Genomic DNA, 57,671 nt, shown 5'->3' on the forward strand with positions numbered 1-57,671 from the left:
CCAAAACCCCCCCCCCCCCCCCCCCCCCCCCCCCCCCCCCCCTCCCCCCCCCCCCCCCCCCCCCCCCCCCCCCCCCCCCCCCCCCCCCCCCCGACCCCGCGGTGGGTGACCCCGGCCTCAAGGTCGCGCCCATCTCGTACGTGGTCCTGGCCGACGAGTCCGGCAGCCTCAAGGGCCCCGACCTGGACCGGGAGAAGGACGCCGCCGCGCTCGCCGCGCTCGGCGAGCTCTCGCCCGAATCGCGCGTGGGGGTGGTCGGCTTCGGCAGCGGCAGCGGCGTCAAGCCGCCGGTGGACGTGGTCTGTCCGATGACCGCGGTTTCCGATCCGGCGGTGGCCACGTGCGCGGACAAGCTGCACGCGCGCACCGATCAGGAGGGCAACAACACCGACATCCCGGCCGCGATCAGGCAGGGCGTGAGCATGCTGCGCTCGGCCCCCGCCGGCCAACCCAAGGTCCTGTTCGTGCTGACCGACGGCGCGATGGCGGTCGCGCCCGGCGAGGGCTACGGCACCGACGCCGCGCGGATCCCGGGCGAACTCGACAAGGCCCTGACCACCGCGTTGACCGAGGCGAAGGCCGCGGGCATACAGATCTGGCCACTGGGCTTCGGCAGCGGGATCGACGCCGCCCAACTGAACCGGATCGCGGACGGCGGCGCACCCTCGATCTGCTCGAATCGCCCCGAGGACAAGCCCAAGGCGATCACGGTCAAGGACTCCGGCGAGGTCGTGCAAACCCTGCGCAAGGCCTTCGGGACCGCGCGCTGCGCCGGGGTCACCCAGACCGACTCGACCGACGTCAACGGCGAGGCCGACCTGAACGTGACGATCCCGGCGATCGCCACCGACGTGGTCATCCAGGTGCAGAAGGCCAACGAGCACATCGAGACCACGTTCTTCGACCCGGACGGCAAGCAGGTCGACAACGCGCCCGGCACCGAACACCGCGGGCAGGGCTCGCGGACCGAGACGCTGCGGGTCACCGACCCCGTCGCGGGCAAGTGGCGGATCCACCTCAAGGCGCCCGCCGGGGCGTCCGGGCCGGTCAGCGCGGCCGCGCTGTGGCAGGGCGTGGTCAAGTCCTACGTGCAACTCAACCCGCCCCAGCCGACCGCAGGCGAGCCGGTGAAGTTCAGCGTCTTCCTGCAGACCCGGGAGAAGAACCTGACCGATCCGGCCGCGCTCAAGGGCGTCGTGGTGTCCGGGCACATCGAGGGTCCCGGGCTCAAGGCCGACATCCCGCTCCGGGCCGGCGACAAGGGCGAGTTCTTCAGCGACTACCGGATTCCGGCCGGGACCACCGGTCAGGTCAGCTTCACCGGCACCATCACCGCGCCGGGCGTCTCCGGCACCCGCGAGGTCAAGGCGGTCACCCTCGGCGGCGGGCCGGCCTCGGCCCTGGCCGAGATCCGCTGGGGCGACACCACGATCGAACCCGGCGGCAGCGTCGCGGGCACGGTGTCCTGGAAGGTGAACGACACCAGGCCGCACACGCTGCGCGTGGTCGCCGACTTCCCGGCCGACACCGGAGTGCGGATCACCGGGGCCGAGCAGAAGGTGACGGCCGGCTCCGACGAGTTCGGCTTCAAGCTCGCCTTCGGCAAGAACATCGCCAAGGGCGACCACACCGGCCGGGTCCGGGTGCTGGACACCACCGACGGCGACAAGGTGCTCTTCGAGACCACCCGCACCGTCACCGTCGAACCGCCGCCCGGCTTCTGGGATCGATACCTGTGGATGGTGATCGGGGCCGTCGTGCTGATCGCACTGCTGCTCGGCCTGCTCGGCTACCTCGCCAGGCGACGTGGACGCGCGCGGCGGATCGGACCGATCGCGCTGCGCCTGTACCGCGACGGGCAGCCGATCGGCGTGGAGACCCGGCCGCTGGACGAGCGGGCCGAGGCGATGTGGTTCCGGCTGGACACCACCGGCTTCCCGCCCCAACTGATCCCGCTGTATCAGCACGAACCCGGAACCTCGTGGATCGTGCGGCGGACCGCGGCGACGGGCACCCTGGACGTGGAGACCCCGTTGGGCGCGCATCTGCACCTGGACATGGGCCGGTCCACCGAGATCGAACCCGGGCTGGCGCTGGGCTGCACGGACGACCGCGTCCAGGGCGGGTCGCCGACCGAGGGCTCCGCCTCCGGTGATCCCTACAACCCCTACGGCTCCGCCGCGCCCACGGCCGCGCCCCCGCGCCCCTACGGCGAGGGCGCCTACGGATCCGACCAGCCGTACAACCCGTACGGCCCGTACGGTTCGGGACCCGCCTCGGATCCCGGGCCCGGTGCGGGCCCCGACGACACCACGTTCGGCTACGGACCACCGCGCTAGTGCCCGGGCCGGGAACGCTCACCGCTTCCCGGCCGCGGCACCGGTCCCCGACGCGGGATCCGAGTCACCCGAGCTCGCACGTCACGCACTTTTCGAGGAGGGCCCGTGGCAGCGCAAGGCCGCAGGGGCATGTCCATCCACCAGTCCATGCTGTTCGTGGGCCTGGGCGGCACCGGATGTCTGATCGGAGCCGAACTCGAGCGACGGCTGCGCGAGGAACTGTGCGGCGCCGACGGCACCGGCCTGATGCAGCGGCTCGGGGGCCAACTGGCCCCCTACCAACTGCCCAACTGCATCCAGTTCGTCTATGCCGACCTCAACGAGAACGAGTTGCAGCGCCAGCGCTTGCGGGCCGCACCGCCCGCGCATCGGGCCGCCGCGGATCGCAACGCGCATCTGACCACCCAACTGGTGCCGCCGCTGAACACCTATCCGGAGGTGGCCCGTTCGCTGCGGATCAACGCGGCGGAGGAGACCATCCCGTGGCTGCCCGCCCGCGAGGGCGAGCCACGCGTGACGCCGCTGCGGCGCGGTGCGGGGCAGTTGCCCACCGTCGGGCGCGCCGCGCTGTTCGAGACCTTCCGGCACGGACTCGCGCCCGCGATGGACCCGTTGCGTCGCGCGGTCGGCCTGATCAGCAACGGCAACGACCACCTGATGGCGCTCAGCGGCAGCCAGAACAACCGCAACACGTGCGACGTGTTCGTCGCGTTCTCGATCGCCGGCGGCACCGGTTGCGGGATCTTCTACGATTACCTGCACCTGATCGGCGAGGCGTTCTCGCAGGGTTACGACGGGATCAAGATCTATCCTCTGGTGCTGATGCCGTCCGCGTTCGACGAGGAACGCGGCGGCGGCCGGCCCGCGGTGCTCAACGCCGGTCGGGCGCTGCTGGACCTGTTCCAATTGGTCGACGACCAGAACGGGCAGTACGCGCAGGAGGAACTCGACACCGGACTCGGCGCGCCGGCGGGCAATCTGGCCGTGCGCTACCCCGGTCTGGAGTCCACCCGGCTCAAGGCGGGCACCGTCCAGACCGGCTTCCTGTTCAGCCGCACCAGCGGGATCGAGCGCGAGGACCTGCACCGCTCGGTGGTCTCCCTGGTGATGTCGCTGATCGGCACCGGCCTCAACCCGGGCGGGGCCGAGTTGGAGAACGCGGTCATCCAGGGCGACCTGTACCAGTCCTTCGCGGACAGCTTCATCAACGAGGGCGTGCGCCGCGAGGTGCCCGCGCCCAGCGGGATCGGCGCCTGCGGGGTGTCCACGAGCCTGGTCGCGTCGATGACCGTGCCGGTGGACGAACTCGCCGACATCGTCGCCGGCCGGCTGCTGGCCCAGGCGGTGCGCGATCTGACCTCGGACGTGCGGGTGTCCTCCGAGGCCAACCTGGAGCAGATCAAGTCGTTCATGTCGGTGGCCGGTCTGAGCGAACTGTGGTTGTGCGCGCCGCCGCACGTGGCCGACCCGTCGCCGGCCAAGGGCGCGGCGGGCATCATGCAGGCGCTCAACGCGCGTACCCGGGCGATGGAACAGGCGCTGCGCCAGCAGGAGGCCCAGTTGCGGGCGCACACCGCGCAATTGGCCGAGGACTTCAACCACGCCCGCGGCATCCGCCAACTGCTCGCCGACGGAGACCTGTTCCGGGCCCGTCGGGTGCTCTTCGGCGACCGCAGGCTGTACAGCGACGCGGACCGGCCGGGAGTGGCCGGCCTGCTCGCGCACTGCAGCACCGAACCCACGCCGCCGCCCGGGATCACCGTGAACGCGCCGCACATCCCGGCGATCAAGGACCGCGCGGGCGGGGTGGTCAAGGCCAAGTGGGGCGACCCCGAGGTGCAGCGCGCGCTGAACGCGCAGCAGCAGTGGTTCGAATGGCGCTCACGCCGCAACTGGCACGCCCAGTGGGGCGGTCAGGCCGAGGTGTGGGATCGCAAGATGGTCTATCTGCGGCACGTCGTGGACGGCCTGGCGCAGTCCTTCAACGACCACCGCGACCAGGAGGAGGCGAACTTCGGCCGGGCCACCCGGGAGTTGTACCGCCAGCGCTCCGGGGTCTCCTACCTGTTGCCGCCGCAGGGCAATCTGGAGTCGTTCTACCGCCAGGTGCTGCGCCGCTTCGTGGACCGCGAGCGGCTGCCCGAGACGGCCGGCGCCGCGCAGATCGTCGGCAAGCTGCTCGGCACGAGCATCTGGCAGCGCGCCTACGAGATGGGCGAGGAGCGCGAGGGCGGCCCGGCCGCCGTCACCTATGTGCGCGACCAGATCAAGCAGCACGTCAAGACCCTGTTCGTGCAGGCGGGCGAGCTCAACGCGCAGCCGCTGCTGCCGCCGGTGCGCGACCTGCTCACGCGCGCGGCGACCCGGCGCGGGGTCGCGGTGGGCGAGGAGGACCTCGAACAGTTCGTGCAAAAGCTCGCGGGCATGTTGCCCAACGGCTTCTCGCCCGAGGGCAGCGGCGAACTCAAGGTGCTGATCGCCCATCCGGGCACCTCGCACGACTCGGACGTGCGGCAGTACCTGGAACGCATGTTGAACATCCCCAACGAGCCGTCCCGCAAGATCGAGTTCCGCGCGGTCGAGCAGGAATCGATCGTGGTGGTGCTCTTCCGCAGCGCGATGAGCCTGACCGAGGTGCCCGAGGTGCGCCAGGTGCTCGCCCAGTGGTCGCGCTCGCTGGACCGGCAGGACCCGGTCGACTTCCTCAAGTGGCGCCAGCGGCTGGGCTTCACCTACGACTGGCTGGCCACCACCGAGGGACACCGGGTGTACATCCTGCACCGGCTGCTGTGCGCGATGTGGAATGGGCAGGTCGAGGTGGGGCGCGGGGACCGGTCCTCGCCCGAGGTGATCGACATTCGGCTGCCGCACGGGCCGACCGTGATGCGGCTGCCGCTGCGCCCGTTCGATCGGGCCTCCTCGTGGGGCAGCCTGCTGCGCGCCTACGAGGAGTGGACGCTGACCGACGACGCCTCGGTACGCCGGGAGTTCGCCAAACAGTTGATGCTCACCTACCCGGAGGGGCTGGGCGCGCGCGTGGGCGAACCCTCGGCGCTGTATCGGCACTTCGTGCACGAGGTGGCGCCGCGGCAGGTCAAGGTGCTCAAGGAGCTGCGCGATCGGCTGCCGGAGCGCAGCCGGGGCTGGGCGGAGGAGCTGCTGCGGTTGTGGGAGATCACCCTGCCGGCCGCGCTCGACCTGCCCTTCCCGCACCAGGCCACCACCCGCAACTCGCTGCGCGAGTTGGAGTACGACGACTCGGGGCCGGTCGACGAGTACGGGTACGACGGGGGCCGCGCCGAGCGCGACCGGGCACCGGACGAGTGGGGCCGCGCGCGGGACGAGCGCGGCTTCGAGCGGGATCGGCGGGCGGGCGACCGCAGGCGCGACGAGCGGGACGAACGAGACGAGCGCGCCGAGCGCGAGTGGCGTGACGGGCACCGGCCGCAGAGTCGGGACGGCCGGGAGTGGGAACGGCGGGACGGGCGCGACCCGGGCGAACCGGATCGGCGCGACGGGCGCGCGCCCAGGGGCCCCGAGCGGTGGCACGACGCGAGCGAGTCGCCCGAGTTGCCCGACACCCGCGACCTGGGGCGGCCGAGCCTGGACAAGCCGGAGCCGCGCGACCGGGGTCGACAGGACCGGGGCGACCGGGACCGGCACGAGGCCCCGGAGCGGCCGCCGGGTCCGCAACGGCGCGGCCGGCACGAGCCGTACGACCCCTACGATCCGTACGACCCGGGCGAGCCGCGCGAGGCCCGCGGGCCGCTGGACCCCCGGCACGCCGGCGACGCGCACGACCCGTATCGCGACCGTGACCCGCGCGATCCGTTCGACCCGCGCGAGCGAACCGGGCGCGACGACGCGGATCCCGACGATCGCACGGTGCGCCTGGACGGCCTGGACGGGACCCTGCGGTTGCCCGACGAGCACGACGACCGCGAGCTGCCCGGGGGTGGCTGGTGACCGACTCCGTCGACCCGGGCGTGCCGCGCCCGTTGGTGATCGTCGTCGACCTGCGCACCGAGTACGACACGGTGCTGGCGGCCAGGCGGTTCGCCGACGTGCAGACCGCGTACGCCCGCACCCGGGTGCCCGCGGGCACCCGCAACGTGGACGCGGACCGCGTGCTCGTGCTCGACTCGGTCGAGGAACTGGTCGCCCACCGGCAGGCGTACGAGCGGATCTTCGCCGGCATGTACAGCAAGGTCGTGTGCGTCGCGGTCGGCGCGCCCGTGGACGGCTCGATCGTGCTGCGCCGCCCCGGCCAACTCGCGGGCAGCGACGCGGCCACGCTGTGGGTCGGCGACGTCCGGGGCACGGACTGGGCACCGGGCCGCGCGCCCGGTGTGACGCTCAGCCCCGACGACGCGGACGCCCTCGCGCCGCTGGTGGACGTGCTCACCCAGCCCGAGGTGTTCGACCACGTGCTCGCCGGCGTGACCGAGATGCCCCGCTCGATCGCCGCGCCCGGGATGACCGCGTTCGTCCAGCGCATCCGCGACGACGCGGTACAGCGGGCCCGGATCCGCGCGGTACAGCGACTGTCCGGCGCCGAGGGCGGCGTGGACGAGCCGTGGCCCGAACCGCTCGCCGCGCTCGCCGACGACCAGGGCCCGGGCCCGGTCGCCGCCGGCGGCATCCGCGAATGTGTGCGTGCGGACAGCCCGCTCGGCGGCCGGTGGGCACACGCCGACCAGGGCCTGGGGCACGCGCAACGACGCCTGTCGCTGCTTGCCGGCCCGCTCGCGCTGTACGGCTCGGCGGGTCACGACGGGCGCCCGATCCACGAACAGGTCGCCGACGCCGCGACCGCGCTGCTCGAGTACCGCGACCTGGTCCGGCAGACCGTGGGCCGCGGCGCGGCCGGCCTGGACGCGGACGGGCGGGCCTGGTTGGACCAGGTCGGCGTGCTGATCCCGGAGCCGCCCGGCGTGGGCGCGACCTCGGTGGCCGGCGCGCTGTACGAGCGCACCGCCGCCGCCTTCGACCGGCCCGAGGGCCTGCGCGGACTGGCCGAGCGGCTGCGCGAGCTGGCCGACCGGATCGCCCCGGGCGCGGGTGCCTCGCGAGCCCACGAGGTGGACCGGACCTGCTCGGACGCCTTCCTCGGGCACTACCTGCGCCCGGCCGCGTTCCCGCTCGGCCCCGGGCACGTCGGGGTGGTCGGCGCCGCGCTGGTCGGCTCGTTCCTGACCGCGCTGTGGCCCGCCTTCGGGGTGGTCGGCGCGGGCCTGGCGGTGCTGCTCGCGGTGCTCGGGTCGACCCTGATCACCGTGCGCCGCCCCGACCGCGCGGGCCGCGCGACGCTGCCCGGCGAGGCGCTGCCGATGATCGTCGTGGCCGGCCTGGTCGCCCTGGTCGGCGCGGTCTGCGGACTGCTCGCCGGACGGGCGTGGGATCCACCGACCGGCGTGGGTCCGCTCGCGCTGGTGCTCGGCCTGGCCGTACTCGTGGTGCTGCCCGGCGTGGACTGGACGGTGCGGGTCCGGCGCTGGGAGCGCGCGTTGGCGCTCGGCGCGGCCACCCGGGCGTTGCACGCGCTGCACGCGCTGCTGGTGCGCACGGTGTGGAACGACTGGGCGCTGGCCGGTCCCCGGCGCGAGGCGGTGGACCGGGCGACCGTGCTGGCCGCGCTGCTGGAGGAGAGCGCCAAGACGCTCGCCGAGGACGCGGCGGTGATCGAGCGGCAACTGACGGGCGAACCGGTGGGGCCCGACCCGGGCGCGCCCGCGTTCGGCACCGCCGGCTACCCGACCCCCGGCCGCCCCGCGCCGCCCTCGGCCCCGCCGCCGAGCGCGGGCGCGAGCCTGTACGACACCGTGCTCGCCGACCTGGTGGACGGGCTGCACGCCGCGTTCGAACCGCTGTGGCCGCTGCTCGAACGCGACCCGGCGGAGGCCTCGCGGCGCGGCGCGCGACCCGAACTGCGACCGGTGCTGCGTGCCTACGCCGACCACCTCGCGCACAACGGCGTCCAAGCCGCGCCGCCGTTCGCGCGCCGGGCCCAGGACCGCCCGCACGTGGGCGACACGGCCGGCGGCGACGCCGAACGCATCGCCGAACTGCTCGGCCAACCCGCGGACCGATCCATGCTGCAACTGTGCGCGGCCGACCAGCTGGTGCTGCTCGACCACGCCCCATCGCACACTCGCAGCGTGCGTTTCGCACCGCGCGGGGTGCGTCCGGCCGTCCGCGAGGCACTGCGCGACCGCGGCTCCGGGCACCTGATCGAGCACGAACTGGTGTGGACCGGCGGTGGCCGGATGGCCGGTGTCCTGCGCCTGATGCCGCTGCTGCCGGGCTCGGTGGACGACGCGCGGATGTGGGAGGAGAGCGCGGACGGCGCGCCGACCCAAGACCTCGGCGAGCCGGGCGCACGCCGCGACGACGGGTGGGCGTCGTGAGCGGGCCGGGCGCGCCCGGGCGCGCGGGCGAGGCCCGGGAGGAGAAGCTCGGGTACACCGACCCGGAGGGCCGCTCGGTGGAACGCCGCGTCGAGTTCGGCCCCGACCGGCCGACCCGGCCCGGCGAGCCCTTCCGGGTCCGCGACGTGCGCGACGTGGAGGACGGCAGCACGTTCGTACAAAAGCGCCTGGGCCCGCTGGACGCGCGCCGCCGGGTCGGCGCCGAGGCCGCCCTGGAGACCGAGATCCGGGTGCTGCTCCGGCTCGTGCGCACCTTCGGACCGGCCGGCTACCCGCGCGAACTCGCCCTGGTGGCCGGGCACGACTTCGACGGCGTCGAGCCGTTCGTGCTGCTGGAGGCGGCGCCCTGCCCACCCGCCGAGGACGTGGTCGGCAAACTGCTGACCGAGGAACAGGAGGCGTTTCGCCGCGCGCTCTTTCGCACCGTGCGCCACCTGGAGACGGCCGGCGTCGTGCACGGCGATCTGACCCCCGCCAGTGTGCGCTGGCAGCGCGAGCAACGCCGTTTGTACGTCGCCGACTTCGGCCACGCCGCGCTCGCCGGGGAACCGCGCAGCAGCCTGGGCACCGCTCTGTGGGCCGCGCCGGGCCCGCTGCGCGGTCCCGGACCCGCCGACCCGCGCGACGACCTGTGGTCGGCCGCCCAGGTCGCCTACCACGTCACCACCGGCCGCCCGGTCCGCCAAGGTCTGATCCCGGTCGGCGTGGAGAGCCAAGGCGTGTTGTACGACCTGCTCCAAGGCGTGTTCGAGCAGGACCCGCTGCGCCGGCCGGGCGCGGCGGAACTGCTGCGCCGGCTGGCCGAGCCGGACCCTTACGTGCGCGGCTACGCCCAGTACGACCCGCTCGCCGAGGGCCGACGCGGCTACGAGGCGGCCCTGGAACGCAAGCGCACACGGATGCCGTTGGCCGGCCAACCGCCGCCGCGACACGACCCGCCCGACGCCGGCGGACCCAGGTCGCCGTCGGTCCCGCCCAAGCCCGCGAACCCGCCGGCCGCCGAGCCCAGGCCGAGCCGGTTCCGGCTCTTCGGAAAGAACCAACCCGGTTGAACGCGACGGCAGGTGAGGTCGGCTGATGTTGCATCAGATCGTGTACCGCTGGGACCCCGACGGACTGCTCGGGCGTCGCGGCGTGGTCCCGGTCGCCACGTCGCTGGGGCGCGACGAGGTCTTCGGCTGGCATACCCGGACCCGGCTGGCCGAGGCGGTCACGGTGGACTACGGCGATCCCGCCTGCCCGGCCTCCAGCGTGTGTCTGCTCGACACCCCGCTGGGCGTAGCGCTGATCCGGCGCGAGTTCGCCCCGGACGCGCACCAGCGGCTGAACAACTCCGCACACGTCCTGGTCGGCCCCCGGGACAGCATCGCGCCGTTCGACGCCATCGCGTGGGGCTCGCTGGCGACCCGCGCACCCGGCGCGCTCGACCTGGACCGGATCCCGCCCGGCTACGGCCTCAAGCCGCTCGCCGACGAGCGGCTGGCCGAGGCCTTCGAGATCGCCGCCGGGGACCTGCACGAGCGGGCCCGCCGGCTAGGCGACCCACTGGAGGTGCTCACCGCGGCGGTGCTGCGCCGGCCCCGGGCCCGGATGGCCCTGCTGCCGGCCACCGCCGAAGACGCCACCGTGCTGCTGTGGGGTCTGCAACACCTGCTCACCGCGCTGCTCCCGGGGCCGTGGACGTTCTCCACGTTCGAGGTCGACGACACCGCCCCCGATCCCAAGGGCGCGCCGCGCTTCGTCACGCTGCCCCGCGTGCCCGGGACCGCGCCGGGGACCCGGGTACGGGTCGACCTGACCGGGAACGGCGAGCCGTTCGACGCGCACCGCGAACTCGCCCGGCGGATGGTGAAGCACTACGTGGGAGAGGGGTGGGCGGGCTTCCACCGACTCCTGAACACGCCCACCGAGGTGCACACGCTGCCCGAGGCGACCCGCGTGGAGGCGATCCGCAGCCGCCTCGACGGGCTCGCCCCCCGCCCGGAACCGCGCGCCCGACCGCGCCGAACCTCGCCGGATTCGCCCGGCTCACCCGGGGAACCGGTCGAGCCGCCGCACGAGGGCACCCGCGAGATGCCCCGTACACCGCCCACGCCGACCGCGTCCGCGACCTCCTCCACGGCCGCTCCGACCGCCGGCCCCGTCGACTCGAATCGAGCCGTGGTGCGCTGCCCCTACTGCCTGGACCTGGTCCGCTGGGACGAGAACGACCTCTACGAACGCGACGACCGACTGCGCTACGAACGGGTGGACCTGAGCACGGTCACCGACCCGGTCAAGCGGCACGACCGGATGCGCGCGACCTTCATGCGCTGCCCCAACCCCACCGGGGACGAGGAGCGCGAACACTTCCTGCCGACCAACTACCTGATCCACGAGCCGCCGTTGGTGGTCGGCCTGATCGGGGACGGCCTCTCCGGCAAGACCCACCTGCTCGCCGCGATGATCGCCGAGATCGACGCGGGCGGGCTGCGCCCGTACGGGGTCACCCATCAGCCGGTGGACCCCGCCCAGCATCAGGACTACCTGCACAACCGGGTCGACCCGCTCCAGCGCGGCCACATGCTCGCGACCACGGTCAACCACCAGGGCAACCTGGTCCAGTTCGCCGACGCGCTGCTGCTGCGCTCGGGCGGTCGGAGCCGACCGATCGCGTTCTTCGACGTCAGCGGCGAGGACCTGGCCAGGGGCGGCCGGGAGATGCAATTCCTGGCCGCCGCCGACGCGTTCGTGTTCGTGGTGGACCCGGTGGTCGCGGTCGACCTGCCGGAGCTGCGCCGACTGACCGGCGAGACCGAGGACATGCCGGGGACCCGGCGCGGCGACCGGACCTTCGCGGCGGTGATGGACCGGTTGCCGCGTCGGGCGGAACTGCTCGACCAGCCGGTCACGGTCGCGGTGACCAAGTCCGACCTGATCCGCTTCGAGCCGCCCGTGGACGCGTGGCTGGGCTCGCACGCGCCGCGCGCAGGTGTGGTGGACCCGGCCAGGGTGGCCGCCGAGAGCCGGGACGTGTACTCGTTCCTGTACGCCCACGACGCGGCGGCCTGGCTCAGCCCGTTCGAGGAATTCCGGCGCTGCACGATGCACTTCGTGTCGGCCACCGGCGCGCGCGACCGGGACGGCCGGTTCCCCGGCGGCATCCGGCCGCGCCGGGTTCTCGAACCCGTCGTGTCGATCCTCGCGATGTGCGACATGCTCGATCAGGCCGGCAGCGAGCGGGTGGGGGTGTGAGATGGCATCGGACACCGGAGCGGACGAGGCGGATCGGCTGGATCAGATCGTCTATCGCTGGAGCTACGGGAACCTGCTCGGCCACAAGGGCATGGGTCCGGTCGCCACCTCGCTGACCTTCGACCGCCTGCGGGACTGGCACGGGGGTCTGGACAGCCATGTCTCGATGGACCGTTCGCTGCCGGAGACGCCCGAGTGGAGCGTGTGCCGGGTGCGGCTGGAGGAGCGGCACGCGCTGATCCTGCGCGAGGCCGCGATCCACGGCACCAACCGGCCCGGCAACAACGCCCACGTGCTGCTCGACCCCGGTCTGCGGGTGCAGGCGCACACGATGCTGGCGATCGCGTGGCTGCACGGCCGGCACGGCGGTGGACTGACCGGATCGCACGTCCGGCTCGCCGACGTGCCGGACACCGTGCCGATGCGCGGCGCCTCGATCCGCCCGGACGCGTTCGACCCCGACGTGCACGAGGACATCCGCCGGCACGCGCGCGACCACGCGGAACTGGTCGAGATCGTGCTCGCGGCGGTACTGCGCGACCACCGGCGGCACTTCACCCTGCACCTGGACGACGTCGGCCCGGACATCGTGCCGCTGCTGTGGGGCGTGTTCGACCTGGCGCAGTGGGTGGCGCCCGGGCGATGGACCTTCTCCACCTACGAGACCAGCGACGCGATGGTCAAGCCGCGCTTCGTGCTGGTCCCGCGCTGGCCCAACACCCCCGAGCCGGCCAACCGGCTGCGGATCGACCCGCGCGCCGAACCGCAGCCGGGGCGGGACGTGTTCCGCGACGCCGCCGGGATCCTGGTCCAGCAGTACTGCACCCGTCCGTGGGAGGAGGTGCAGCGCACGCTGGTCAAGATCGACGCGGCGGCCCGGCCCGGCGCGTCGTTCCTGGACCGCGCCAACCTGGTGCGCGACCTCGAACCGGACGCGACGCGCCTGGTGCGCGCGGTCGACCCGGCGCCCCGCGAGGATCCGGCGGCCGGGACGAGCGGGTCCGACGACCCGGGCCGGGGGTGGTCGGCGGCCGGGTACTCCGACGATCCGGGGGTGACCGGCTACACGGACACCTGGGCCACCGACGACGAGTCGGACGGGTTCGACGACGCGTACGAGTCGGACGAGTCGGACCGGTCGTACGAGAGCGATGAACCGGACGGGCGGGACGAGCGGGACGCGCGCAACGGGCGGCACCCGGACAGCGGGTACGTCCCGCTCGACGAACCCGACGCGTGGGGCGCTCGGCGTAATGGGTGGGACACGTTCCGGGGCGACGGGGGGCACATACCCAGGGTCGGTGAGCGGGACCGGCGGGACGGGCGCGAGTCGGATCGGTCGATCCCGCCGCCGGGCGGCCCGCCCGTACCCGTACCGCCCCGCCCGGACCGACTCGTGCCCGCCCGGCCCGAGTCGGGCGGATCCGAGAGTCGCCCGGCGCTGCCGACGGCCGACTCCGGGCGGACCGGGCGCGGCACGATGGACTGGCCGACCTGGGAGGCGTTGCACGCGACCCGGTCCGGCTTCGAGGCGCTGGGACTGGCCGCCGGCGAGATCTTTCGGTCCAACGGCCACGAGACGCGGGAGTTCCGCGAGGCGCTGGAGCGGGTCGACCCGGACACGCTCGCGGTCGCGCTGCTGCTCGCCGGGCCGCCGCTGCTGACCCCGGTGGTCTACCGCCTGGCCCAACTCGTGCACCGCACGCACGAGGAGCGGCGCCGGCTGGACAAGCACACCCAGGCCGCCTTCGCGACGGTGCTCGCTCGGCTGCACGAGGACATCAAGACCCTCGACGGCTGCGGCGTGCCGCGCGAGTCGCTGAGCCTGTTGTTGTGGGAGATGACCGAGCGCGTCGTCGCACACGGCAGACTCGGCACTTTCGGTACCGACGTCGCGGGCACGGTCTGGCGGCTTCGTACGTCGTTTCGGGTGTGGGAGGACTATCGGCGGGCCCTGTGGAGCGCGCTGCGATCCACCCGCTATCGCGAGTCGTTCCTGCTCGAATACGGTCGGCTCGCCCTGGAGGACCTCGACAGCACGCCGGACAGGACGGAAGCGCAGCCATGACGGTACGGACGGCGCAGCCGCGCGGGAAGGACACACCGACCGACGCCGACGCGGGCGGGTTTCGGCAGATCGTCTACCGACGCCAAGAGGACAGCCTGCTCGGCGGGCGCGGCCTGGGGCCGATCGCGGCCTCCGTGTCCCGGGACGAACTCCCGGGCTGGCACGACGAGGTGCGCGAGCACGTCGCGGTCGACGCGGACGATCGCGGCGCGCCGGTGACCAGCGTCGCGCTGGTGCACACCGGTCGGGGCGCCGCGGTGATCCGGCGCGAGTACGTGGTCGACGGGAACAACGCGCGGGTCCTGCTCGACCCGGGCCGCGACCTGGGCCCGCACGCCGCGCTGGTGCTCACCCAGGACGCGGTGTGGGCGGGCGAACCCGCCCTGGAGGACATCCCGCGCGGTTACGGACTGGCCCCGCTCGCACCGGACTTCGTGGCACGCGCGCTGGACGCGCACGCCGAACGGCTGCGCGGGCGGGCCCGCGAGCAGGCCTATCTGCTGGAGGTCGCGGTCGCCGCCGTGCTGCGCCACCCGGGCCGGTTCTTCTCGTTCCAACAGCGGGACGTCGGGATCGACCCGGTGCCGATGTTGTGGGGGCTCTCCGACCTGCTGCTGTGGCTGGTGCCGGTGTCCTTCACGTTCTCCACGTTCGAGACGCTGGACCACTCGGCCAAGCCGAGGTTCGTGGTGTTGCCGCGCCGGCCCCGGGACGCGCAGCCGTGGGCGGGTCGCTATCGACTGGTGGTCCGGGAAGAGCCCAAGGCGGGTTCGGATGTGCACGCGCACGCGGCGGCGCTGCTGGTGAGCCGGTACACCGACACCGACTGGCCGGGAATCCACCGGCTCCTGGAGGGCATGCGCGACCTGCGCCGGTTCCCGCACGAGCGGGCCGAGGAGCGCTCCCGGGAGATCTGCACCCGGCTGGGCCGGTGGAGTGCGGCCCCTCGAACGCCGGTCGCGGAGGTCGTGGCGCAGGCCGAGGAGGTCGCCGAGGCCGCGTCGGAGCCGGTTCCCGAGCCCGCCCTGGTGGCCGCGGTGGTCCCGGCACGGGGCGAGCGGGTCGAACGGGTCGCGTCGGCCGAGCGGGTCGAGCGCGAGCCGCGGGTGGTCACTGTGTCGGCGGCCGAGGAGGAGCCGGCCTTCCCGTACGCGGCGGAGCCGGTCCGGACGTCGGTGTCGGCGCGAGCCGAGGCGCCGGCTCCCTCGTCCGCGGCCTCGTCCCCGTCCTCGCCGTCTTCGGCGACGGCGCGTGCGGGGGAACCGGCGGAGGCCGCCGAGGCCGCGGACGTGACCTGGTACGCCGACGACGGCGCGGTGTTCGAGGAGATCGAGGACGCCTTCACCGGGCCCTGGCCGGGTTTCGAGGAGGAGCGCGGCGAGCTGCCGATACCCGCCCTGCCGTTCGCCGAGGACGACCCGGACACCGACGCGGATGCCGGGGCCGGGGCCGATCCCGAGTCCGGCGGCGCGGGCAGTCCGCCCGCACCGGGCGCGCTGCCCGCGAGCGCCGGCAACGCGCCGTGGAGCATGTGGGCCGGGTACGGCATCCCGGACACCGAGGTGGACAAGATACGACGCGCGGTCAAGCGCCTTCCGGACAAGCCCACGCTGCGCGAGCGCGCGCTCGGCGGCGGCGCGGCCAAGACCGAGGTCGCCGGCATCGACAACATCGTCACGCTCGCGGTCGCGCTGCGCCTCGCCGATCTACGGGTGTTGCCGGTGCTCGCGGACCGGCTGACCACTCGGCTGGAACAGCGCCGACGGCAGCTCGCGCCGGAGGCCTGGAACCCGGACGACCTGCTGGCGATGCGCGAGACGCTGCTGGACGCCGAGCAGTTCGGCGACCGCCTCGACGCGTCCGGCGCGGGCGAAAAACGCACCCGCAAGCTGTTCGAGCAACTGCTCGTGGTGGTGCTCGCGCCCAAGACCGACACCAAGGGCGTGCTGCGCCAGATCGCGATCTGCGTGCTCTCCGACCGCCGGGACCGCTCACCGAACCCGCTGATCGAGGAAATCCTGCTCAACTCCCAGTGGGGCGAGGAGTTCCGCACCGAGCTGGGCCGGCGCTGGGCGGAGCAGAACCCGCCGCGCTGACCGCCGGCCGCGCGATGGGGTGACCGCGCGGCCGGTGACCGCGCGGTTTCGTCGTCGCGCCGACCGGTCGGGCGAACCGGGCACGGGTGCGCGCGGACCGGGCCGATCTGCGGCCCGGTCGCGCGTGCCACCGGCTCAGCGCTGTACGGTCCAGCCGCCGCCGCGCAGCGCCGTCGTGAGCGCCTCGACCCGCTGCGGATCCACCTGGAGCTCGACCAGACCGGTCGGGCGGCCCTGCGCGTGGTCGATCCGGATGTCCTCGATGTTGACCTCGGCCCGGCCCACGTCGGCGAACAGCCGGGCCAGCTCGCCCGGCCGGTCCGGGACGACCACCGGGACGGCCTCATATCGCGCGGCCGGCTCACCGTGCTTGCCCGGGATTCGCGCGTGCCCGGCGTTGCCGCGCCGCAGCAGCGCCGCGACGCCGCGCGAACCCAGCTCGCGCTTGGCCTCGTCGTCCGCGGCGAGCGCGCGCAGCGAGCCGACCACGGTGTCCAGGTCGCTCGCCAACCCGGCGAGCACATCCGCGACCGCGTTCGCGTTGGCGCCCAGGATGTCGACCCACAGGCTCGGGTCCGAACCCGCGATCCGGGTCACGTCCCGGACGCCCTGGCCCGCGAGCCGGGTGTCGGTGTCCCGGGCGTCCTCCAGGCGCGCGGCCATCAGCGCGGACACCAGGTGCGGCGCGTGCGAGACCAGCGCGACCGCGTGGTCGTGATCGCGCGGCGCCATCACCACCGGCACCGCCCGGCACAGCGACACCAGTTCCAGCGCCCGATTCAGCGTCTCGGTGTCGGTCTCGCGCGAGGGGGTGAGCACCCACGGCCGGCCCTCGAACAGGTCGGCCCGCGCGGCCAGCGGCCCCGAGCGCTCGCGCCCGGCCAGCGGATGCCCGCCGATGTACCGGGTGAGGTCGCAGCTCAGATCCATTATTTCGCGCAGCGGCTGCTCCTTGACGCTGGCCACGTCGGTGTACCCGAGCGCGAGCCCTTCCGACTGCACCTGGCGCAGCGTCTCGGCGATCCGCGCCGGCGGCACCGCGAGCACGGCCAGGTCCACCGGCTCCGGCGGTGTCGCCTCCTGGCCCGCGCCCATCGCCGCCGCCGTGCGCACCGCGGTGCTGTCCCGATCCCGGAGATACACGGTGACCCCCCGCGAGGCCAGCGCGAGTGCGACGGATGTGCCGATCAGTCCGGTGCCGACCACGGCGGCGGTACGCACGACGGGAACTCCAAGGGGCGGGTGACGGAATAATGGGGCAACCGATCAAGGCTATCCGTGACGGTACCCTCGGGCGGTGTCCTATCGCCCCGCGGCATCGACTGCGCCGCCCGGTTCGGCAATACCCGTGACGGCCCCCGTGCCGGCAACAAGTGAAAGGTCGGCGACCGTGGAAGCCCGTACACCGCTCGCGACCGCGGTGGTCGCCATCGACGGTCCGTCAGGGTCCGGCAAGTCCAGCGTCTCGCGCGCGGTCGCCGCCCGGCTGGGCCTGCGCTACCTGGACACGGGTGCGATGTACCGGGCGATGACGTGGTGGATGCTCCTCAACGGCGTCGACGTGCACGACCCCGACGCGGTGGCCGCCGCCGCGGACAAGCCGCAGATCGTCTCCGGGACCGCCCCCGACGCGCCGACCATCACGGTGGACGGCAAGGACGCGGCCGGCCCGATCCGCACCGACGAGGTGACCAAGGCGGTCAGCGCGGTCAGCGCCGTGCCGCAGGTACGTACCCGCCTGGTCGAGCTCCAGCGGGCCACGATCGGCGCGGGCGGCATCGTGGTCGAGGGCCGCGACATCGCGAGCGTGGTGGCGCCCGACGCGGCGGTCAAGGTCTACCTGACCGCGTCCGAGGCGGCCCGCGCCGCTCGCCGCAACGCCGAACTGACCGGCACACAGGCCACCAGCGTCGAAGCGACCCGGGCCGATCTGGCCCGTCGCGACGCGCTGGACTCGGGTCGCGCGGTCGCCCCCGCGGGGATGGCCGAGGGCGCGATCCTGGTGGACACCACCGAACTCGGCCGCGAAGAGGTGGTCGACCACCTGCTCGCCCTGGTCGCGGAACACGTGCGGTGACCGCGGCTCTCGGGACCACCTCGAAACCCCCGCTCGCCGGAGCCGCGCACTTCATCGGCGAGCCGCTGCTGCGCAGTTTCTGGCGGGTGCGCGCGCTCGGCGCGTGGCACGTGCCGATGGCCGGACCGGTGATCCTGGCGGGCAACCACGCCAACTTCGTCGACGGCCCGATGCTCTTCGCGTTCGCGCCCCGGCCCACCCAGGTGCTGGTCAAGCGCGAGATGTTCACCGGCGCGCTCGGCCCGATACTGCGCGGGATCGGCCACATCCCGGTCCAGCGCGGCGTCGCGGACCGCCGGATGATCACCGATTCGCTCGACGTACTGGCCGGTGGCGGCGCGCTCGGCGTGTTCCCGGAGGGCACGCGGGGACAGGCCGACTTCTCGGCAGTGCACAATGGACTTGCATATCTGGCATTGCGCTCCGGGGCACCCATCGTCCCGGTGGCCTGCCTCGGCACCGGTGCGCGGGGATCCTCGATCGGTGCATTGCCGGGTCTGCGCTCCCGGATCGACGTGGTCTACGGCAAGCCCTTCGAGGCGGTCGAGAACGCCGACCGCCGGGCCACCCGCAAGGCCGTCCAGGCCGCGTCCGACCGCATCGTCGAACGGCTCACCGCGCACCTGCGCGAGGCCGAGCGGATGACCGGCCGCGCCGGCTGACCACGATCTTCACCCGTACCGCTACCCGAACGAGGAACACCCCCATGGAGCAGCACGCCGACGCCACGACCGAGGGCGCCTTCGACCCGGAGGCGTGGGAGGCGGGCTACGACCCCGACGAGTGGGTCGACCTGGAAGGGGACGGCCCCGACCGAGGCGAGCACGCCGAGGACTCCGGCGGCCCCCTGCCGGTGCTCGCGGTCGTCGGCCGACCCAACGTGGGCAAGTCCACGCTGGTCAACCGGATCATCGGGCGCCGCGAGGCGGTCGTGGAGGACACCCCCGGGGTGACCCGCGACCGCGTGTACTACGAGGCCACCTGGAACGGCCGACGCTTCACCGTGGTCGACACCGGAGGCTGGGAGCGCGACGTGGTCGGGATCGACCTGTCGGTCGCGGTCCAGGCCGAGTACGCGATCGACTCGGCGGACGCGGTGATGTTCGTGGTCGACGCGATCGTCGGCCCCACCGACAGCGACGAGGCCGTCGTCAGGGTGCTGCGCAAGTCCGGCAAGCCGGTCGTACTGGCCGCCAACAAGGTCGACAACATGGCGCAGGAGGCGGACGCCGCCGCGCTGTGGTCGCTCGGCCTGGGCCAGCCCTGGCCGGTCTCGGCCGTGCACGGCCGAGGCAGCGGCGACCTGCTCGACGCCGCGCTGGCGATCCTGCCGGAGGCCCCCGCGCAGCGCTTCGGCGTGATGGAGGGCGGCCCGCGCCGGGTCGCGCTGCTCGGCCGCCCGAACGTGGGCAAGTCGAGCATGCTGAACAAGGTCGCCGGCGAGAACCGGGTGGTCGTGGACAAGGTCGCGGGCACCACCCGCGACCCGGTCGACGAACTGATCCAGCTCGGCGGCAAGACCTGGAAGTTCATCGACACCGCGGGCATCCGTCGCCGTGTGCACCTGACCCAGGGCGCCGACTTCTACGCGTCGCTGCGCACCACGGCCGCGCTGGAGAAGGCCGAGGTCGGGGTGATCCTGATCGACGCCAGCGAGCGGCTGACCGAGCAGGACACCCGGATCATCTCGCTCGCGGTCGAGGCCGGTCGGGCGATCGTGATCGCGTACAACAAGTGGGACCTCATGGACGAGGAGCGCCGCTACTACCTCGAACGCGAGATCGAGCAGGACCTGGTCCAGGTCACCTGGGCGCCTCGGGTGAACGTGTCGGCGCTGACCGGCCGGCACATGGAGAAGCTGGTCCCGGCCATCGAGACCGCGTTGGCGAGCTGGGAGAAGCGCATTCCCACGGGCCAGCTCAACGCGTTCCTGGGCACCCTGGTGGCCTCCCACCCGCACCCGATCCGGGGCGGCAAGCAGCCGCGCATCCTGTTCGGCACCCAGGCGGGCACCAAGCCGCCGCGCTTCGTGCTGTTCACCAGCGGCTTCCTGGAGGCGGGCTACCGCAGGTTCATCGAACGCCGGCTGCGCGAGGAGTTCGGCTTCCCGGGCACGCCGATCGAGATTCGGATGAAGGTCAGGGAGAAGCGCGGTCGGAACAAGACCGGCCGCTGATCTCGGACGGCACGGCGGACATCACGAGGGCCCGGACGCGATATCGCGTCCGGGCCCTCGTCGTCGTTTCCCACCGGCTCTGCCCGGTCGGGCACATCAGAGCGGCAGATGGCCGTGCGGGGCGGGGACGCGCGGAGGTTGGGCGGGTACCAGGGAAGCGCCGCGGTGTCGGCCGTACGTGGTGTAGCCGCCCTGGGTGGGCAGGGCGAAGTTGCCCTCGGCGGGCAGCGAGAAGTTCGGGAACGGCGGGTCCTGCGCGTACGAGTGGCTGATCGCGGCGGGCGCGGCGGGCGCGGCGGGCGCGCCGTAGGACGGGCGGCTCGCCGCGTAGTCCTCGTTCGAGCGCTCGTGCGGGACGGCGCGGAACATGCGCCGCCACTCGGTCTCCAGCGCGTTGTAGATCGGCGTCAGGACGTCGTGGCTGGGGGCCGTGGGGGCGCCCACGGCGACTACGGGGTGGCCGAGGGACCGGCTGCTGATGGAGTCGTCGAAGCTGAACACACCGGGTCCAACGAGACGAGGGGCTGGGGGTTGCTGTTTATTTGGGCGACTTCGTCGCCGGCTCGCGAGGCACCACCTTTTTTCTCTCCCCCGCTTCGCTCCTCCGAGAAAAAAGGCGGCGCCTCGCTCGGGGCTTCGTGTCCCTCCGCTTCGCTCCGGGTCACGAAGCCCGAGCTTGCGGCTCCGCCGCTCTCCGCGCTTCGCGCGTCGATCGCTGGGGTGGGCCGGGGTCGGGGGCGCTGACGCGCCGGGGCGGGTGATCGGCGCGGGTGGGGTGGGGGTGGGTCGGGGGCGTTGACGCGCCGGGGGAATCGCACTTGGGCGACGGGTGATCGACGCGGACAGGGGCGGGGGTGCCGGTGTGCTGGGGATGGGGCGGGGTTATGTGTGGGTGCGGACTACCTCGACCATGGTGGTGGTGACTGTGGTGAGGTCTTCGGGGGACATCACGTAGGGGGGCATCGTGTAGACGAGTTTGCCGAAGGGGCGGATCCAGACGCCTTGTTCGACGAAGGCCGGCTGGATGGTGGACATGTCCACGGGGGTGGCGAGTTCGATGACGCCGATGGCGCCCAGGACGCGGACGTCGACTACGCCGGGGATGTCGCGGGCCGGGGCCAGGCCGGTGCGCAGGCCCTTGGACAGGGTGGTGACACGTTCGCGCCAGGGGCCGGAGAGGAGCAGGTCCACGCTCGCGCCCGCGATCGCCGCGGCGAGCGGGTTGGCCATGAAGGTGGGGCCGTGCATGAAGGCGCCGCCCTCGCCGCGGGAGATGGTGTCGGCCACCTCGTCGGTGCACAGGGTCGCGGCCATGGTCAGATAGCCGCCGGTGAGAGCCTTGCCCAGGCACATGATGTCCGGTGCGATTCCCGCGTGTTCGCAGGCGAACAGCTCACCGGTCCGACCGAATCCGGTGGCGATCTCGTCCGCGATCAGCAACACCCCGTGCCGGCTGCACAGTTCGCGGATCCGGCGCAGGTACGCGGGAGAGTGGAAGCGCATCCCGCCCGCTCCCTGCACGATCGGCTCCAGGATCACCGCGGCGATCGTCGAGCCGTGTTGCTCCAGCAGGTCCTCGATCGCCGCGGTGTCCGCGGCGGAAAGCTCGGTGTCGAAGCCCGGGGGAGGGATCGGTGCGAACAGATGGGCCGGCAACACCTCGGAGAACAGGTGATGCATTCCGCCGACCGGGTCGCACACCGACATCGCGCCGAACGTGTCGCCGTGGTAGCCGCCGCGCACGGTGAGCAGTCGGGTGCGCTCGGGGCGTCCGCGTCCGCGCTGGTACTGCAGCGCCATCTTGAGCGCCACCTCGACCGCGACCGAGCCGGAGTCGGCGAAGAAGACCCTGCTCAGCGGTTCGGGAGTGATCTCCACCAGCCGGCGGGCGAGTCGCACCGCCGGGGGATGGGTCAGTCCGCCGAACATGACGTGCGCCATCGTGTCCACCTGCGCGTGCGCGGCGGCGTTGAGCACCGGGTGGTTGTAGCCGTGGATCGCGGCCCACCACGAGGACATCCCGTCGATCAGCTCGCGCCCGTCGGCGAGCCGGAGCCGGACCCCCTCGGCGCCGACCACGGGGAACAGCGGCGCGCTGCCGTCGGTGCTCGCGTACGGGTGCCAGATGTGCCGCCGGTCGTGGGAAACCAGTTCGTCGCCGTAGGCCGCGTCGTAGTGCTCCATAGGCGCAGCACGCTATCGGAGCATGGGAGGCGACCCGGAATCGGCCGCCTCCCGCGCGTACCCATGATGCCCGCCCGACCGCGCCGCCGGGTCGAGGCGGCGACGCTCGTTCAGATGCCGCTGACCGGTACCGATCCGGCGGCCAGCAGGTTGCGCCGGCCCGCTTCGCTGAGTGCGGCGGCCAGTTCGTCGTTGCCGGTGTGGATGCCGATCGTGCCGACCGGGGCGGCGAACAGCAGTACCACGCCGTGCGTCTTGGCCGCGTTCAGCCACGCCTCGGGCACCTCCGCCGGGGTCTGCGCCTGCCACCACGCCTCGGTCCGTCCGCCCGCGCCCGGGAACAGCACCGCGGTCAGGTAGCCATCGGTCATCTGCACGGACCACCCGCCGAGCAGCGGCGGCAGCGTCTCGTCCGGGGTGGCGATCGGCGCGAACCCGCGTTCGCCGAGCAGCGACAGGAACTCGTCCTGCGCACCGGGAGTGCCGGGACGGGCCACGGCCGCACCCGGCTCGACCACCAACGCCGCGTACGTCACGCCCGCGCACACCACCATGCTGCCGGTGATCGAGATCGGCACCGGACCACCCGGCACCACCGTCTGCACGGCAAGGCCGGGGTTGGCCTGCGCCGCGAGCAGTGGCTCGACCGCCGCCTCGGAGACCGGGATCACCTGCGAGGGGATGCAGCGCGTGTGCGCGAACGCGAGCACGGCCGTCTCCTCGGCCAGGTACAACAGCGCGCTGGTCTCCACGGAAGTGGTGTCGCCCTCGCCGCGGCAGGAGGCACAGGCGTAGGTCTGGGGACCGGTCTCCCCGGCCACCAAGCGGGCGGCCTCGTCGTCGCCGATCTCGGCGCGGACCTCGGGGCTGACGTCGAGCAAGCGTGACACGGAAGGCTCCATCGGTAGGGGTGCGTGCGACAGTGGGGGATCGCCGTCTGCGTTCTCGCGCCGGGACGTTACCGCCTGGTGACGTTGTGTCACCTGGAGAACGCGGTAACGTCACCCCTATGGGGCATGTGCGCCCCGGCCACGCCACGGCCATTCGGGGGACGGCGCCGGAGTGCACGCCCGTGTGCGACGGTGGACGTCGACGTTTCGGCGTCGGGTACGCGTTCGATGACCGAGAGGTACGAGTATGTCGATGTGATCACGTCATGATCACCGGGCGATCGCGGTCGAAAGGCCGTGTTCGGATCGGGTGATCAGTGAATCAATTCGGACATATGCGAACGCTTTCATGAGATGAGAATCTCCATATGTTTCTCATCCGAATCAGTCGGGCAAGTCACGCCCGGTAACAAATGCGGGATGCAACTTTTTCGGGCCTGCCCTCGAAAAAGGCGTTCGACCCCGGACGTGCGCCGCTGCCGTGACGTTTTTGCGGCGGCCGTACTCCCGCATCCACAGCCCGCGGCGCCGGCGCCCTCATCACGGCGGTGCTCCGGCCCGGAACCGAAGTCAACGGTTCCGTTTTCCGCGGCCCTAATGACGAGGTATGCGTGTCCAGACTCAAGGCCGAAGGCCTGTACAAGATTTTCGGCCGACGTGCCGACGACGCGGTCAAACGGCTCCGTGCCGGCGAAAGCCGTGACGATGTACGCAAGAGCAATGCCACCCCGGCCGTGATCGACGTTTCGTTCGAGGTCGCCGAGGGCGAGATATTCGTGGTGATGGGCCTGTCCGGTTCGGGCAAGTCGACCCTGCTGCGGATGCTCAACGGTCTCCTGGACGCCACCGCCGGCGCCGTCTACATCGACGACCGGGATTTGACCTCGCTACCCGCCAAGGAGTTGCGCGACGTGCGCGCCCGGCGCGTCAGCATGGTCTTCCAGCACTTCGCGCTGTTCCCGCACCGCACGGTGCTGGAGAACGCCGGCTACGGCTTGTCCGTGCAGGGTGTGCCGGCGGCCGAGCGGGATCGGCGTGCCCGTGAGGCATTGGCCCTGGTCGGCCTCGCCGGTTGGGAGGAGTCCGCGCCGGGCGAGTTGTCCGGCGGCATGCAGCAGCGGGTCGGTTTGGCCCGGGCACTTGCCACGGACGCCGACATCCTGCTGATGGACGAGTCGTTCAGCGCGCTCGACCCGCTGATCCGCCGGGAGATGCAGGACCAGCTCCTGGAACTCCAGGAGAAGCTGCACAAGACCATCGTGTTCATCACGCACGACCTCAACGAGGCGATGCGCCTGGGCGACCGGATCGCGGTGATGCGCGACGGCCGGGTGGTCCAGATCGGCACCGCCGAGGACATCCTGACCGACCCGGCCAACGACTACGTGGCGTCCTTCGTCGCCGACGTGGACCGCACCCGAGTGCTGACCGCCGGCTCGATCATGGAGGACTCGCGCGCCACGGTGACCTGTGGCGAGGGGCCCCGGGTCGCGATGCGCACGATGCGCGAGGCGCAGACCACGGCCGCGTTCGTGGTGGACACCCGGGAGAACGGCCGCCGGCTGCTCGGTGCGGTCACCGACGCGGCGGTTACCGAGGCCGCGCGTACCGGCGATCGCAGCATCCAGCCCGATCCCTCGCTGGACGTGGTGACGGTGACCCCGCAGACGCCGGTCGCCGAGCTGTTCACGCCGTGTGCGGAGAGCAGGTTGCCGCTCGCGGTGGTGGACGAGGCGATGCGGCTGGTCGGGGTGATCCCCCGGGTGAGCCTGTTGGCCGCGCTCGGCAACGCCGCGCCGAGCGGATCGGGCGGTGCCGAGGGGGGCACGCTCGGTGTGACCGACACCGGCAGCGTCAAGATGCTGGTGCCCGCGGGCCCGGCGGAGAAGTTGCTGCCGACGGGCACGGCGGGTGTGCCGGAGCGGTCCGCCCCGACCGCTTCGCTCGTTCCGGCGCCGGCCGGCGAGCCGGTCGTGGGCGAGGGCGAGGTGCGTGACAATGCCTAGGATTCACGTGGGCGACTGGGCGGAGAGCCTGGTCGACTTCATGCGCGACCACTTCTCGTGGTTGTTCGACTTCATCCAGAGCGTGGTGGGCGGCGCGATCACCCATCTCGCCGACTGGCTGACGGACTCGCCGCTGCCGGCCGTGGTCGTGTTGTTCGCGGCGATCGGCTGGGCCGTGCGCGGTCCGGTGTTGGGGCTGCCGGCGGCGGTCGGATTCCTGCTGATCGACAGCCTGGACATGTGGCAGCCGGCGATGTCCACGCTCGCCCTGGTGCTGGTCTCGGCGGCGGTCGCGCTGCTGATCGCGATCCCGCTGGGCATCCTGACCGCGCGCAGCCGGGCCGTGGGCACCGTGGTCAAGCCGGTGCTGGACTTCATGCAGACGATGCCGGCCTTCGTGTACCTGATCCCGGCGATCACGTTCTTCGGTATCGGTGAGGTACCGGGCGCCGTGGCCACCGTGGTCTTCGCGCTGCCGCCGGGTGTGCGGATGACCGAGCTCGGCATCCGCAGCGTGGACGCGGAGATGGTCGAGGCCGGTGAGGCGTTCGGCACCAGCGAGTGGAAGATCCTCAAGGACATCCAGTTCCCGCTCGCGCTGCCGACCATCATGGCCGGCGTCAACCAGGTCATCATGTTGTCGCTGTCGATGGTGGTCACCGCCGGCATCGTCGGCGCCGGCGGCCTGGGCAGCGAGGTGTTCGGCGCGCTGTCGAACAACAACGTGGGCCTGGGGGTCGAGGCCGGCGTCGCGGTGGTCGTGCTCGCGATCTACCTCGACCGTACGGTCAACGCCGCAGGGCAGCGGGTCGAGGCCCGGGCCAAGCGCGCCGCGACCGTGCGCAGCACCGAGGGCTTCACGCCCAAGTGGCTGCTGGACTGGCGTCCGCGCCCGGTCGCCGCGGTCGGCGGCGTGGTCGCGGTCGCGCTGGTGGCGGGGCTGCTGGGCGGCTTCGGGCTGGGCACCTCGGACAGCGGTCGGAAGAAGATCACGATCGGCTGGATCCCGTGGGAGGAGGACGTCGTGGTCACCAACATGTACAAGCAGTTGTTGGAGAAGCGCGGCTACGACGTCACGCTCAAGCAGCTCGACGTCGGCCCGATGTTCCAGGGCATCGCGCGCGGCGACATCGACCTGTTCCTGGACGCGTGGCTGCCCACGCTGCACAAGAAGTACATGGACGAATACGGGTCCAAGCTCGAGGAGATCGGGCAGTGGTACAACAACGTCGATGTGCAGCTCGCGATCCCGAAGAACCTTCCGTACAACTCGGTCGAGGAACTCAAGGGACACGAGAAGGAGTTCGGCGGTCGGATCGTCGGCATCGAGCCGGGCGCGAACATCATGGACCTGACCGAGAAGAAGCTGATCCCGGAGTACGGGCTCGACTTCGACCTGGTCAAGAGCAGCACGCCCGCGATGATCGCCGAACTGGACCGGGAGATGGCGGCGGGCAAGCCGATCGTGGTGACGATGTGGCGTCCGCACTGGGCGTACACGAAGTACGACATCAAGCCGCTGGCCGACCCGAAGCAGTCCTACGGCGCGCCGGGTTGGATCAGCTCGATCGGTCGCAAGGGCTTCGCGAAGGACTTCCCGGAGCTGAACACCTGGGTGAAGAACCTCAAACTGGACGACTCGGTACTCGGGCCGCTGGAGAAGAAGGTCTTCGTCGACTTCGAGGGCAAGCCGAACGCCGCCGCCGAGGGGGTCAAGGCCTACCTGAAGGAGAACCCGGACGTCGAGCAGAAGTTCCTCGGCGGGCTTCCGGCCGCGGGCGGGGAGCAGCCGAAGCAGGACAAGGACGGTGGGCAGGACAAGGGCGCGCAGCCCCAGTCGCTGCCGGCCGCCACTCGGGAACCGGGGGGTGTGAGCTGACGGTTCGTCGCTCACGTGGGTGACGCGATCAGCAGAGGCGATCGATCAGCCGAGTGATCGGTCGAGGTGATCGGCCGACGCGATCGGGTGACCCGCGAAGAGGGTGCCGCGCGAATATCGTGCGGCACCCTCTTCGTCTTTCGCGTCGTGTCGGCCGCGCGGCGTGCCCGGATGGGCGCGGCGGGAGAACCGGCGGTGGGCCGGTGGTGGGCCGGTGGTGGGATCCGCCCGGATCGGGTCGGGGCATGTCGTGGGCGTCTCGCCGGGCTCCCGGGCACAGTGGAGTGCCAGGGGTCAGCGGCGGATCTGCCAATCGGCGTCGGGGGCGATCGGTTCGCACTTGAAGCCCCACTGGGAGGCCCCGTTGGCGAAGGACTTGAAGAAGGTCTCGGTGGGCTGACCCAGGGTCAGGCCGGGAGGGTCCTCGCCGTTGTGCCGACTGAGTTGGTAGGCGACGGTGTGGCCGTCGCACCTGCCGAGCACCTTGCCCTCGACGGTGCCCGCGAGCTGGGCGTCGTTGGGGACGCCACCGGTGGGCAACCGCTCGGACAGGATGGCGCGTTCGCCCGGGACCTCGGCGCCGGGGGCGAGGTAGCCGTGCACGATGGCGAAGGACAACACGCGCGTGCCGTCCAGGAACAGGTCGCAGCCCTGGATCGCGCCGGGGCCTTCGGGGGTCGCGGCCGCGGTCCAGCGCGCACGCTGCTCACCGGCCGCCTGCGGGCCGAGTGCGGCGGGGTCGAGCATGCCGCACACGCGCGCGTCGGTGATCGGCTTCGGATCGTTCGCAGGCTTGATCTCGCCGGGTCGCGGGGTCGGCTCGGAGCCGCACCCGGCCACCTTGGCCACGCCGTTGGCGAGTTCGACGGCCAGGTCGGCCAACTGCTGCCGCTGGTCGGGCGTGTTCGGCGCGCCGGCGGGTCCGATGGTGCGGGCGCGCACCAGCATCGGTACCGGGCCCTCGACGTTCTGCACCTTGCAGTTCTGTACCAGCCACGCGTCGTCCGCACCGGCCATGCCGTACAGATCGTGGTCCTTGTCGCCCAGCGGCGCCGACCCGGTCGTGGTCAGCCCCGGCAACTGCACACGTTCGGCGCCCGCCATGTTGAACAGGTACGCCGAGCCGACGAAGGCCCGGTCGCCGGCCGAGACTCGGCAGCGCAGTACCGGATAGTGCTCCAGCGGCGGCTGGTCCTCGCTCGTGAAGGCGGGTTCCGCGGGCAGCAGCGTGGTCACCGACGAGGTCGGCAGGAGGCCGGCGCACACGGTGTCGCCGACGGGCTGGGTCTCCGATCCGGTGGGAGTGCCCGCGGAGGGCTCGGCGGTCGGCGAACCGGGACTCGCGCAGCCGGCCAGGAGCAGACCGGCGGTCACCAGGCTCGCCACGGACACGGCGGGGCGCGGCCTGGAGCGAAGCATGCGGCCAGGATATCCGGCCGTTCAGCCGCGGTTTCCCCTCACCCACCACCCGGTCAGCACGCCCGCCCCGAACGTGCCGCCCAGGACGATCCACATCGGTGCGGCCAGCGTGGGGATCCAGAACCGGATCGTCGCCGAGGCGGTGTTGGCCAGCACGAACCAGACGGCCAGGACGACGACCGCGGCGATGCCGATCGTGCGGTAGGACACGCCGCCGATGTTGCCGCCCGCGCCGCCGGGCCGAGGGGTTTTCGCCATACCTCGATGCTATTTGCGTGACGGAGTGATCACGGACAGGCGCGCCGACTTGACCATCTCTTGAAAGTTGCTTGCAGCAACAAAGCACGCTATGGTTGTAACAAGCAACGAGTGTCGGGGGTGGGGAAGCCGCGTCCGGGCGCAGAGGATCCGAGAGGTAAAAGGGGAAGGCATGAGCAACGCACCGGCCGCGGAGGTGTCGGCGGAACCGATGTCGCACCGGCAGATCATGGAGGCGCTGTCCGGGCTGCTGCTGGGCATGTTCGTGGCGATCCTGTCGTCCACGATCGTGTCCAACGCGCTGCCGCGGATCATCTCCGATCTGCACGGCAGCCAGACCTCCTACACGTGGGTGGTCACCGCGACGCTGCTCGCGATGACCGCGACCACCCCGATCTGGGGCAAGCTCGCGGACCTGACCAGCAAGAAGCTGCTGGTACAGCTCGCGCTGGTGATCTACGTCGCGGGTTCGGCGCTGGCCGGCCTCTCGCAGAACACGAGCATGCTGATCGGCTGCCGGGTGATCCAGGGCATCGGCGTGGGTGGCCTGACCGCGCTCGCGCAGGTGATCATGGCCGCGATGATCTCGCCGCGGGAGCGCGGCCGGTACAGCGGCTACCTCGGCGCCACCTTCGCGCTGGCCACCGTCGGCGGCCCGCTGATCGGCGGCGTGATCGTGGACACCCCGTGGCTGGGCTGGCGCTGGTGCTTCTACGTCGGCGTGCCGTTCGCGGTGGTCGCGATCGTGATCCTGCAGAAGACGCTCAAGCTCCCGGTGGTCAAGCGTGAGGTCACCATCGACTACCTGGGCGCGACGCTGATCAGCGCGGGCGTCTCGGTGCTCCTGGTGTGGGTCTCGCTGGCGGGCAAGAACTACGACTGGATCTCCTGGCAGAGTGCGGCGATGGTGCTCGGATCGTTGCTGCTGATCGCCCTGGCGATTCGGGTCGAGGGCCGGGCGGCCGAGCCGATCATCCCGCTGTGGTTGTTCAAGGAGCGGACCATCGTGCTCGCGGTGCTCGGCAGCCTCGCGGTGGGCCTGGCGATGATGGGCTCGTCGGTCTTCCTCAGCCAGTACTTCCAGATCGCGCGCGGCAAGTCGCCGACCGTCTCGGGCCTGATGACGCTGCCGATGATCGGCGGCCTGGTGATCGCCTCGACCGTGGTCGGCAAGCTGATCACCGCGACCGGCTTCTGGAAGCGCTACCTGGTCGCGGGCGGCGTCTCGCTGACCATCGGCCTGGCCCTGATGAGCACGGCCCGCGCGGACACCAACCTGTGGGTGCTCGGCGTGTACATGTTCCTGCTGGGTATGGGCGTCGGCGCGCTCCAGCAGAACCTGGTGCTCGCGGTGCAGAACGCGGTGCCGGTCCACCAGTTGGGCGCGGCCAGTTCGGTCGTCGCGTTCTTCCGCAGCCTGGGCGGCGCGGTCGGCGTCTCGGCGCTGGGCGCGGTGATGGCGACCAAGGTCACCGGCTACCTGTCCGACGCCGGGCTCCGGTCCGGTGCGGGTGGCGGGTCCGGCATCCCGAACGTGCACCACCTGCCGGAGCCGGCGCGCGGCATCGTGGAGACCTCGTACGGCCACGCGGTGGGCGACATCTTCCTGTTCGCGGCCCCGTTCGGCCTGCTCGCGCTGATCGCGGTACTGCTGATCAAGGAGGTCCCGCTGCAGACCTCGCAGGCGGTGGTGGTGGCCAAGGCCGACCCGCAGACGCCCGCGGCGGGTGCGGAGCCGGGTTCGGTCTCCGCTCCGGTACGGATCGACAAGGTCGAGGCGCGCACGCCGTAACCTGCCGACGCGCCTCGGGGCGGCCCCACGCGGGGCCGCCCCGAGGCGCGTTCCGGGTGCCGGCTCAGTACTGGTAGAAGCCGCGCCCGCTCTTCTTGCCGAGCAGCCCCGCGTCGACCATGCGCAGCAGCAGCGGCGGCGAGCTGTAGAGCTGCTCCTTGAACTCGTCGTAGAGACTGTCCGCGACCGCCTTGATCGTGTCCAGACCGATCAGGTCGGTCAGCCGCAGCGGACCCATCGGGTGCGCGCAGCCGAGCACCATGCCGTTGTCGATGTCCTCCGCCGACGCGAAACCGGACTCGAACATCCGGATCGCGGAGAGCAGATAGGGCACGAGCAGCGAGTTGACCACGAAGCCGGCGCGGTCCTGCGAGCGGATCACCGTCTTGCCCAGCACCTCGCTCGCGAACGCCTCCGCGCGGGCGGCGGTGCGCTCGTCGGTGAGCAGCGAGGGCACCAGCTCGACCAGCTTCTGCACCGGCACCGGGTTGAAGAAGTGGATCCCGACGACCTGCTGCGGCCGGGCCGTGGCCATGCCGAGTTTCATGATCGGGATCGAGGACGTGTTCGACGCCAGGATCGCGTCCTCGCGCACCACGACCTTGTCCAACGTGGCGAAGATCTGCGTCTTGACCTCTTCGAGCTCGGCCACGGCCTCGATCACCATGTCCCGGTCGGCGAAGTCGCCCAGGTCGGTGGTGTAGGTGATCCGGGCCAGCGCCGCGTCCCGATCGGCCTCGGCGAGCTTGCCCGCCTTCACCCCGCGATCGATCGACTTGGTCACCCGAGCCTGCCCGGCCTCCGCCGCGGCCTTGCCGGTCTCCGCCACCAACACGTCCAGCCCGGCCTTCGCACAGACCTCGACGATCCCGGACCCCATCAGCCCGGCCCCTACCACCCCTACACGCCGTACATCGGACACCGCGTACTCCTCGCTCCACTTGCTGCCGTCAGCCTCCTCGGCATCCTCTCAGGTGAGCGTCAACGGGCGTCGATGCGCCGGACAGGTTGCCCGGTGAGCTCGGCGATGACGTCGAAGTCGCGGTCCGCGTGCAGCACTACGAGGTTGTGTCGGGCCGCCGTGATCGCGACCACGAGATCCACGACACTCGCGCATTCGTGTTGTGACTTCTCCCCGAGGCGGAGTTGCAGCGCCGCGGCTTCCGTCCATACGGAATCCGGTACGTGAAAGTGGGGCAGCATCTCGCTGGTGAACCGATCGAGCGCTTCGTATGCCGCGTTATCCACCCACGCCACGCAGAAACTCGAGCCGGATCGGTTCGCACAAGCCGCCGCGTCCGGCCGCGAATGGCTCGTGCCATGCTTCGCTGGTCTGCTTGCGGTAGAACCGGACGAGCGCCGAGGTGTCCGCAAGATACAGATCCTGGGTCACCGCGGGTCCTTCGGGGGCTCGTACTCCTCGGGCAACCCGAGCACAAAGTCGCCCTGAGCGTGATCTTGGTGCACCCGAAGGAGCGAGAACGGTGCGCCGTCGTCAGTGCGGGGCCGTCTCCATGTCCGGGAGTGGGTAGGGGAACTTGGCGCCGACCGCGCCGTCCACGGTCAGGATCTGGCCGCTGATGTAGCGGGACAGGTCGCCGGTGAGGAAGAGGAGGGGGCCGGCGATGTCGGCGGGCAGGGCCACATCGCGCAGGGGGGCGTTGGCGGCGTTGGCGGCGCGGCCGGGTTCGCCGAGGTAGGCCGATACGCGGGGGGTCCAGACCACGCCGGGGGCGACCGCGTTGACCCGGACGCCGCGGGGGCCCAGTTCCACCGCGGCCGAGCGGACCAGCGAGATCAGGCCCGCCTTGGCCGCGCCGTAGGCCGCGTGCATCGGGGCGCCGGTCTGGCCGGAGACCGAGGCGACGAAGGTGATCGCGCCGCCGCCGTGCGCGGCCAGGTGCGCGCCGCCCAGTTGCAGCGCGAGCAGCGCGTGCCGGAGCACGATGTCCTGGTGCCAGGTCCAGTCCTCGTCGGTGGTGGAGAGCAGGTCGGCGTACCGGCTCATGCCGATGATGTCGACGATCGCGTGGGCTCGGCCCAGCCGTGCCCCGACGTCGGCCCACAGCCGGGTCACGTCCGCGCGCGAGGTGGCGTCGCCGGACCACGCGAGGCCGTCGACCTCCTCGGCGATGTCCTTGGCCAGGTCCGGCTCGCGGTCCACCGCGAACACCCGCGCGCCCGCCTGGGCGAGCGCGTGCGCGGTCTGCCGGCCGATGCCCTGGCCCGCGCCGAGCACGACCACGCCGCGTCCGTCGAGTCGGAGTCGGGCCGGGTAGTCGGGTACCTCGGAGTCGTCGGTTCGGGTCATGGCGCCGACGCTAGGCAGGACCTGACGCACTGTCAATCATGGTTCGGGAGTTGGCCCGGACCGGAACTGACGGTCTGTCAATCATCCTCTCGGCGTGGCAATGTTTGACCCAGGCAATAAAAATCCCGGATGAACGAGAGCGAAGGGGTTCGGCATGGGCGAGCACATGGGACACGGCGTCAAGCAGCGCGACCGGGTCCGGATGACCGAGCAGGAGATCGCCGACTTCCTGGCCGAGCGGCACTCGATGACCATGTCCACGCTCAACGCCGACGGCAGCATCCACTCGGTCGGCATGTGGTACGGCTTCATCGAGGGCGAGGTCGGCCTGGAGAGCAAGGCCCGTGCGCAGAAGGTGCTCAACGTGCGCCGCAACCCGACCATCACGTGCCTGGTCGAGGCCGGCGAGTACTACGAGGAACTGCGCGGCGTGTCCATCGTCGGCAAGGCCGAGGTGGTCGAGGAGCCGGAGCGGATCTGGGAGCTCGGGGTGAGCGTGTTCGGCCGCTACGCGGCGCCGTACACCGAGGAGATGCGCCCGGCCGTGGAGATGATGCTGAACAAGCGCGTGGTGATCAAGGTCGTCCCGGACCGTGTCGTCTCCTGGGACCACCGCAAGCTCGGGCTGCCGTCCACGCGCCCGAGCTGACCGGCGCGTCCGTACCCGGGCGACGGAACGGCGGCCGAGGGGCCGACGGGCGCGGCGGGTGCGGTGGGTGCGGCGTGTGTGGCGCGGCGTCCGGGCGCGGAGGCGGTGCGAACGCCGATGCGCACGTGGGTGTGGACGCCGGTGAGCCGGTCCGGCCGGACGCGGATCTGGCGACGCCGGATCCAGTCAGGTAGCCTGTCCGCTTACTTGATCGAGACAAGTATTGGTGAGGGAGTACACAGTGCCGATCGGATTCGCCACCGAGCACCGGGCGTTCGCGGAATCGGTCGCCGGTTTCGTCGCTCGCCACGCCTCGATCGAGGCCACCCGCCGGGCCGCCGACGACCTGTCCGCCGGCGCCCTCCCGGACTGCTGGGACGCCCTGGTCGGCCAGGGTCTGACCGCCGTCCACCTCGCCGAGGAGCACGGCGGCTCCGGCGCGGGCATCCTCGAACTCGCCGTCGCCCTCGAGGAGGCCGGCCGCGGCCTGCTGCCCGGCCCGTACCTGTCCACCGTGCTGACCGGCGCCGTCCTGGCCCGGCACGCCGCGCCCGAGGTCGGCAAGGCCCTGCTGCCGCGATTCGCCGAGGGCGTCACCGGCGCGGTCGCCGTCGCGCCGGGCCTGACCGCGCATCAGACCCAGGTCGGCTGGGAGATCAACGGCATCGCCGAACCGGTCCTGGGCGCGGTCGGCGCCGACTACCTGCTGCTCGGCGCGCGCACCGACACCAACCCCGGCCGGGACGAGCAGATCTGGTTCGTGGTCAAGCCCGACAACAAGGAGACCATCCGGGTCACCCCGTTGGACCCGGTCGACCTCGCCCGCGGCGTGGCCCGGGTGCGCACGCACAACCTGGAGATCACCGCGTCCCAGGTGCTGACCGGCATCACTACCGCCCGGGTGCGCGACCTGGCCGCCGTGCTCGCCGCCGCCGAGGCGGTCGGCGTGGCCCGCTGGTGCTTCGAGACCGCGCTCGCCTACGTCAAGATCCGCGAGCAGTTCGGCGTCGCGGTCGGCTCGTTCCAGGCGATCAAGCACAAGGCCGCCACCTTGTTCACCCGGCTGGAACTGGCCACCGCCGCGGCCTGGGACGCGGCCCGGGCCGCCGACGACACCGCCGAGGACGCCGACGAGCAACTGCGCCTGGCCGCCGCCGAGGCCGCCGTGGTCTGTCTGCCGCTCGCCCGCGAGGTCGCGCTGGACTGCATCACCATGCTCGGCGGCATCGGCTTCACCTGGGAACACGACATCCACCTGTACTGGCGCCGCGCGGTCTTCCTGGCCCAGTGGCTGGGCCCGTCGGGGGAGTGGACCGCACAACTCGGCCGGGCCGCGCTGGAGAGCGTCGGCGGCGGCCCCACCCGGCGCTTCGACCTCGAACTCGACGAGGGCGCCATCGCCGCCTTCCGGACCGAGGTGGCCGCGCACCTGACCGAGGCGAACGCCCTCGCCGAACCCGCCCGTCGGCGACGCCTGGCCGAACTCGGCTACGTCTCGCCGCACTACCCCAAGCCCTACGGGATCGCCGCGAGCCCCGCCCAACAGGTGGTCATCCAGCAGGAGTTCGCCCGGATCGGGCTGACCCCGCCGAGCACGATCATCGGCGAGTTCGCGCTGCCCACGATCATGGCGCACGGCACCGACGCACAACGCGACGCCTACGTGCCGGCCACGCTGCGCGGCGACATCGTCTGGTGCCAGCTCTTCAGCGAGCCGGGCGCCGGCTCCGACCTGGCGTCGCTGAGCACCCGGGCGACCAAGGTCGACGGCGGTTGGCGGCTGAACGGCCAGAAGGTGTGGAACTCCAAGGCGCACGAAGCGCACTTCGGCATCTGCCTGGCCCGCACCGACCCGGACGCGCCCAAGCACAAGGGCATCACGTACTTCATCGTGGACATGGCCACGCCCGGGATCGACGTGCGCCCGCTCAAGCAGTCCAACGGTCAATCGGAGTTCAACGAGGTCTATCTCGACGACGTGTTCGTGGCCGACGACCAGGTGGTCGGCGACGTGCACGCGGGTTGGCGGATCGCCCGCACCACGCTCGCCAACGAGCGGGTGATGATCGCCGGCGGGCCGGGCATGCAGGCGTTCGGCAAGCTGCTCGCCGACCTCGGCGAGACCGGCGCGGCGTGGGCGGACACCGCGGTGGCGAGCCGGCTGGGCGGCTTCGCGGCGGAGCACTTCGCGCTGCGCGCGTTGACCCTGCGCTCGACCCTGCAGCAGTTGTCCGGGCTCAACCCGGGCGCGGCCTCCAGCGTGCTCAAACTCGCGGTCACCGAACACCAGCGGGCCGTGGTCACCGCGCGCCTGGACCGGATCGGCGCGGGCGGCACCCATCACGACGACCTCGGGGGCGAACTGCTCACCGCCTACCTCTCGCTGCCGGCGGTCCTGCTCGGTGGCGGCACCCGGGAGATCCAGCTCAACGTCGTCGCCGAACGCATCCTGGGCCTGCCCAGAGGCTGATCCGACGGCGCCCCGCCCGCGCCGGGCCGGCCCCGGCGATCGGCTTCGCGTCCCGGCAACCGGCGATCGACCACCGGCTGTCAGTGCTTTCCACGGCTACCAGGGAGATCACGTGCACATCACCTACACACCCGAGCAGGAGGACCTGCGGCGGGAACTGCGCGAGTACTTCGCGCGGATCATGACCCCGGAGATCCGGGCCGAGCAGGCCGCGGGCGAGACCAGCCTGACGGGCAAGGACGGCGCGTACTGCCGCGTCATCAAGCAGATGGGCGAGGACGGCTGGCTGGGCATCGGCTGGCCCAAGGAATACGGCGGCCAGGACCGCACGATGCTGGAACAGCTGATCTTCACCGACGAGGCCACCCTGGCCGGCGCGGCGGTGCCGTTGCTGACCATCAACACCGTCGGCCCGACGTTGATGGAGTACGGCACGCAGGAGCAGCGCGACTTCTTCCTGCCCAAGATCCTCACCGGCGACATGCACTTCTCGATCGGCTACTCCGAGCCGGGCGCGGGCACCGACCTGGCCGCCCTGACCACCAAGGCGGTTCGGGACGGCGACGACTGGATCATCAACGGCCAGAAGATGTGGACCTCGCTGATCCACGTCGCGGACTACGTCTGGCTGGCCGCGCGCACCGACCCCGACGCGCCGCGGCACAAGGGCCTGACCATGTTCCTGGTGCCCACGAACGCCGAGGGCTTCTCCTGGACCCCGATCAAGACGATGGGCGGCCAGACCACGTCGCAGACGTTCTACGAGAACGTCCGGGTGCCCGCTTCCGCGATGGTCGGCGAGCTCAACGGCGGCTGGAAGCTGATCACCGGCCAGCTCAACCGCGAGCGGGTGGCGCTGTGTTCGGCCGCGGGCATCCAGCTCGCGCTGCACGAGACCCGGCGCTGGGCCGAGCAGACGGTGCTGCCGGACGGCTCCCGGGTGATCGACCGCGAGCACGTGCAGGCCAACCTCGGCCGGGTGCACGCCAAGGTCGAGTTCCTCAAGCTGGTCAACTGGAAGATCGCCTGGTCGGTCGACCACGGCACCAAGGTCGGCCCCGCCGACGCCTCGGCGACCAAGATCTTCGGCACCGAGTTCGCCACCGAGGCATACCGGCTGCTGATGGAGTGCATGGGCGAGGACGCCTACCTCCAGCAGGACTCACCCGGTGCTCTGCTGCGCGGCCGACTGGAGAAGATGCACCGCACCGCGCTCATCCTCACCTTCGGCGGCGGCACCAACGAGGTACAGCGCGACATGATCGCGATGCTGGGCCTCGGCCTGCCGCGACCGCCCCGCTGACCCGCCGTCACCACGCTGACAAGGACAGGTGAAATGGACTTCGGTTACACGGAAGAACAGCAGGACCTGGTGGGCCTGGCGGGGCGGATCCTCGGCGAGCGGGTCACCCACGAGGCGCTCACCGCGCTGGACAAGCGGGTCGAGGAGGGCGGCGAGCCGCGCTTGGACCGCGACCTGTGGGCGGAGCTGGCCAAGGCCAACCTGCTCGGGATCGGGCTGCCCGAGGAGTTCGGCGGCTCGGGCTACGGCGTCTTCGAGCAGTGCCTGATCCTGGAGCAGATCGGCCGCACGCTGGCGCCGGTGCCGTTCGGGCCCTCGATCGCGGTCGCCGCCTCGATCCTGAACCGGATGGGTACGGACGAGCAGAAGGCGGCCTGGCTGCCGGGCGCCGTGGACGGCTCGCGGATCCTGACCTACGCGCTCGCCGAGCCGTTCGGTCGGGACGGCGCCGCGCCCGCCACCAAGGCGGTGCGCACGGACGGGGTCTGGCACCTGGACGGGGTCAAGACCGGGGTGCCGGTCGCGACCGTGGCCGACCTGATCCTGGTGTCCGCGGACGTGGCGGGTCACGGCGGGGTGTTCCTGGTCGACCCGAAGGCCGAGGGGGTCCGGATCGAGCCCCAGTTGACCACCGCCAAGGAGATCGCCGGTCTGGTCACCCTGGAGCACGCCGTGGGCACTCCGCTGGGCGGCCCCGACGCGGCTCGCGACCTGCGCGACCGGGCCACCCTGGCGCTGTGCGCGACCCAGCTCGGGGTGACCGAGAAGGCGATGCGCGAGACCGCGAAGTACGCGAGCGAGCGGGTGCAGTTCAAGCGCCCGATCGGCTCGTTCCAGGCGGTCGGGCACCGCCTGGCCGACGCGTACATCGACGTCGAGGGCATTCGGCTGACCACGTGGCAGGCCGCGTGGCAGGAGGCCGAGGGGCTGGACGCGGCCGAGGCGATCGCCACCGCGAAGTTCTGGGCCGCGGACGGCGGACACCGGGTCGCGCACGCCGCGGTCCACGTGCACGGCGGCATGGGCGTGGCCGAGGAGCACTTCGTACACCGCTACTTCAACCACGCCAAGCAGCTCGAACTCTCGCTCGGCGGCGCGACCGAGCAGGCGCTGCGGATCGGCGCCGGCTTCGCCGCGACCGCCGCGGGCGAGTTCGCCTGACCCGGTTTTCCCGAGCACGCCTTCGGCGCCGCCGCGTCGGCGCCGCACCCCTGTGATTCCTGGAGACGAACAGACATGAGCGAACCCCACGCCCTGGTCGAGCGGGACGGCCACGTCCTGATCATCACGATGAACCGGCCCGAGGCCCGCAACGCGGTCACCGGCGAGATGATCGAGATCCTGGAGGCCGCCTGGGACGAGGTCAACGACAACCCGGAGATCCGGGTCGCCATCCTCACCGGTGCCGGCGGCGCGTTCTGCGCGGGCGCCGACCTCAAGGCGATGAGTCGGCGTGCGCCCGGCGACGCGTTCAAGGGCGGCGAAGGCAAGCCGGCCATGGACATGTCCGTGATGAAGTGGGTCCTCAAGGGCTTCACCCTCACCAAGCCCCTGATCGCCGCGATCGAGGGCCCCGCCATCGCGGGCGGCACCGAGATCCTCCAGGCCACCGACATCCGGGTCGCCGGCGAGTCGGCGCGCTTCGGCGTTTCCGAGGTCCGCTGGGGCCTGTTCCCGCTCGGTGGGTCGGCGGTGCGCCTGCGCCGCCAGATTCCGTACACTGTCGCCGCCGACCTGCTGCTCACGGGCCGCCACATCAAGGCGCCCGAGGCCAAGGAGCTCGGTCTGATCGGACACGTCGTGCCGGACGGCGGCGCGCTGGAGAAGGCGAAGGAGATCGCCCACCAGATCGCCGCCAACGGTCCGATCGCCGTTCAGGCGGTCCTGCGCGTTCTGCGTGAAACCGACCAGTTGACCGAGGAAGATGCGTTCAAGCTGGAGTCGCAGATCGGAATGCGGGTATTCATGAGCGACGACGCCAAGATCGGTCCGCGAGCCTTCGCGGAGAAGAAGACTCCGGAGTTCAAGGGCACGTGATGTGCCATCGGAAGACTTCGGCATGAACGGGCCCGCCGGGTCAGGGACGGCAATCCCCCGGCGGGTCCTCATCATGTTCACGCGCGCGAGCTCACCCGGGTTGCGTCGGATGACGGGGAAATCTCGGCCCGATTCCGGAGCCCGGCGGGCGCGGATGTCCCGGGCGATTTCGACCGAGCCGGCACGCCGAGCGGTCGCGAGAAGCTTCCGCCGGAAGGGGACGTTCCGGGCGGTCTTCGCCGGATCGTGTCCGGAGTCGGCCCGGCCGGACGGGGGGCTGCGCTGCCGTCGGGCGGCCGTGGCGAACCTATTCTTTTGATCGAGTCAAGGGTAAGTTGGCCCATCCCTGCTTCGATCCGGATCGGATCCGTGCCTCGGATCCGGCTTCGGAAGCATCCGTTCATCCGCCGTGGGAGCCGACCATGACGCCCGTCAGCCCGTCGTTCAACCTCGCCGATCTCTTCGAGATCGTGGTGGACGCGATTCCCGACCGCACCGCCTTGATCGCGGGCGAGGTCCGACTGACGTACCGTCAACTCGACGAGCGGGCGAACCGGTTCGCGCACCACCTGCTCGGGGTCGGGATCCGGCCGGGCGAGTTCGTCGGGATCCACGCGTGGAACCGTGCGGAGTGGGTCGAGGCGATGATCGGCTGCCACAAGGCGCGCGCCGTGCCGATCAACATCAACTACCGCTATGTCGAGGCGGAACTGCGCTACCTGTACGAGAACTCGGGCATGGTCGCGGTGGTCGCCGAGCGCTCGTTCGCCGGTCCCACCACGGCGATCCGGGCGGACTTCCCGGCGCTGCGGCACGTGCTGATCCTGGAGGACGGCTCGACCGAACCGACCCAGGACACCGTCGGCTACGAGGACGCGCTCGCGGCGGCCTCGCCCGCCCGCGACTTCGACGCGCGCACCGCGGACGACCTGTACGGCCTGTACACGGGCGGCACCACCGGCATGCCCAAGTGTGTGCTGTGGCGCGGCGAGGACATCTTCTTCGCGGCCCTCCAGGCCGGTCGCGGCGGCCGGCCGAAGTTGGCCAGGCCCGACGAACTGGGGGACACGGTCCGGGAGTCGGCGGGGCTGACCACGCTGGGCCTGGCGCCGATGATGCACGGCGGCGGGCAGTGGTCGATGTGGAACACCTTCTACATGGGCAACACGTACCTGATGTGGACCGGCCGGGCCTTCGACCCGGACGCCGTGATGGCGCTCGCGTCGCGCGAGCGGGCGTTGTCGATGGCGGTGGTCGGCGACGGCATGGGCCGGCCGCTGGCGGACTGGCTCGCGGCCAACCCGGACACCCACGACCTGTCCGCGCTCAAGGCGATCAGCAACGGCGGCGCGCCGATGAGCGCTTCGGTGCGCACCGCGCTGGAACAGACCGGCATCTTCGTGATCGACAGCTTCGGCGCGTCCGAGACCGGCGCCGCCATGCGGCAGACCGGCGCGGTCGGCGCCGCCACGCGGTTCGCCTCCTCGGACACCACGACCGTGCTCGACGACCGACTGGTGCCGGTGAAGCCGGGCTCGGGCGACGTCGGCCGACTGGCCGTCAGCGGACACATCCCGCTCGCCTACCACGGCGACGACGAGAAGACCCGGGCCACCTTCGTCCGGGACGCGGCCGGGCGCCGCTGGGTGCTGCCCGGCGACTTCGCGTTGCTGGAGGAGGACGGCGGCATCACCCTGCTCGGGCGTGGCAGCGCGACGATCAACACCGGTGGCGAGAAGGTCTATCCGGACGAGGTGGAGAACGTGTTGAAGTCGCACGCCGACGTGTTCGACGCGGTCGTGGTGGGCGTTTCGGACCCGCGCTTCGGCCAGGCGGTCACCGCGCTCGTGGTGGTGCGCGAGGGCACCGACCCGACGCCGGAGGCGATCACCGCGCACGCCCGGACCCGGATCGCCGGATACAAGACGCCCAAGCGCATCCACTTCGTCGAATCGATCCCGCGCACGGCGGCGGGCAAGGTGGACCTGCGGGCGGCGAAGGCACGCGCGGAGGAACTGTCCGGGTAGGCGGGTGGATCGGGCGCGGTCGGCAGGCAGGCGGGGCAGGCAGGCAGGCGGGTCGGGTGCGATGCCGTACGCGGAACCGGGCCCGGGTCGGCCGGGCAACCGGGTGCTCGGCCGACCCGGGCCCGCGGTCGAGCACCTCGGGTCAGCTCAATACCTGGGTCAGGGTGTGGATCAGCAGGCCGACGAGTGCGCCCACGACGGTGCCGTTGATCCGGATGAACTGCAGGTCGCGTCCGACGTTGATCTCGATCTTGCGGCTGGTCTCCTTCGGGTCCCAGGCGCCGACGGTGTCGGTGATCAGCGCGGTGATCTCGTCGCGGTAGGTGGTCACCACGTACGCGGCGGCCTGCTCGATCCACCGATCGGCCTTGTCGCGCACGCGCGCGTCCTCGGCGAGCCGACCGGCCAGCGAGCGCACGGCCGCGGTGACCCGGTTGCGCAGTTCGCTGTTCGGGTCCTCGGTGGCCTCGACGAGCATGGCGCGCGCGGCGCCCCACACCGACGCGATCAACTCCTGGACCGCCGGGTGCGCGATGGTGCGGTCCCGCAACCCCTCTATCTGGGCGATCATCCGCGGATCGTGCTGGAGGTCGCGGGCCACCTCGGCGAGGAAGTTGTCCACCGCGAGTCGGGCCGGGTGCTCCGGGTCGTCCCGCACCGCGCCCGCGAACCGGACCAGTTCGCGATGCACCTTGTTGGCGATCTGCCGGTCGAGAAAGCGCGGCGACCAGCCCGGCGACTCCTCGTTGACCACTCGCAGGACGGCCTCGCGATGTTGCTCCAGCCAGTCGTGCGCCTTCACCGCGACCAGGTCGACCAGGCCCCGGTGCGCGCCGTCGCGGACCAGCCGGTCGAGCAGTTCGCCGATCGGCTGGGCGACGGCCTGCGCGGACACCCGACGGGTGATCGCCTGTCCGAACACGCTCTGCACGTCCTCGTCGCGCAGCACGGTCAGTGCCGCGCGGGCCAGCGCGCCCAGTTGGTCGGTCACCCGCTCGGCGTGCCCGGGAGCGGCCAGCCAGGTGCCGGCCCGCCGGGACACCTCCATCCGGCTCAGTCGTTGCCGTACCACCGAGTCGGAGAGGAAGTTCTCCCCGACGAACTCGCCGAGATTGTGCCCCAGCGCGTCCTTGCGGGTCGGGATGATCGCGGTATGCGGGATCGGCAGTCCGAGCGGGCGGCGGAACAGCGCGGTCACCGCGAACCAGTCGGCCATCGCGCCGACCATCCCGGCCTCCGCGGCGGCCTGCACATATCCGGCCCACGCGCCCGCACCGCGCGCCTCGGCCCACCGCGCGAGGATGTACAACACGGTCGCGAACACCAGGAACCCGGTGGCGATCACCTTCATCCGGCGCACACCCCGGAGCTTCTCCAGCTCCGACGCGGTACGAACCACGCCGCCCGGATCCGGACGGCGTGGAGCGGGCGACGAGGACTCGGCGAGATCAACCATGACGCCCATTGTGATCATCTGCCCGCGCCCCCGGGCCCTTCGACACCGATCCGCGCCGTCCCGCGCGACTCGACTCACGGTCATGTGTGCGCACCGGCCTCACAAATGTGGGCCAAAGATTATATTCGGTGGGTGTCATGGGAGATCTGCCTTCTCGTGCAGCTGGAGACGCTGCGCTCCTATGCGGCCGTGCTGGCGGTCGCCTCGACGTGACCGTGAACATCGGCGACATGTCCTTTCACGTGGCCTGAGCGTTCGATCGACGCAGCGGACCCGGGCCGCTCCCGGCGAATCCGGTGTCGAGCCGAGCCGTGCGGGCGCGTATGAGGACACCACGGAGGCGCTCGCAGGGGTCGGGCAGTTCACCGGTCGCTCGCGGCGCGGGGTCGGCGCGCCGCGAGCGACCCGTCGGACGAGGTGGTCGGTCGGTCGGGGGCCGGGGTGGCGAGGATGCCGTTCAACAGGACCTCGATCGCCCACGTGTCGCGGTCGTCGCCGGAGACCTGGGTGAGGGATTTGCGCATGGCGACCAGGTGGGGGTAGTCCGTCGCGGAGAGTCGGCCGAACGCCTCGTCCATCGCGGCGACCGCGCTCTCCTCGGTCTGCCCCTCGGCGCCCTTGTCGACGTACGCCGACTCCTCGGCCCCCGCGGCCGTGATGTGCAGGTTGATCAGGTCGAGCGCGAGTGAGCGGGTGAGGTCGTCGATGCCCGCGCCGGCCAGCAGACCCAGGATCGCCTCGGCGAGCGCGAGCGCGTTGGGGCCGGTCGGTACGTCCCCCAAGGCCACGGTCGCGATGCCGCGATGGGCGCCGAGCACGGTGATCGCCTCCCTGATCAGCGTGCCCAGCTCCGCGCGCCAGTGCGGGAACGGCTCGCCGACCGGCGCGACGGCGGGCAGCGGGATCTCGCCGAGCACTCGGTCGTAGACCAACGCGAGCAGCTCGTCCCGGTTCGCCACGTACACGTACAGCGACGCGGCGCCGGTGTCCAGCGCCTGCGCGACCCGACGCATCGTCACCGCCTCCAGGCCGTCCGCGTCCAGGATCGCGAGCGCGGCGGACACGAGCGCGTCCGCACTGAGCGCGGCCTTCGCCGGGCGGGTGCGCCGGCTGACCGGAGCGGCAGGGGTGGATGGGCGCGACTCGCCGGGGGATTTCGCCATGCCCCGAGTATACGCGTTGACGGAACACTGTTCGCTACGTACATTGTTCGTTGCGAACACTGTTCGTCACGAACATGGCTCGTCGCGCGGCACTCCGCAGGGCGGTGAGCCGCGCCGCCCACCCTTCGAGGAGTACCGATGACCACCACCACCGTCGACCCGTCCGCCCCCGTCACCGAGCCCCCGCTGCCCGCCGCGTACGCCTGGCGGTGGCGGATCCTGGCGATCGTGCTCGTCGCCGAGGTGATGGACCTGCTCGACAGCACCGTGACGAACGTCGCCGGCCCGTCCGTCCGCGACGATCTCGGCGGCGGTGCTTCGCTGTTGCAATGGCTCGCCTCCGGCTACACGCTCGCGTTCGGCGTGCTGCTCGTCGTCGGCGGCAGACTCGGCGACCGCTGGGGCCGACGCCGATTGTTCCTGCTGGGCGCCGGCGGCTTCGCCGTGGCGTCCCTGTTGTGCGCCCTGGCCCCGGCGCCGGAACTACTGGTCTCCGCCCGCATCGCCCAGGGTGCCTTCGGCGCCCTGCTCATCCCGCAGGGCTTCGGCATCCTCAAGTCGGTCTTCCCGCCCGCCGAGACCGGCAAGGCGTTCGCCGCGTTCGGTCCGATCCTGGGCCTGTCCGCCGTCGGCGGCCCGATTCTGGCCGGCGCGCTGATCCACCTCGACCTGTTCGGCACCGGCTGGCGGCTGATCTTCCTGATGAACGTCCCGCTCGGCCTCGCCGCCGTGCTCGGCGGACTCCGCTACATCCCCAAGGACGCCCCGAACCCCGGCGTGCGGATCGACGTGCTCGCCGCCGCGCTCTTGGCCGTCGCCTCGACGCTGGTCATCCTCCCGCTCATCCAGGGCCCCGAAGCCGACTGGCCCGCCTGGACATTCGGCTGCCTCGGCGCCGGCCTGACCGCCTTCGCCGGCTTCATCCTGCGCGAACGCCGCAGCGCCCACTCGCTGATCGAGGCCACGCTGCTGCGCAACCGGGCCTACACCTCCGGCATGCTGTTCGGCCTCGTCTTCTTCGCCGGCACCGCGGGCTTCATGCTGATCACCTCCCTGTTCGTGCAACTGCACCTGGACTTCGGCCCGCTCGCCGCCGGTCTCACCCTCGCCCCGATCGCCGTCGGCATCGTGGTCGCCTCGATCGCGGGCTTCCGACTGATCCCCAGGCTCGGCCGCAACCTGCTCCTGATCGGCGCCGGCGTCAACGTGAGCGGCCTGATCGCCCTCGCCGCCGTGGTCACCCACTACGGCTCGGACACGACCGGCGTGCACCTGATCGCCCCGTTGTTCGTCGCCGGCCTCGGCATGGGCGCCGTGTTCGCCCCGCTGTTCGACGTGATCCTGGCCGGTGTCGCCGACCACGAACTGGGCAGCGCCTCCGGGTCGTTGTCCGCGATGCAACAACTCGCCGGCGCACTCGGCGTGGCCGGCATCACCACCTTGTTCCTCCAGCTCGCCGAAAACCACAGCGCCTCCACCGCCATGGCCGTCGGCGCACTCGCGGTGGCCGGCCTCGGCCTGCTTGCCGCCGGCCTGGTGTTCCTGCTCCCCAGGCACGCCAGGCCGCACGAGAGCTAGGTCCTCGACCCGAGTTGCCTTTCCCCGGCGGTCCGACGGCCGGCCCGTCCGGTCCGACGGCCGGCCGGTCCGTGAAGAACCCCGGGCCGCCGGTTCCACGAAGAACCGTCGTGGGCCGCCGAGTCCACGAAGGACCGTCGCCCGGTCCACCAAGAACCCGTACAGCAAGGAAACGAGTCACCATGACCACCCTCGTCACCGGAGCCCGCGGCAGTGTCGCGCGCGGCGTCCTCACCCGCCTGGTCGCCGCCGGCCACAGCGTCCGGATCGCGAGCAGCGACCCGACCGACCTCGAACCGCCCGCCGGCGTCGAAGCCGTCCGCCTCTCGCTCCGTGAACCCGACAACGCCGCCGCGGTGTTGCACGACGTCACCAGCGTCTTCCTGTACGCCGAGGCAGCCGGCATCGCCGCCTTCGTCGACGCCGCGCGGGCCGCCGGCGTCCGACACATCGTGCTGCTGTCCTCCGCCTCGACGGCCGCGCCCGACCCGAGCGGCAACCCGCTCGCGGCGAGCCACCACGCGGTCGAGGTCGCGGTCGCCGAGTCCGGGATCCCGTACACGGTGCTCCGTCCCGGTGCCTTCGCCGGCAACGCGATCGGCTGGAAGTACCAGCTTCTCGGCACCGGCAAGATCCAACTCCCGTACCCGAATGCCCAGGTCGCCCCGATCCACGAGGACGACATCGCCGACGTCGCGACCGCCGTGCTCGTGGCCGGCGACCACCTCGGCGAGACACTCGACCTCAACGGCCCCGAATCGTTGTCCTTCGTCGAGCAGATCGCGATCCTGGCCGATGTCCTGGGCCGCGAACTGCCGTTCACCGAGGTCACCCGGGACGAGGCGCTCGCCGGCCTGACCCGGCACATGCCGCCCGGCTACGCGAACGCGCTGCTGGACCTGTGGGAGTCGGCGGTCGAGCCCGAACCGGTGTCCGGCACCACCGAGGCGATCACCGGCCGACCGGGCCGCACCTTCCGCGAATGGGCCCACGACCACCGCGAGGACTTCGCGACCGGCGTGCCGCAGCGCGGCTGAATCGCCGACAACCGCTCGGATACCCGCACTTCGGACCGGCCGGACCGGCACAATCCGGCCGGCCGGTCCATGCTTTGGTGGAGTTCTCGCTCCCTCGCTCCCCAAGGGGTTGTCGCGCTGTCTACGCTGCTGTTCGGACCGGCCGTTTTCCGAACTCTGGACGCACATGACCGTCGCGCTTCACACCGTCGCGGGTGCCGCAATCGAGGTACGCCGCGCGCTCCAGGCTGATGAAGCCAGGGACGTTCCCGAACACACGTGGGTGGGCCCGATCGTCCGGATCCGCCCGCAGGGCGCACGGCACTACGAGGACATCGCGTACATCGACGCGGCGCCCACCGACGGAATGGGCAGCTCCCCCTCCCGACACCTGATCCTGTGGGCGGACCGGGCCCGCCGACAGCGGATCGCGGCGGTGGGTACGTACTCGGCCGCCGCCGACTACGCGGTGTACAGCGTCACCGGACCGGCCGGCGAGCACTTGGCGACGGTGCATCGCGAACAGGGCAGCATCCGCCGGCTGCGCCGCACGTCCTGGACGATCCGCCCGGCGGAGGGCCCCACGCTGCACGCGGCGAAGGGCACCACGTTCGGTTGGATCGCGTGGTGGGCGTTGTGCCCGCTGTGGGGCCTGATGATGGCCGTGGCTGTACTCGGCGGCAAGGCACCGAGGTTGCCGCTGCGCACGATCTGGCGCCACGACGGCACCCGCGTCTTCGAATACCTGGGCAGCGTCGGCACCACCGACTCGTACGAACTCCCCCCGGGCCACGTGGACGCCCGCATAGTCCTGGCCCTGGCGGCCCTGCACAACAGCCATCCCGGCTGGTACGACCGCCTGTAACGGCGCAGCCGGCTCCGGTGGGCTACCGGAGCCCGCCGGCCGGCACCGTCGTCTCGCAGGCGTCGCACAGGGTCAGGTGCAGTCGGCGCATGCCGCGGAGGGTGCCCGGGCGACCGCAGCTCTCGCAGACGGTTCGGGAGATTCGGTCGAACTCCCCCGTCACGGCGTGCAGGCGGGTCGATTCGGCCCGGGTCCAGGCGGTGCCGTTCGGGGTCCACGGGTGGGGGTTGGCCTGGAAGGCGAGCGCCGCCCACTTCTGCTTGACGGCGAGGAGTTCGTAGTCGGGGAACTCCACCTCCACCGCCTCGTGGCAGCGCAGCGCGAGCCGATACCACCCCGGTCCGATCCAGAACTCGGCGGACGGGTCCCTGAGATGGCGCCGCAACGGCTCCAGGACGGCGTCGGACGCCCATTCCGAATGACCGGCGGTCGTTGCCATCGCGGGCTGCCTCCCCTTCGGCACGGAGCGAAAACTTTTCTCTCCTCGGGCGTCACACTTTGCCGGCGGGCTCCGTCAGTGCTGTGTCGGACCGAAAAGCAACGGCCGGCAGCCGGAGGCGAGGACACAACCTCCGGTGAGACCACCTCTCGAGGAGCACAGCCATGGAAGCACGTATGGGCAACCCCGCGATGGTCGTTCCCGGCGCGATGAAGGCGCTGATGGCCCTCGGTGCCGCCGCCGCACAGACCGGCGTTCCCAAGGTCACCCTGGAACTGGCCAACCTGCGGGCGAGCCAGATCAACGGCTGCAGCGTCTGTGTGCACATGCACGCCCGCGACCTGCGCAAGGCCGGCGAGGCGGACGAGCGCATCGACACCGTCGCCGGTTGGCGGGACGCCCCGTACTTCACCGACGCCGAGCGCGCGGCCCTCGCGCTGACCGAGGCGGTCACCCGGGTCGCCGACGCCGGCGACCCGATCCCGGACGCGATCTACGACGAGGCCGCCAAGCACTACGACGAGCAGGAACTCGGCGGCCTCCTGCTGTCCATCGCCTCGGTCAACGTCTGGAACCGAATCAACCTCGCCACCCGTCAGGTCGCGGGCGGCGCCTGGTAGGACACCGCGGCCGAGACGTCGCGGACCCGGAGCCGGGAGCACCTCCCGGCCCTCCGGGCCGCGTGCGCGGCACGGCTCCCGCCGCCCACGTGCTCGAACGCGAGTACGTCCGTCTTGACTTCGGGCCCTCGCGTCGGGATCCTGCCGGCGAGACGGCACGGTCACCCGGTGCCGCGACCGGACTACCGGGAGGAACCGCGGATGAGCCGCGACACTGGCGGGGCGTACGAGTCGGCCCATCGGCGCAGCCTGAGCGATCCGGACGGTTTCTGGCTGGAGGCCGCCGCCGCGATCGACTGGGTGACGCCGCCCAGCCGGGCCCTGGACGACTCCGCCGCGCCGCTGTACCGCTGGTTCCCGGACGGCGTGTTGAACACGTGCTTCAACGCACTGGACCGGCATGTCGCGGGTGGGCGCGCCGAACAGGCCGCGATCGTGTACGACTCGCCGGTCACCGGCACGCGGCGCACCCTGAGCTACGCCGAACTCCTCGATCTGACCGCACGATTCGCCGGCGTGCTGCGCGGACTGGGGGTGGGCCGGGGCGATCGGGTGGTGTTGTACCTGCCGATGGTGCCCGAGGCCGTGGTGGCGATGCTGGCCTGCGCCCGACTCGGCGCGGTGCACTCCGTCGTGTTCGGCGGCTTCGCCGCACACGAGTTGGCGGTGCGGATCGACGACGCCCGGCCCAAGGTCGTGGTGGCCGCGTCCTGTGGGATCGAGCCCACCCGCACGATCGCCTACAAGCCGCTCGTGGACGCGGCGCTGGCCGAGGCGACGCACCGGCCCGACAAGGTGGTGCTGCTGCAACGTCCCCAGCTCACCGCCGATGTGACCGAACGCGACCTGGACTGGGACACCGCGATGGCGACGGCCGAACCCGTCGAGTGTGTGCCCGTCGCGGCCGGCGACCCGCTGTACATCCTCTACACCTCCGGCACCACCGGGCCGCCCAAGGGCATCGTGCGCGACAACGGCGGACACGCGGTCGCGCTGCGGTGGTCGATGGAGAACGTGTACGGCGTGCGCCCCGGCGAGGTGAGCTGGACCGCGTCCGACGTCGGCTGGGTGGTCGGCCACTCGTACATCGTCTACGCGCCGCTGCTCACCGGCTGCACCACCGTGCTGTACGAGGGCAAGCCGGTCGGCACGCCGGACGCGGGCGCGTTCTGGCGGGTGGCCGCCGAGCACCGGGCCACCATGCTGTTCACCGCGCCGACCGCGTTCAGGGCGATCAAGAAGGAGGACCCGGACGGGAAACTGCTCGCCGGACACGATCTGTCCGCGCTGCGCACGCTGTTCCTGGCGGGCGAGCGGCTCGACCCGGAGACCTACCGCTGGGCGGGCGACCTGCTCGGGATCCCCGTGGTGGACAACTGGTGGCAGACCGAGACCGGTTGGCCGATCGTGGCCGACCCGATGGGCCTGGAACCGCATCCCACCAAGCCCGGTTCGCCGACCCTGCCGGTGCCCGGCTACGACGTACGGATCCTGGACCCGCAGGGCGTCGAGGTGCCGCCCGGCGTGGACGGCGCGGTGGTGCTCAAACTGCCCATGCCGCCCGGCACGCTGAGCACGCTGTGGGGCGACGACGAGCGCTACGTGGCGTCCTATCTGACCGCGTTTCCCGGCTATTACCTCAGCGGCGACGGCGGGCGCAAGGACGAGGACGGCTACGTCTACGTGATGGGCCGCACCGACGACGTGATCAACGTCGCCGGGCACCGGCTGTCCACCGGCTCGATGGAGGAGGTGCTTGCCGCGCACCCGGACGTCGCCGAGTGCGCGGTGATCGGGGTGGCCGACGAGCTCAAGGGCCAGGTGCCGCGCGGTCTGGTCGTGCTCAAGGCCGGTGTCGATCGGGAACCCGTTGAGGTGTCCGCCGAGTTGGTGCTCCTGGTTCGGGACACGATCGGCGCGGTCGCGGCCCTGCGCCGGGTGGACGTGGTCCCGGCGCTGCCCAAGACCCGCTCGGGCAAGATCCTGCGCCGCACGATGCGCGACATCGCGGACGGCAAACGGCCCGTACTGCCCTCCACCATCGAGGACCCGACCGTCATCGAGACACTGCGACCCACCCTGACCGGCGAGCGTCCCGACCAGGGCGCGCCCGGCGGAACTTCGCGCAGTCGTCGGGACTTCCCGGACGGCCTCGGCGGCGGGCCGGACCCGGCGACCGGGACCGTTCAGCCGACGTAGGAGGCGCGCGGCGGGGACTGCGGCCCCAGCGGTCCGGCCAGCCACGCGTCGTACAACTTCTGCCATGAGCCGTCCCGCTTCATCCGCTCCAGCAGCCCGTTGGCGAATCGCACGAAGTCCTGGTGTGCCAACGGGAACGCCATGCCGTGCGGTTCGTCGCTGAAGGTCGGACCGACCACTTCGGTGTCGGAGTCCTGTGCCTGAAGTCCTTTGAGCAGCGCCGACGTCGTCGAGATCGCGTCCACCTCGCCCTGCTGCAACGCGACCAGGCAGTCCGTCCAGTTCTCCACGGCGTACGGCAGCACGCCCGCCGGGTCGTCCCGCAGGTACACGATCGACGTGGTGGCGCGGACCGTGCACACCCGCCTGCCGCGCAGATCCGCGAGGGAGCGCACGCCCGAGTCGGTGCGCACCAGGACGCGTTGGCCGTCGGTGTAGTAGTCGCTGCTGAAGGCCACCTGGAGTTTGCGGTCGCATGTGATGGTCATCGTGTCGATCACCACGTCCACATCCCCGTTGCGGAGCACGTCGGTGCGCTGGGCCTGGGTGATCACCTTGTAGCGCAGCCGCTCGGGGTCGTCGGGACCCGCGAAGATCGCCCGGGCGAGGGCCTTGGCCATCTCGATGTCGAATCCCTTGATCAGCCCGCTGCGTCGGTCCAACTCGCCGAAGAATCGGGTGTTCTGGTCGACACCGACGATCAGGTACCCGCGTCGGTGCACGCGCTCCATCGTGGAACCGGCGGGCATCGCTCCGGGGGTGGGCAGCGACCCGGGCGGCGTGAGGCTCTGGCGCGGGTCGCAGGGCGGCGCGACGGAGGGCTTGGGGTAGTCCTCCGGGGTCGCCGGGTGGGCCCCGGAGATCACCGGGTCGACGACCCGCACGTCGGCGGGTCCATCGGCCGAGGAGGCGGAGCACGCGGCGAGGGTCGCGGCCAGCACGACTGCCGGGGCCGAGTTCGCGATTCGACGCTTTCTCCGATGCATGGCGCTCCCTGGTGCCGGTGTGCGCACCGGCGAGTCGTTGCCGCTGCGAGTCGGCGAACCGGCCGGGACCCGTTCGCGTCGAGGCTTGCGCGGCCGAATTGCTCCGATTATCGACCGGCTCGTGCGGATTCCCCGGTCGCTTGCCCAAACAATGGGGGGTTCCCTCAACCGAGTGGACCAGGACTGGAGTAGGCGTGACGAGCTACGGCATCACCGGCCACATCAACCTGACGCCCGACACCGTGCCGCTGGTCGATCGGGCCGTTCGGGAGCTGCTCGCCCGGGTCGCGCCGGACGAACTCGTGGGCTACAGCTGCCTCGCGGCAGGCGCGGACGCGATCTTCGCGCGCGCCGTCCTGGACCTGGGCGGCCGGCTCGTGGCACTGCTGCCGTCGGCCGACTACGGCGAGACCAAGGTCGGTCCGAACTACCGCGCCGGTTTCGAGGACTTGATCGCGCGCGCCGACGAGGTCCGGGTGATGCCGTTCCGCCGGGCGTCCGAGGACGCGTACGCGGCGGCCAACGACGCGCTGCTCGCGGAGGTGGACGTGGTGTTCGCGGTCTGGGACGGCCGACCCGGCGGCGCACGCGGCGGCACCGCCGAGGTGGTCGCCAAGGCCCGCGCGGCGGGCACACGAGTGCACGTGGTGTGGCCGCCAGGCGCTGCCCGCGGCTGAACACGACCTGTCACGCGACGCGCAACGACACTGCCGGGTGCGGGAGTTGCCCATGATTTCGGGCCGAGGGCGGCGCTCGACCGGGATCCGAGCGGGGCGTACAACCCTCGATTGCACTGGAGTTACAGCAACGGCGGCTGCTCTTCGTCCTGCGGCGGCAGCAACTGACACGCCGTCACCGGTCGGCGCGGGTGCGGGCGCGGGAGGACGCTCGGGCCCGCCGGTGGTCGAGGGACGACCGGCGGGCCCGTCGCGGGTGTTCGGGTACGGCTACCGCGCCGAGTCCGCCTCGGTCGGCCTCGGTTCGGCGACGGGAGCGGTGCCGGGCGGGTACGCCGGGCCGGCGGCGGCCTTGCGCCGCGAATCGAGCACGGCCAGCGCCAGCGTGGCCAGGCCGGCCAGGCCCGCCAGCACCGAGATGCCGGGCAGGACCACACCCATGACGGCGTTCTGCGCGTCGCGCCACGCGGAGTCGGTGATGCGGAACAGCCCTATGCCGACGGCGGTCACTCCGAGCAGCGCGATCACCGCGTGCCAGATCACCGGATTGGCCGGCCGCGCGGCGCGTGCCGGCGCGGGCGTGAGCGGGAAGGGCGAACCGGTCGGGAAGGGCGGCACCTCGGTCGCGGCGGCGGGCGCGTCGGTCGGGACCGGCGGGGCGGGCACCACCCGGGTCGGCGCGTCCGGTCGCGGCGGCGCCGCCGACTCGGAGTCCCGGGCGACCTTGACGGTCTCGGCACCGGCGTCGGCGGGCGCGGGGGACTCGGAGTCCCGGGCGACCTTGACCGTTTCGGCGTCGGTGCCCCGGCGGATGGCCGGCACCTTGACCGGCGCGCCACCGTCGTAGGGCGCCTTGGCCGCCGGCTTGTCCGCCTCGGGAGCGGGGGCCGCCGGGGTCGCGATCGGAGTGGTGACGTCGTCGTCCTTGCCGACGCGAACGGCCGGTGCCACCACGGGGGTCGTGGCGTCGGAGTCCGGGTCGGGCTTTTCCGCGGCAGGCTTCCCGGCACCGTTTTGGTCGGCCCGCACCGCCGGCGACGCCACCGGAGTCGCGTCGTCCTCGTCGTCGTTCACCTCGTCGGCGTCGGCGTCGGCGTCGGCGTCGCCCTGGTCCCGGCCCGCGCCGTTCTTCGCGGCGCCACCACCGGCGGCGGGCTTCCCCGCGCCCTTCTTGCCCGCGCGTACGGCGGGCGTGGCCACGGGGGTCGCGTCGGCCTCGGCCTCGTCCTCGGCTTCGGTCTCGGCGGCTCGCGCGGTCGGCTTCGCGATCTTCCCGGGCGCGGCCGATGCCGGTGTCGCCACCGGAGTCTCGTCGCCCGCCTCGTCGGCATCGGAGCCGGCGGCGGGAGCGCGGGTCGTCTTCGCAGCGCCCTTCTTGCCGGGCCGTACGGCGGGCGTTGCCACCGGAGTCGCGTCGTCCGCGTCGGTCGTCGCGGTGGCATCCGGCTCGGCGGCGGGCTTCGCAGCGCCCTTCTTGCCGGGTCGCACGGCGGGCGTGGCCACCGGAGTCGCGTCGGTCTCGGCCTCGTCCTCGGCAGGTTGCGCGGCCGGCTTCGCGCCGTTCTTCGCGACCTTCTTCGCGGCGGCAGCAGCACCGGTCGCGGGCGTGCCGGCGGCCTTCTTGCCCGCGCGTACCGCCGGAGTCGCCACGGGCGTCTCGTCCGTGTCGGTCGGTGTCGCGGTCGCGAGTGCGGCGGCTGCCGGGACCTCGGTGGTCTCCGGCTCTTCCTCTTCCTCTTCCCCGTCCGCGCTCTCGGCGTCCTTCGGGGGCGGGGCATCGCCCACGGCCGCGGTCGCCGCGGCGACCAGTGCCCTCAGTTCCTCGGGAAGCCAGTCCGCACTCGGCTCGGCCGCGGCGAAGCGTGCCACCAAGTCGGCCGCCGAGGGCCGTGCGGTGGGCCGCTTCTTCAGGCAGTCGGCGACGATCTCACCGAGCCAGTCCGGGAGTTCCGTCAGGTCCGGCATCTCGCGCACGACCCGCTGTGCGATCTCGGCGGCCGACCCCGCGCCGAACGGCGCCACGCCGGCCGCGTGGCACAGCACACCGCCCAGCGCGAACACGTCGATCGCCGGGCCTATGGAGCCGCCGGTGACCTGCTCCGGTGCGGGCAGCCCCGGGACGTCCACGACACCCGTCCGGGTCATCCCGGCCGAACCGAGGGCCCGGGCCAGCGAGTAGTCCGCCACGCGCGGCCCGTCGGCCGCGAGCAGGACGTTGGCCGGCTTGAGGTCACGGTGCGTCAGATCGACCTCGTGGATGGCCGCGAGCCCCTCGGCCAATCCCGCGCCCAGCGCACGCAGCGAGTGCTCGGGCAGCGGCCCGTGCGCCCCGACGGCCGACTCCAGGGACGGGCCCGCCACGTGCTCGACGACCAGCCACGGCGGCGTGCCGTCCGGGTCCGCGTCCAGGACGTGCGCGACGTGTGTGCCGCCGACCTCCCTGGCAGTGGTGACGTCCTTGCGGAAGCGTTCGAGGAACGTCTTGTCGGACGCCAGGTCGGGCCGCACCAGCTTGACCGTGACGTGGTCACCGCCGGGTGCGCGACCGAGGAAGACCGTCCCCAGGCCGCCCTGTCCCCATCGGGCCGACAGTCGGTACCGCCCGACAACCCCGGGATCGCCCGGCTTCAGCGGATCCATGACTGCCGCCCCCTCTATGTACGTGCTGCGCCAAGGCAGGGAGGGGCCCCAGGGCTTTTTCCGGCCCTGTCTGTCTCGCCTCCCCGCGGACTTTGCCGCAGCCTACCCTCCGGGCCGAGGCCCCACCGAGGACCCGGACCGGCTCGTCGACGACTCGTGAACGTCTCGTCACCGACCCGGCAACCGCAGCGAATCGCCAGGACATGTCCCGATTCGCGCCTTTGACCGGGCTCCGCGTGCGCCGCTAGCTTCGCGACAACACCCGGCAACACCCGGCAACATCAGCCCGCGTGGCGAGGGAGCTGAACCGATGGCGATCGTTCTGGGGCCGAATCGATACGGCAAGGCGGAGGTACGACTGGTCCGGGTCACCCGGACCACCGCGACCGAGCACGAACTGTGCGATCTGAACGTGTCCGTGTCACTGTCCGGCGACCTCGCGGCCACCCATCTGCGCGGCGACAACGCCCACGTCATCCCGACCGACACGATGCGCGCCGTGGTGTACGCGTTCGCGCAGGACCGACCGCTGCCCGCGGTCGAGGCGTTCGGGCTGCGCCTGGCCCGGCACTTCGTCGACGCGTACGCCCCGATCGATACCGCGCGCGTGCGCGTCCTGGAATACCCCTGGATCCGGATCCCCGGCACGCACGGGCCGCACCCACACGCGTGGACCCGGGCGGCCGGGGCCCGATACGCGGGCGTGCTGCACGGGCCGGCCGGTACCGAGGTCTGCGCCGGTCTGGAGGACGTGACCGCGCTCAAGTCCACCGGGTCGGAGTTCCACGGCTTCATGACGGACCGTTACACGACGCTGGCCCCGACCCGGGACCGGATCCTGGCCACGAGCGTGCACGCGCGCTGGCGCCATCGGCGGTCCGACGTCGCGTCGACGGACTGGGACTCGTCCTTTTGCGCGGCTCGCGACACGCTGCTGCGTACCTTTGCCGAAACGCACAGCCTGTCCCTGCAACAGACCCTGTACGCAATGGGCGAGGCGGTGCTGACCGAGCGGGAGGACCTGGTCGAGGTGCGACTGACGCTGCCGAACAGGCACCACCTCCCGGTCGACCTCGACGCGTTCGGTCTGCACAACACGGGTGAGGTGTACCAGGTGACGGATCGGCCGTACGGCGTGATCGAGGGCACCGTGCTGCGCGACGACGCGGCGCCCGCGCTCGCCGAACTCCCCTGGCGATAGCGCCGGAAGCCGCCGACCGGACCCGGACACACCGCGGGGGCGAGGCGCCGTACGGCACCCCGCCCCCGCGACCCCCTCCCTCATCCCCCCGGATGAAAGTTCGTCGTCCGCGTATCTCCGTCGCGGGTGTGTTCGTCGTTTCCCGGATGCCGACCCGGACGCCCCCGGCCGTCGCCCCCCGACGCCGTCCCGGACCGCGCGTCGGTCAGCCCAGGTTCTCGATCCCCGCCGTGCCCTTCTCGACGTCGAGGACCTCGACGGAGGAGACCTTGCGGGTGGTGTTGTTCTCGGCCCACTGCTTCGCCTCGGTGGCGAGCTTGCCGCCCTTGTCCATCCGGGCGCTCTCGGCGGCGAGGTTCTCCGTGAGCGAGACCTCGGCGGGCAGCGAGGTGAGCACCACGACGTCGTAGCCGGAATAGGTCTTCGAGATCCGGACCTTGGTGACCAGGCCGCCGTGGGTGGTGCTCTTGAGCTTGGCGAGCAGGTCGGCGGCGTACTTCTCGGAACCGGCCTTGTCGGTGTCCTTCTCCGCGCCGTTCTCGATGCCGGCGGTGCCCTTCTCCTTGTCGAGCACGGAGACGGAGCCGATCGTCAGGCTCGACGAGTCCTGCGTCCACTGCATCGCCTCGACGGCGAGCTTCCGCCCCTTGTCCATCCGGGCGTTCGCACCCTTGATGTCCTCGGTGATGGAGACCTCCGCGGGCAGCGTCGTGTTGACGGTGACCTCGTAGCGTTCGTACTGCTTCACGATCCGGACCTCGGACACCACACCGCCGTGCTTGGTGGTCTTGAGGTGGGTCAGCAGGTCCTGGGCGACCTTGTCGGTGCCGCCCTTGTCGCCGGCCTTGGGCGCGTCCGACTTGGGTGCGCCGGTCTTGGGCTCGTCGGCTCCGGGCGCCGCGCTCGTGTCGGCCGCGCCGGTGGTCCTCGGCGACTCCGCCGACGCGCTCGACGCCTTGCCCTCTTCCTTCCTGGTGGGTCCGCAGGCGGCGAGCGATCCGGTCATGGCGATCGTCGCGGCGACGGCCACGGTGGTGATCAGGCCGCGGCGACGTCCCCGCGGGGCTGCGGTCGAAGCGGACTGCTGCACAACGGTCTGCCGGGGAGCGAGCGCGGACATGAGGTTTCCCTTCGGAGGCACTGCGTCTCGGCCGCCTACTGCGCCGATCGGTCCGCCGGCCGAGCGGC

Annotated in this window: 42 protein-coding genes; 26 read left to right on the plus strand and 16 right to left on the minus strand. The window is 71.9% G+C overall.

Annotation, left to right across the window (positions count from 1 at the left end; all coding sequences use genetic code 11):
* The first annotated feature begins 101 nt into the window (after positions 1-101).
* The 7 genes from ACZ4FV_RS32735 (at position 102) to ACZ4FV_RS32765 (ending at position 16,165) form a co-directional block, all read left to right on the plus strand.
* A complete protein-coding gene (locus tag ACZ4FV_RS32735; RefSeq protein WP_465323963.1) occupies positions 102-2,339 on the plus strand; it encodes a vWA domain-containing protein in 2,238 nt (745 codons plus the stop codon).
* 105 nt (positions 2,340-2,444) lie between these two features.
* Positions 2,445-6,305, plus strand: a complete 3,861-nt coding sequence (locus ACZ4FV_RS32740) for a tubulin-like doman-containing protein (RefSeq protein WP_465323964.1) — start codon at positions 2,445-2,447, stop codon at positions 6,303-6,305.
* Complete coding sequence (locus ACZ4FV_RS32745) at positions 6,302-8,746, plus strand: hypothetical protein (protein WP_465323965.1); 2,445 nt, start codon at positions 6,302-6,304, stop codon at positions 8,744-8,746. Before ACZ4FV_RS32740 ends, ACZ4FV_RS32745 begins: the two co-directional genes overlap by 4 nt.
* Positions 8,743-9,819, plus strand: coding sequence for a protein kinase domain-containing protein (locus tag ACZ4FV_RS32750; RefSeq protein WP_395873799.1), 1,077 nt, complete (start codon positions 8,743-8,745; stop codon positions 9,817-9,819). Before ACZ4FV_RS32745 ends, ACZ4FV_RS32750 begins: the two co-directional genes overlap by 4 nt.
* Before the next feature lie 25 nt (positions 9,820-9,844).
* Complete coding sequence (locus ACZ4FV_RS32755) at positions 9,845-12,001, plus strand: TRAFAC clade GTPase domain-containing protein (RefSeq protein ID WP_465323966.1); 2,157 nt, start codon at positions 9,845-9,847, stop codon at positions 11,999-12,001.
* 1 nt (position 12,002) lies between these two features.
* The gene (locus ACZ4FV_RS32760) at positions 12,003-14,069 is read left to right on the plus strand and encodes a hypothetical protein (RefSeq protein ID WP_402241590.1); all 2,067 of its coding nucleotides are present in this window, start codon (positions 12,003-12,005) and stop codon (positions 14,067-14,069) included.
* On the plus strand, positions 14,066-16,165 hold the full coding sequence (locus ACZ4FV_RS32765; protein ID WP_395873802.1) for a hypothetical protein: 2,100 nt from the start codon (positions 14,066-14,068) through the stop codon (positions 16,163-16,165). Before ACZ4FV_RS32760 ends, ACZ4FV_RS32765 begins: the two co-directional genes overlap by 4 nt.
* Before the next feature lie 135 nt (positions 16,166-16,300).
* Here ACZ4FV_RS32765 and ACZ4FV_RS32770 read toward each other — a convergent pair whose 3' ends face one another.
* Positions 16,301-17,386 (minus strand): prephenate dehydrogenase, encoded by a 1,086-nt coding sequence (locus tag ACZ4FV_RS32770; protein WP_465323967.1) that lies wholly within the window; start codon positions 17,384-17,386, stop codon positions 16,301-16,303.
* 169 nt (positions 17,387-17,555) lie between these two features.
* On the opposite strand from ACZ4FV_RS32770, the gene cmk reads away from it, so the two are divergent.
* Genes cmk through der form a run of 3 tightly spaced genes read left to right on the plus strand, consistent with a single transcriptional unit; the run spans position 17,556 to position 20,418 of the window.
* Entirely contained in the window at positions 17,556-18,242 is a 687-nt protein-coding gene (gene cmk, locus ACZ4FV_RS32775; protein WP_395873804.1) for a (d)CMP kinase, read from the plus strand.
* The gene (locus ACZ4FV_RS32780; RefSeq protein ID WP_395873805.1) at positions 18,239-18,904 is read left to right on the plus strand and encodes a lysophospholipid acyltransferase family protein; all 666 of its coding nucleotides are present in this window, start codon (positions 18,239-18,241) and stop codon (positions 18,902-18,904) included. The genes cmk and ACZ4FV_RS32780 overlap by 4 nt, the downstream gene beginning before the upstream one ends.
* Before the next feature lie 44 nt (positions 18,905-18,948).
* Positions 18,949-20,418 carry a ribosome biogenesis GTPase Der gene (der, locus tag ACZ4FV_RS32785; RefSeq protein WP_395873806.1) on the plus strand — a complete coding sequence of 490 codons (1,470 nt, stop codon included), beginning with the start codon at positions 18,949-18,951 and terminating at the stop codon, positions 20,416-20,418.
* A 96-nt stretch (positions 20,419-20,514) separates the two neighbouring features.
* On the opposite strand, the gene ACZ4FV_RS32790 is transcribed toward der, so the two are convergent.
* The 3 genes from ACZ4FV_RS32790 to ACZ4FV_RS32800 form a co-directional block, all read right to left on the minus strand.
* Positions 20,515-20,862: a hypothetical protein gene (locus ACZ4FV_RS32790; RefSeq protein WP_402241599.1), complete on the minus strand. Its 348-nt coding sequence runs from the start codon at positions 20,860-20,862 to the stop codon at positions 20,515-20,517.
* 438 nt (positions 20,863-21,300) lie between these two features.
* Positions 21,301-22,602, minus strand: coding sequence for an adenosylmethionine--8-amino-7-oxononanoate transaminase (bioA, locus tag ACZ4FV_RS32795; RefSeq protein WP_465323968.1), 1,302 nt, complete (start codon positions 22,600-22,602; stop codon positions 21,301-21,303).
* A 110-nt stretch (positions 22,603-22,712) separates the two neighbouring features.
* Positions 22,713-23,492 (minus strand): hypothetical protein, encoded by a 780-nt coding sequence (locus tag ACZ4FV_RS32800; RefSeq protein ID WP_391586929.1) that lies wholly within the window; start codon positions 23,490-23,492, stop codon positions 22,713-22,715.
* 611 nt (positions 23,493-24,103) lie between these two features.
* On the opposite strand from ACZ4FV_RS32800, the gene ACZ4FV_RS32805 reads away from it, so the two are divergent.
* Positions 24,104-25,498: a glycine betaine/L-proline ABC transporter ATP-binding protein gene (locus ACZ4FV_RS32805; RefSeq protein ID WP_395874030.1), complete on the plus strand. Its 1,395-nt coding sequence runs from the start codon at positions 24,104-24,106 to the stop codon at positions 25,496-25,498.
* Positions 25,491-27,377 (plus strand): ABC transporter permease/substrate binding protein, encoded by a 1,887-nt coding sequence (locus ACZ4FV_RS32810; protein WP_395874032.1) that lies wholly within the window; start codon positions 25,491-25,493, stop codon positions 27,375-27,377. The genes ACZ4FV_RS32805 and ACZ4FV_RS32810 overlap by 8 nt, the downstream gene beginning before the upstream one ends.
* A 294-nt stretch (positions 27,378-27,671) precedes the next feature.
* Here ACZ4FV_RS32810 and ACZ4FV_RS32815 read toward each other — a convergent pair whose 3' ends face one another.
* Together ACZ4FV_RS32815 and ACZ4FV_RS32820 are read right to left on the minus strand one after the other, a co-directional pair.
* A complete protein-coding gene (locus ACZ4FV_RS32815) occupies positions 27,672-28,796 on the minus strand; it encodes a hypothetical protein (protein ID WP_395874034.1) in 1,125 nt (374 codons plus the stop codon).
* Positions 28,797-28,817: 21 nt separating this feature from the next.
* Complete coding sequence (locus tag ACZ4FV_RS32820; RefSeq protein ID WP_395874036.1) at positions 28,818-29,054, minus strand: LapA family protein; 237 nt, start codon at positions 29,052-29,054, stop codon at positions 28,818-28,820.
* 211 nt (positions 29,055-29,265) lie between these two features.
* Here ACZ4FV_RS32820 and ACZ4FV_RS32825 point away from each other — a divergent pair, with 211 nt between their 5' ends.
* Complete coding sequence (locus tag ACZ4FV_RS32825; protein ID WP_465323977.1) at positions 29,266-30,846, plus strand: MDR family MFS transporter; 1,581 nt, start codon at positions 29,266-29,268, stop codon at positions 30,844-30,846.
* 64 nt (positions 30,847-30,910) lie between these two features.
* Here the strand turns inward: ACZ4FV_RS32825 and ACZ4FV_RS32830 are convergent, their stop codons facing one another.
* The 4 genes from ACZ4FV_RS32830 to ACZ4FV_RS32845 all read right to left on the minus strand — a co-directional run bounded on the left by ACZ4FV_RS32830 (position 30,911) and on the right by ACZ4FV_RS32845 (position 33,157).
* Positions 30,911-31,768 (minus strand): 3-hydroxybutyryl-CoA dehydrogenase, encoded by an 858-nt coding sequence (locus ACZ4FV_RS32830; RefSeq protein ID WP_395874040.1) that lies wholly within the window; start codon positions 31,766-31,768, stop codon positions 30,911-30,913.
* A 59-nt stretch (positions 31,769-31,827) separates the two neighbouring features.
* The gene (locus ACZ4FV_RS32835; RefSeq protein ID WP_395874042.1) at positions 31,828-32,103 is read right to left on the minus strand and encodes a PIN domain-containing protein; all 276 of its coding nucleotides are present in this window, start codon (positions 32,101-32,103) and stop codon (positions 31,828-31,830) included.
* Positions 32,087-32,239, minus strand: coding sequence for a hypothetical protein (locus ACZ4FV_RS32840; protein WP_395874044.1), 153 nt, complete (start codon positions 32,237-32,239; stop codon positions 32,087-32,089). The genes ACZ4FV_RS32835 and ACZ4FV_RS32840 overlap by 17 nt, the downstream gene beginning before the upstream one ends.
* Positions 32,240-32,341: 102 nt before the next feature.
* On the minus strand, positions 32,342-33,157 hold the full coding sequence (locus ACZ4FV_RS32845; protein ID WP_395874046.1) for an SDR family NAD(P)-dependent oxidoreductase: 816 nt from the start codon (positions 33,155-33,157) through the stop codon (positions 32,342-32,344).
* A gap of 154 nt (positions 33,158-33,311) precedes the next feature.
* On the opposite strand from ACZ4FV_RS32845, the gene ACZ4FV_RS32850 reads away from it, so the two are divergent.
* From ACZ4FV_RS32850 to ACZ4FV_RS32875, 6 genes are all read left to right on the plus strand, one after another.
* Complete coding sequence (locus ACZ4FV_RS32850) at positions 33,312-33,806, plus strand: pyridoxamine 5'-phosphate oxidase family protein (protein WP_395874048.1); 495 nt, start codon at positions 33,312-33,314, stop codon at positions 33,804-33,806.
* 241 nt (positions 33,807-34,047) lie between these two features.
* Positions 34,048-36,276, plus strand: a complete 2,229-nt coding sequence (locus ACZ4FV_RS32855; protein WP_395874050.1) for an acyl-CoA dehydrogenase — start codon at positions 34,048-34,050, stop codon at positions 36,274-36,276.
* Between the two features lie 112 nt (positions 36,277-36,388).
* Positions 36,389-37,579 (plus strand): acyl-CoA dehydrogenase family protein, encoded by a 1,191-nt coding sequence (locus ACZ4FV_RS32860; protein WP_395874052.1) that lies wholly within the window; start codon positions 36,389-36,391, stop codon positions 37,577-37,579.
* 33 nt (positions 37,580-37,612) lie between these two features.
* Complete coding sequence (locus tag ACZ4FV_RS32865; protein ID WP_395874054.1) at positions 37,613-38,740, plus strand: acyl-CoA dehydrogenase family protein; 1,128 nt, start codon at positions 37,613-37,615, stop codon at positions 38,738-38,740.
* 75 nt (positions 38,741-38,815) lie between these two features.
* Positions 38,816-39,616: a crotonase/enoyl-CoA hydratase family protein gene (locus tag ACZ4FV_RS32870; protein ID WP_395874056.1), complete on the plus strand. Its 801-nt coding sequence runs from the start codon at positions 38,816-38,818 to the stop codon at positions 39,614-39,616.
* A 422-nt stretch (positions 39,617-40,038) separates the two neighbouring features.
* Positions 40,039-41,643 carry an acyl-CoA synthetase gene (locus ACZ4FV_RS32875; RefSeq protein ID WP_395874058.1) on the plus strand — a complete coding sequence of 535 codons (1,605 nt, stop codon included), beginning with the start codon at positions 40,039-40,041 and terminating at the stop codon, positions 41,641-41,643.
* A gap of 142 nt (positions 41,644-41,785) precedes the next feature.
* Here ACZ4FV_RS32875 and ACZ4FV_RS32880 read toward each other — a convergent pair whose 3' ends face one another.
* Both ACZ4FV_RS32880 and ACZ4FV_RS32885 read right to left on the minus strand, forming a co-directional pair.
* Complete coding sequence (locus tag ACZ4FV_RS32880) at positions 41,786-43,099, minus strand: DUF445 domain-containing protein (RefSeq protein ID WP_402241625.1); 1,314 nt, start codon at positions 43,097-43,099, stop codon at positions 41,786-41,788.
* 362 nt (positions 43,100-43,461) lie between these two features.
* A complete protein-coding gene (locus ACZ4FV_RS32885) occupies positions 43,462-44,262 on the minus strand; it encodes a TetR/AcrR family transcriptional regulator (protein ID WP_395874062.1) in 801 nt (266 codons plus the stop codon).
* A gap of 138 nt (positions 44,263-44,400) precedes the next feature.
* Here ACZ4FV_RS32885 and ACZ4FV_RS32890 point away from each other — a divergent pair, with 138 nt between their 5' ends.
* The 3 genes from ACZ4FV_RS32890 (at position 44,401) to ACZ4FV_RS32900 (ending at position 47,721) form a co-directional block, all read left to right on the plus strand.
* Positions 44,401-45,840 carry an MFS transporter gene (locus ACZ4FV_RS32890; RefSeq protein WP_395874064.1) on the plus strand — a complete coding sequence of 480 codons (1,440 nt, stop codon included), beginning with the start codon at positions 44,401-44,403 and terminating at the stop codon, positions 45,838-45,840.
* A 182-nt stretch (positions 45,841-46,022) separates the two neighbouring features.
* Positions 46,023-46,877: an NAD(P)H-binding protein gene (locus ACZ4FV_RS32895; RefSeq protein WP_402241633.1), complete on the plus strand. Its 855-nt coding sequence runs from the start codon at positions 46,023-46,025 to the stop codon at positions 46,875-46,877.
* A 166-nt stretch (positions 46,878-47,043) separates the two neighbouring features.
* Complete coding sequence (locus tag ACZ4FV_RS32900; RefSeq protein WP_395874068.1) at positions 47,044-47,721, plus strand: hypothetical protein; 678 nt, start codon at positions 47,044-47,046, stop codon at positions 47,719-47,721.
* 22 nt (positions 47,722-47,743) lie between these two features.
* Here the strand turns inward: ACZ4FV_RS32900 and ACZ4FV_RS32905 are convergent, their stop codons facing one another.
* Positions 47,744-48,160: a hypothetical protein gene (locus ACZ4FV_RS32905; protein ID WP_465323969.1), complete on the minus strand. Its 417-nt coding sequence runs from the start codon at positions 48,158-48,160 to the stop codon at positions 47,744-47,746.
* A gap of 164 nt (positions 48,161-48,324) precedes the next feature.
* On the opposite strand from ACZ4FV_RS32905, the gene ACZ4FV_RS32910 reads away from it, so the two are divergent.
* Together ACZ4FV_RS32910 and ACZ4FV_RS32915 are read left to right on the plus strand one after the other, a co-directional pair.
* Entirely contained in the window at positions 48,325-48,780 is a 456-nt protein-coding gene (locus tag ACZ4FV_RS32910; protein ID WP_395874072.1) for a carboxymuconolactone decarboxylase family protein, read from the plus strand.
* A gap of 201 nt (positions 48,781-48,981) precedes the next feature.
* Positions 48,982-50,979, plus strand: coding sequence for a propionyl-CoA synthetase (locus ACZ4FV_RS32915; protein WP_465323970.1), 1,998 nt, complete (start codon positions 48,982-48,984; stop codon positions 50,977-50,979).
* Here the strand turns inward: ACZ4FV_RS32915 and ACZ4FV_RS32920 are convergent.
* Entirely contained in the window at positions 50,967-51,965 is a 999-nt protein-coding gene (locus ACZ4FV_RS32920) for a glutamate ABC transporter substrate-binding protein (protein WP_465323971.1), read from the minus strand. The genes ACZ4FV_RS32915 and ACZ4FV_RS32920 overlap by 13 nt on opposite strands.
* Positions 51,966-52,159: 194 nt before the next feature.
* Between ACZ4FV_RS32920 and ACZ4FV_RS32925 the strand changes: the two genes are divergently transcribed.
* Positions 52,160-52,642 carry a hypothetical protein gene (locus tag ACZ4FV_RS32925; RefSeq protein ID WP_465323972.1) on the plus strand — a complete coding sequence of 161 codons (483 nt, stop codon included), beginning with the start codon at positions 52,160-52,162 and terminating at the stop codon, positions 52,640-52,642.
* 270 nt (positions 52,643-52,912) lie between these two features.
* Here the strand turns inward: ACZ4FV_RS32925 and ACZ4FV_RS32930 are convergent, their stop codons facing one another.
* On the minus strand, positions 52,913-55,282 hold the full coding sequence (locus tag ACZ4FV_RS32930; protein ID WP_465323973.1) for a serine/threonine-protein kinase: 2,370 nt from the start codon (positions 55,280-55,282) through the stop codon (positions 52,913-52,915).
* Positions 55,283-55,592: 310 nt separating this feature from the next.
* Between ACZ4FV_RS32930 and pucL the strand changes: the two genes are divergently transcribed.
* Positions 55,593-56,483 (plus strand): factor-independent urate hydroxylase, encoded by an 891-nt coding sequence (gene pucL / locus ACZ4FV_RS32935; protein WP_395874081.1) that lies wholly within the window; start codon positions 55,593-55,595, stop codon positions 56,481-56,483.
* 205 nt (positions 56,484-56,688) lie between these two features.
* Here pucL and ACZ4FV_RS32940 read toward each other — a convergent pair whose 3' ends face one another.
* Positions 56,689-57,603 (minus strand): hypothetical protein, encoded by a 915-nt coding sequence (locus ACZ4FV_RS32940; RefSeq protein ID WP_402241648.1) that lies wholly within the window; start codon positions 57,601-57,603, stop codon positions 56,689-56,691.
* Positions 57,604-57,671: the final 68 nt, after the last annotated feature.

The sequence above is a fragment of the Embleya sp. NPDC025285 genome, assembly GCF_055558835.1.

What these genes read in the sequence shown, in the direction of transcription:
- ACZ4FV_RS32865 (WP_395874054.1), top strand. Translation starts at nt 37,613, where the DNA reads ATGGACTTCGGTTACACGGAAGAACAGCAGGACCTGGTGGGCCTGGCG.
- ACZ4FV_RS32910 (WP_395874072.1), top strand. Translation starts at nt 48,325, where the DNA reads ATGGAAGCACGTATGGGCAACCCCGCGATGGTCGTTCCCGGCGCGATG.
- ACZ4FV_RS32815 (WP_395874034.1), bottom strand. Translation starts at nt 28,796, where the DNA reads ATGCTTCGCTCCAGGCCGCGCCCCGCCGTGTCCGTGGCGAGCCTGGTG.
- ACZ4FV_RS32875 (WP_395874058.1), top strand. Translation starts at nt 40,039, where the DNA reads ATGACGCCCGTCAGCCCGTCGTTCAACCTCGCCGATCTCTTCGAGATC.
- ACZ4FV_RS32900 (WP_395874068.1), top strand. Translation starts at nt 47,044, where the DNA reads ATGACCGTCGCGCTTCACACCGTCGCGGGTGCCGCAATCGAGGTACGC.
- ACZ4FV_RS32895 (WP_402241633.1), top strand. Translation starts at nt 46,023, where the DNA reads ATGACCACCCTCGTCACCGGAGCCCGCGGCAGTGTCGCGCGCGGCGTC.
- ACZ4FV_RS32760 (WP_402241590.1), top strand. Translation starts at nt 12,003, where the DNA reads ATGGCATCGGACACCGGAGCGGACGAGGCGGATCGGCTGGATCAGATC.
- bioA (WP_465323968.1), bottom strand. Translation starts at nt 22,602, where the DNA reads ATGGAGCACTACGACGCGGCCTACGGCGACGAACTGGTTTCCCACGAC.
- ACZ4FV_RS32885 (WP_395874062.1), bottom strand. Translation starts at nt 44,262, where the DNA reads ATGGCGAAATCCCCCGGCGAGTCGCGCCCATCCACCCCTGCCGCTCCG.
- ACZ4FV_RS32870 (WP_395874056.1), top strand. Translation starts at nt 38,816, where the DNA reads ATGAGCGAACCCCACGCCCTGGTCGAGCGGGACGGCCACGTCCTGATC.
- ACZ4FV_RS32820 (WP_395874036.1), bottom strand. Translation starts at nt 29,054, where the DNA reads ATGGCGAAAACCCCTCGGCCCGGCGGCGCGGGCGGCAACATCGGCGGC.
- ACZ4FV_RS32845 (WP_395874046.1), bottom strand. Translation starts at nt 33,157, where the DNA reads ATGACCCGAACCGACGACTCCGAGGTACCCGACTACCCGGCCCGACTC.
- ACZ4FV_RS32915 (WP_465323970.1), top strand. Translation starts at nt 48,982, where the DNA reads ATGAGCCGCGACACTGGCGGGGCGTACGAGTCGGCCCATCGGCGCAGC.
- ACZ4FV_RS32765 (WP_395873802.1), top strand. Translation starts at nt 14,066, where the DNA reads ATGACGGTACGGACGGCGCAGCCGCGCGGGAAGGACACACCGACCGAC.
- ACZ4FV_RS32920 (WP_465323971.1), bottom strand. Translation starts at nt 51,965, where the DNA reads ATGCATCGGAGAAAGCGTCGAATCGCGAACTCGGCCCCGGCAGTCGTG.
- ACZ4FV_RS32905 (WP_465323969.1), bottom strand. Translation starts at nt 48,160, where the DNA reads ATGGCAACGACCGCCGGTCATTCGGAATGGGCGTCCGACGCCGTCCTG.
- ACZ4FV_RS32930 (WP_465323973.1), bottom strand. Translation starts at nt 55,282, where the DNA reads ATGGATCCGCTGAAGCCGGGCGATCCCGGGGTTGTCGGGCGGTACCGA.
- ACZ4FV_RS32940 (WP_402241648.1), bottom strand. Translation starts at nt 57,603, where the DNA reads ATGTCCGCGCTCGCTCCCCGGCAGACCGTTGTGCAGCAGTCCGCTTCG.
- ACZ4FV_RS32810 (WP_395874032.1), top strand. Translation starts at nt 25,491, where the DNA reads ATGCCTAGGATTCACGTGGGCGACTGGGCGGAGAGCCTGGTCGACTTC.
- der (WP_395873806.1), top strand. Translation starts at nt 18,949, where the DNA reads ATGGAGCAGCACGCCGACGCCACGACCGAGGGCGCCTTCGACCCGGAG.
- ACZ4FV_RS32755 (WP_465323966.1), top strand. Translation starts at nt 9,845, where the DNA reads ATGTTGCATCAGATCGTGTACCGCTGGGACCCCGACGGACTGCTCGGG.
- ACZ4FV_RS32890 (WP_395874064.1), top strand. Translation starts at nt 44,401, where the DNA reads ATGACCACCACCACCGTCGACCCGTCCGCCCCCGTCACCGAGCCCCCG.
- ACZ4FV_RS32850 (WP_395874048.1), top strand. Translation starts at nt 33,312, where the DNA reads ATGGGCGAGCACATGGGACACGGCGTCAAGCAGCGCGACCGGGTCCGG.
- pucL (WP_395874081.1), top strand. Translation starts at nt 55,593, where the DNA reads ATGGCGATCGTTCTGGGGCCGAATCGATACGGCAAGGCGGAGGTACGA.
- ACZ4FV_RS32880 (WP_402241625.1), bottom strand. Translation starts at nt 43,099, where the DNA reads ATGGTTGATCTCGCCGAGTCCTCGTCGCCCGCTCCACGCCGTCCGGAT.
- ACZ4FV_RS32825 (WP_465323977.1), top strand. Translation starts at nt 29,266, where the DNA reads ATGTCGCACCGGCAGATCATGGAGGCGCTGTCCGGGCTGCTGCTGGGC.